The 56,420-nt window shown below is 58.6% G+C and carries 49 protein-coding genes, 1 tRNA gene and 4 pseudogenes (1 of these 54 running past the window's edge); 29 read left to right on the top strand and 25 right to left on the bottom strand.

The window, feature by feature from the left end; all coding sequences use genetic code 11:
- Both ACVWY9_RS07070 and ACVWY9_RS07065 read left to right on the top strand, forming a co-directional pair.
- On the top strand, positions 1-1,033 hold the 3' portion of the coding sequence (locus ACVWY9_RS07070) for an RNA-guided endonuclease InsQ/TnpB family protein (protein ID WP_457387906.1). It extends 293 nt beyond the left edge of the window; only the last 1,033 of its 1,326 coding nucleotides appear in the window; its start codon lies off the left edge, out of view; the stop codon is at positions 1,031-1,033.
- Between the two features lie 99 nt (positions 1,034-1,132).
- The gene (locus tag ACVWY9_RS07065; protein WP_457387905.1) at positions 1,133-1,663 is read left to right on the top strand and encodes a pentapeptide repeat-containing protein; all 531 of its coding nucleotides are present in this window, start codon (positions 1,133-1,135) and stop codon (positions 1,661-1,663) included.
- Positions 1,664-1,747: 84 nt separating this feature from the next.
- On the opposite strand, the gene ACVWY9_RS07060 is transcribed toward ACVWY9_RS07065, so the two are convergent.
- Positions 1,748-2,461 (bottom strand): biliverdin-producing heme oxygenase, encoded by a 714-nt coding sequence (locus tag ACVWY9_RS07060; protein ID WP_457387904.1) that lies wholly within the window; start codon positions 2,459-2,461, stop codon positions 1,748-1,750.
- Positions 2,462-3,051: 590 nt separating this feature from the next.
- Here ACVWY9_RS07060 and rpoB point away from each other — a divergent pair.
- The 4 genes from rpoB (at position 3,052) to ACVWY9_RS07040 (ending at position 13,142) form a co-directional block, all read left to right on the top strand.
- Positions 3,052-6,471 (top strand): DNA-directed RNA polymerase subunit beta, encoded by a 3,420-nt coding sequence (gene rpoB / locus ACVWY9_RS07055; RefSeq protein ID WP_457387903.1) that lies wholly within the window; start codon positions 3,052-3,054, stop codon positions 6,469-6,471.
- A gap of 115 nt (positions 6,472-6,586) precedes the next feature.
- A complete protein-coding gene (locus ACVWY9_RS07050) occupies positions 6,587-8,470 on the top strand; it encodes a DNA-directed RNA polymerase subunit gamma (RefSeq protein WP_457387902.1) in 1,884 nt (627 codons plus the stop codon).
- A 54-nt stretch (positions 8,471-8,524) separates the two neighbouring features.
- Complete coding sequence (locus tag ACVWY9_RS07045; RefSeq protein WP_457387901.1) at positions 8,525-12,439, top strand: DNA-directed RNA polymerase subunit beta'; 3,915 nt, start codon at positions 8,525-8,527, stop codon at positions 12,437-12,439.
- Positions 12,420-13,142 (top strand): uracil-DNA glycosylase, encoded by a 723-nt coding sequence (locus ACVWY9_RS07040; protein WP_457387900.1) that lies wholly within the window; start codon positions 12,420-12,422, stop codon positions 13,140-13,142. The genes ACVWY9_RS07045 and ACVWY9_RS07040 overlap by 20 nt, the downstream gene beginning before the upstream one ends.
- Here the strand turns inward: ACVWY9_RS07040 and tenA are convergent.
- The 5 genes and pseudogenes from tenA to ACVWY9_RS07015 form a co-directional block, all read right to left on the bottom strand.
- The gene (gene tenA / locus ACVWY9_RS07035) at positions 13,139-13,792 is read right to left on the bottom strand and encodes a thiaminase II (RefSeq protein ID WP_414521941.1); all 654 of its coding nucleotides are present in this window, start codon (positions 13,790-13,792) and stop codon (positions 13,139-13,141) included. The genes ACVWY9_RS07040 and tenA overlap by 4 nt on opposite strands.
- Positions 13,762-13,911: pseudogene (locus ACVWY9_RS07030) on the bottom strand (RNA-guided endonuclease TnpB family protein); the annotation flags it as partial. The gene tenA and the pseudogene ACVWY9_RS07030, both read right to left, overlap by 31 nt.
- Positions 13,912-14,042: 131 nt before the next feature.
- Positions 14,043-15,068 carry a long-chain acyl-[acyl-carrier-protein] reductase gene (locus tag ACVWY9_RS07025; RefSeq protein ID WP_011434004.1) on the bottom strand — a complete coding sequence of 342 codons (1,026 nt, stop codon included), beginning with the start codon at positions 15,066-15,068 and terminating at the stop codon, positions 14,043-14,045.
- 44 nt (positions 15,069-15,112) lie between these two features.
- Positions 15,113-15,244: pseudogene (locus ACVWY9_RS07020) on the bottom strand (RNA-guided endonuclease TnpB family protein); the annotation flags it as partial.
- 85 nt (positions 15,245-15,329) lie between these two features.
- Positions 15,330-16,061, bottom strand: a complete 732-nt coding sequence (locus ACVWY9_RS07015; protein WP_041436745.1) for an aldehyde oxygenase (deformylating) — start codon at positions 16,059-16,061, stop codon at positions 15,330-15,332.
- 194 nt (positions 16,062-16,255) lie between these two features.
- On the opposite strand from ACVWY9_RS07015, the gene ACVWY9_RS07010 reads away from it, so the two are divergent.
- Entirely contained in the window at positions 16,256-16,564 is a 309-nt protein-coding gene (locus tag ACVWY9_RS07010; RefSeq protein ID WP_414330858.1) for a hypothetical protein, read from the top strand.
- Positions 16,565-16,578: 14 nt separating this feature from the next.
- On the opposite strand, the gene ACVWY9_RS07005 is transcribed toward ACVWY9_RS07010, so the two are convergent.
- A complete protein-coding gene (locus ACVWY9_RS07005; RefSeq protein ID WP_041436747.1) occupies positions 16,579-17,073 on the bottom strand; it encodes a pentapeptide repeat-containing protein in 495 nt (164 codons plus the stop codon).
- Between the two features lie 100 nt (positions 17,074-17,173).
- On the opposite strand from ACVWY9_RS07005, the gene ACVWY9_RS07000 reads away from it, so the two are divergent.
- On the top strand, positions 17,174-17,482 hold the full coding sequence (locus ACVWY9_RS07000; protein WP_238376787.1) for a gas vesicle protein GvpV: 309 nt from the start codon (positions 17,174-17,176) through the stop codon (positions 17,480-17,482).
- A 201-nt stretch (positions 17,483-17,683) separates the two neighbouring features.
- Positions 17,684-18,061 (top strand): annotated as a pseudogene (locus tag ACVWY9_RS06995) (ABC transporter ATP-binding protein); the annotation flags it as partial.
- 10 nt (positions 18,062-18,071) lie between these two features.
- Here the strand turns inward: ACVWY9_RS06995 and ACVWY9_RS06990 are convergent.
- From ACVWY9_RS06990 to ACVWY9_RS06970, 5 genes are all read right to left on the bottom strand, one after another.
- A complete protein-coding gene (locus tag ACVWY9_RS06990; RefSeq protein WP_457387943.1) occupies positions 18,072-19,319 on the bottom strand; it encodes an RNA-guided endonuclease InsQ/TnpB family protein in 1,248 nt (415 codons plus the stop codon).
- Complete coding sequence (locus ACVWY9_RS06985; RefSeq protein ID WP_457387899.1) at positions 19,207-19,824, bottom strand: IS607 family transposase; 618 nt, start codon at positions 19,822-19,824, stop codon at positions 19,207-19,209. Before ACVWY9_RS06985 ends, ACVWY9_RS06990 begins: the two co-directional genes overlap by 113 nt.
- Before the next feature lie 128 nt (positions 19,825-19,952).
- Positions 19,953-20,801 carry a formyltetrahydrofolate deformylase gene (gene purU, locus ACVWY9_RS06980; protein ID WP_457387898.1) on the bottom strand — a complete coding sequence of 283 codons (849 nt, stop codon included), beginning with the start codon at positions 20,799-20,801 and terminating at the stop codon, positions 19,953-19,955.
- Between the two features lie 57 nt (positions 20,802-20,858).
- Positions 20,859-21,119 (bottom strand): hypothetical protein, encoded by a 261-nt coding sequence (locus ACVWY9_RS06975; RefSeq protein WP_457387897.1) that lies wholly within the window; start codon positions 21,117-21,119, stop codon positions 20,859-20,861.
- A 3-nt stretch (positions 21,120-21,122) separates the two neighbouring features.
- Complete coding sequence (locus ACVWY9_RS06970) at positions 21,123-21,467, bottom strand: TatA/E family twin arginine-targeting protein translocase (protein WP_457387896.1); 345 nt, start codon at positions 21,465-21,467, stop codon at positions 21,123-21,125.
- A 227-nt stretch (positions 21,468-21,694) separates the two neighbouring features.
- Here ACVWY9_RS06970 and secA point away from each other — a divergent pair, with 227 nt between their 5' ends.
- Complete coding sequence (gene secA, locus ACVWY9_RS06965) at positions 21,695-24,568, top strand: preprotein translocase subunit SecA (protein WP_457387942.1); 2,874 nt, start codon at positions 21,695-21,697, stop codon at positions 24,566-24,568.
- Between the two features lie 289 nt (positions 24,569-24,857).
- Here the strand turns inward: secA and thyD are convergent, their stop codons facing one another.
- Positions 24,858-25,784 carry a thylakoid membrane protein ThyD gene (thyD, locus tag ACVWY9_RS06960; RefSeq protein ID WP_457387895.1) on the bottom strand — a complete coding sequence of 309 codons (927 nt, stop codon included), beginning with the start codon at positions 25,782-25,784 and terminating at the stop codon, positions 24,858-24,860.
- A 302-nt stretch (positions 25,785-26,086) separates the two neighbouring features.
- Here thyD and ACVWY9_RS06955 point away from each other — a divergent pair, with 302 nt between their 5' ends.
- Positions 26,087-26,668, top strand: a complete 582-nt coding sequence (locus ACVWY9_RS06955) for a slr1601 family putative cell division protein (protein WP_011434018.1) — start codon at positions 26,087-26,089, stop codon at positions 26,666-26,668.
- A gap of 11 nt (positions 26,669-26,679) precedes the next feature.
- Here ACVWY9_RS06955 and hemB read toward each other — a convergent pair whose 3' ends face one another.
- Together hemB and ACVWY9_RS06945 are read right to left on the bottom strand one after the other, a co-directional pair.
- Complete coding sequence (gene hemB / locus ACVWY9_RS06950) at positions 26,680-27,666, bottom strand: porphobilinogen synthase (RefSeq protein WP_414389687.1); 987 nt, start codon at positions 27,664-27,666, stop codon at positions 26,680-26,682.
- A 25-nt stretch (positions 27,667-27,691) separates the two neighbouring features.
- Complete coding sequence (locus tag ACVWY9_RS06945; RefSeq protein WP_457387894.1) at positions 27,692-28,651, bottom strand: alpha/beta hydrolase; 960 nt, start codon at positions 28,649-28,651, stop codon at positions 27,692-27,694.
- 386 nt (positions 28,652-29,037) lie between these two features.
- On the opposite strand from ACVWY9_RS06945, the gene ACVWY9_RS06940 reads away from it, so the two are divergent.
- Positions 29,038-29,154, top strand: a complete 117-nt coding sequence (locus ACVWY9_RS06940) for a photosystem II reaction center protein I (protein WP_011434021.1) — start codon at positions 29,038-29,040, stop codon at positions 29,152-29,154.
- A gap of 293 nt (positions 29,155-29,447) precedes the next feature.
- Here ACVWY9_RS06940 and ACVWY9_RS06935 read toward each other — a convergent pair whose 3' ends face one another.
- A complete protein-coding gene (locus ACVWY9_RS06935; RefSeq protein WP_414351356.1) occupies positions 29,448-29,888 on the bottom strand; it encodes a hypothetical protein in 441 nt (146 codons plus the stop codon).
- Positions 29,889-30,063: 175 nt separating this feature from the next.
- The gene (locus tag ACVWY9_RS06930) at positions 30,064-30,708 is read right to left on the bottom strand and encodes a biotin transporter BioY (protein ID WP_457387893.1); all 645 of its coding nucleotides are present in this window, start codon (positions 30,706-30,708) and stop codon (positions 30,064-30,066) included.
- A gap of 23 nt (positions 30,709-30,731) precedes the next feature.
- Between ACVWY9_RS06930 and ACVWY9_RS06925 the strand changes: the two genes are divergently transcribed.
- Positions 30,732-31,580 (top strand): inositol monophosphatase family protein, encoded by an 849-nt coding sequence (locus ACVWY9_RS06925; RefSeq protein ID WP_457387892.1) that lies wholly within the window; start codon positions 30,732-30,734, stop codon positions 31,578-31,580.
- Here the strand turns inward: ACVWY9_RS06925 and ACVWY9_RS06920 are convergent.
- Complete coding sequence (locus ACVWY9_RS06920) at positions 31,565-32,152, bottom strand: thioredoxin family protein (RefSeq protein ID WP_457387891.1); 588 nt, start codon at positions 32,150-32,152, stop codon at positions 31,565-31,567. The two genes, ACVWY9_RS06925 and ACVWY9_RS06920, sit on opposite strands and share 16 nt — an antisense overlap.
- A gap of 207 nt (positions 32,153-32,359) precedes the next feature.
- Between ACVWY9_RS06920 and ACVWY9_RS06915 the strand changes: the two genes are divergently transcribed.
- From ACVWY9_RS06915 to ACVWY9_RS06905, 3 genes are all read left to right on the top strand, one after another.
- Positions 32,360-33,139, top strand: a complete 780-nt coding sequence (locus tag ACVWY9_RS06915) for a TatD family hydrolase (protein ID WP_457387941.1) — start codon at positions 32,360-32,362, stop codon at positions 33,137-33,139.
- Between the two features lie 225 nt (positions 33,140-33,364).
- The gene (locus ACVWY9_RS06910) at positions 33,365-35,869 is read left to right on the top strand and encodes a sensor histidine kinase (RefSeq protein ID WP_457387890.1); all 2,505 of its coding nucleotides are present in this window, start codon (positions 33,365-33,367) and stop codon (positions 35,867-35,869) included.
- A 4-nt stretch (positions 35,870-35,873) separates the two neighbouring features.
- Positions 35,874-36,245, top strand: coding sequence for a DUF309 domain-containing protein (locus ACVWY9_RS06905; protein ID WP_414357508.1), 372 nt, complete (start codon positions 35,874-35,876; stop codon positions 36,243-36,245).
- Positions 36,246-36,268: 23 nt separating this feature from the next.
- Here ACVWY9_RS06905 and ACVWY9_RS06900 read toward each other — a convergent pair whose 3' ends face one another.
- Both ACVWY9_RS06900 and ACVWY9_RS06895 read right to left on the bottom strand, forming a co-directional pair.
- Complete coding sequence (locus ACVWY9_RS06900) at positions 36,269-36,430, bottom strand: hypothetical protein (RefSeq protein ID WP_011434030.1); 162 nt, start codon at positions 36,428-36,430, stop codon at positions 36,269-36,271.
- A 91-nt stretch (positions 36,431-36,521) separates the two neighbouring features.
- Positions 36,522-36,611 carry a cytochrome b6-f complex subunit PetN gene (locus ACVWY9_RS06895; RefSeq protein WP_244349857.1) on the bottom strand — a complete coding sequence of 30 codons (90 nt, stop codon included), beginning with the start codon at positions 36,609-36,611 and terminating at the stop codon, positions 36,522-36,524.
- Positions 36,612-36,781: 170 nt separating this feature from the next.
- Between ACVWY9_RS06895 and ACVWY9_RS06890 the strand changes: the two genes are divergently transcribed.
- From ACVWY9_RS06890 to ACVWY9_RS06880, 3 genes are all read left to right on the top strand, one after another.
- Entirely contained in the window at positions 36,782-37,975 is a 1,194-nt protein-coding gene (locus tag ACVWY9_RS06890; RefSeq protein ID WP_457387889.1) for an RNA-guided endonuclease InsQ/TnpB family protein, read from the top strand.
- A 65-nt stretch (positions 37,976-38,040) separates the two neighbouring features.
- A complete protein-coding gene (locus tag ACVWY9_RS06885; protein WP_049749597.1) occupies positions 38,041-38,286 on the top strand; it encodes a hypothetical protein in 246 nt (81 codons plus the stop codon).
- A 154-nt stretch (positions 38,287-38,440) separates the two neighbouring features.
- Entirely contained in the window at positions 38,441-39,025 is a 585-nt protein-coding gene (locus ACVWY9_RS06880; protein WP_414342286.1) for an SRPBCC family protein, read from the top strand.
- Between the two features lie 192 nt (positions 39,026-39,217).
- Here ACVWY9_RS06880 and ACVWY9_RS06875 read toward each other — a convergent pair whose 3' ends face one another.
- A complete protein-coding gene (locus ACVWY9_RS06875) occupies positions 39,218-41,206 on the bottom strand; it encodes a DICT sensory domain-containing protein (protein ID WP_414406444.1) in 1,989 nt (662 codons plus the stop codon).
- Between the two features lie 185 nt (positions 41,207-41,391).
- Between ACVWY9_RS06875 and ACVWY9_RS06870 the strand changes: the two genes are divergently transcribed.
- From ACVWY9_RS06870 to ACVWY9_RS06850, 5 genes are all read left to right on the top strand, one after another.
- On the top strand, positions 41,392-41,835 hold the full coding sequence (locus ACVWY9_RS06870) for a 2TM domain-containing protein (protein WP_011434035.1): 444 nt from the start codon (positions 41,392-41,394) through the stop codon (positions 41,833-41,835).
- Positions 41,836-41,955: 120 nt separating this feature from the next.
- A tRNA-Gly gene (locus ACVWY9_RS06865) sits at positions 41,956-42,026 on the top strand.
- Positions 42,027-42,805: 779 nt separating this feature from the next.
- A complete protein-coding gene (locus ACVWY9_RS06860) occupies positions 42,806-43,291 on the top strand; it encodes a hypothetical protein (RefSeq protein ID WP_457387888.1) in 486 nt (161 codons plus the stop codon).
- 6 nt (positions 43,292-43,297) lie between these two features.
- The gene (locus ACVWY9_RS06855) at positions 43,298-43,807 is read left to right on the top strand and encodes an extracellular solute-binding protein (RefSeq protein WP_457387940.1); all 510 of its coding nucleotides are present in this window, start codon (positions 43,298-43,300) and stop codon (positions 43,805-43,807) included.
- Positions 43,808-43,868: 61 nt separating this feature from the next.
- The gene (locus ACVWY9_RS06850; protein ID WP_414342291.1) at positions 43,869-45,509 is read left to right on the top strand and encodes an ABC transporter permease; all 1,641 of its coding nucleotides are present in this window, start codon (positions 43,869-43,871) and stop codon (positions 45,507-45,509) included.
- A gap of 22 nt (positions 45,510-45,531) precedes the next feature.
- Here ACVWY9_RS06850 and ACVWY9_RS06845 read toward each other — a convergent pair whose 3' ends face one another.
- Positions 45,532-46,191: a hypothetical protein gene (locus ACVWY9_RS06845; RefSeq protein WP_457387887.1), complete on the bottom strand. Its 660-nt coding sequence runs from the start codon at positions 46,189-46,191 to the stop codon at positions 45,532-45,534.
- Between the two features lie 217 nt (positions 46,192-46,408).
- On the opposite strand from ACVWY9_RS06845, the gene ACVWY9_RS06840 reads away from it, so the two are divergent.
- From ACVWY9_RS06840 to gndA, 5 genes and pseudogenes are all read left to right on the top strand, one after another.
- Positions 46,409-47,761, top strand: a complete 1,353-nt coding sequence (locus ACVWY9_RS06840) for an ABC transporter substrate-binding protein (protein WP_457387886.1) — start codon at positions 46,409-46,411, stop codon at positions 47,759-47,761.
- A gap of 112 nt (positions 47,762-47,873) precedes the next feature.
- Positions 47,874-49,076, top strand: coding sequence for a carbohydrate ABC transporter permease (locus tag ACVWY9_RS06835; protein ID WP_414329418.1), 1,203 nt, complete (start codon positions 47,874-47,876; stop codon positions 49,074-49,076).
- Between the two features lie 162 nt (positions 49,077-49,238).
- The gene (locus ACVWY9_RS06830; RefSeq protein WP_457387885.1) at positions 49,239-50,462 is read left to right on the top strand and encodes an alpha/beta hydrolase family protein; all 1,224 of its coding nucleotides are present in this window, start codon (positions 49,239-49,241) and stop codon (positions 50,460-50,462) included.
- A gap of 429 nt (positions 50,463-50,891) precedes the next feature.
- A pseudogene (locus ACVWY9_RS06825) lies at positions 50,892-51,065 on the top strand (pentapeptide repeat-containing protein); the annotation flags it as partial.
- 94 nt (positions 51,066-51,159) lie between these two features.
- Positions 51,160-52,578 carry an NADP-dependent phosphogluconate dehydrogenase gene (gndA, locus tag ACVWY9_RS06820; protein ID WP_457387884.1) on the top strand — a complete coding sequence of 473 codons (1,419 nt, stop codon included), beginning with the start codon at positions 51,160-51,162 and terminating at the stop codon, positions 52,576-52,578.
- On the opposite strand, the gene ACVWY9_RS06815 is transcribed toward gndA, so the two are convergent.
- The 3 genes from ACVWY9_RS06815 to nadC form a co-directional block, all read right to left on the bottom strand.
- Positions 52,575-54,068, bottom strand: a complete 1,494-nt coding sequence (locus tag ACVWY9_RS06815) for an L-aspartate oxidase (protein WP_457387883.1) — start codon at positions 54,066-54,068, stop codon at positions 52,575-52,577. The genes gndA and ACVWY9_RS06815 overlap by 4 nt on opposite strands.
- 29 nt (positions 54,069-54,097) lie before the next feature.
- Positions 54,098-55,186: a quinolinate synthase NadA gene (gene nadA / locus ACVWY9_RS06810; RefSeq protein WP_414342299.1), complete on the bottom strand. Its 1,089-nt coding sequence runs from the start codon at positions 55,184-55,186 to the stop codon at positions 54,098-54,100.
- A 198-nt stretch (positions 55,187-55,384) separates the two neighbouring features.
- On the bottom strand, positions 55,385-56,242 hold the full coding sequence (nadC, locus tag ACVWY9_RS06805) for a carboxylating nicotinate-nucleotide diphosphorylase (protein WP_011434043.1): 858 nt from the start codon (positions 56,240-56,242) through the stop codon (positions 55,385-55,387).
- Between the last annotated feature and the right edge of the window lie 178 nt (positions 56,243-56,420).

The raw sequence follows: 56,420 nt of genomic DNA, 5'->3' as shown, positions 1-56,420 counted from the left end.
GAGGTTCAGGTCCATTCGCCGGTATTCGGGCTGGACGTATCCTGCCCGGTCGGGGTGGAAGGTCAACAGCACGGGAAAGCATGGCACGGTCACACTCAATGACTTGGGCATTACGCTGAAAATGCGCGGTCAAGCCAAGCATTGGGGCGTGCCAACAACGCTGACTATCGTCTACAAGCCGTCCCGGCGGCAGTGGTTCGCTTCGTTTACGGTCGAGGTGGCGATACCTGAACCTAAGTTTGGTTCACAGTCGGATTTGCAGTACGAGTCCATCGTTGCCTATGACCTGGGTACAGAGACCGCCCTGACGTTGTTTGACGGGGCGGAGTTTCGGGAGATTACTAATCCCCGCTTTACCCAGCGGAGTGAGGAGAAGATTCGCAGAGTCGCCAGACTGAAGCGCAGAAAGCGTGCCCCTAAAAAGGGCGTAAAGGCTTCCAGGAGATGGAAGAAAATTCACCGGCGGGAAGCGCAACTGCAAGCAAAGGCTGCTCGTCAGAGAAGAGACTGGCAACACAAAGTTACGTCAGAGATAGCTCGTCGTTATGACGTCGGCGTAACGGAGAAGTTGCATGTCAAAGGGATGACCCGCAAGGGTGGGAAGCGCAAGGCAGGGCTAAACAAGTCCATTCTGTCGGTGGGGTTTGGTACCCTCAACCGAATGATTACCTACAAAATCGAGCAGAAAGGTGGTTTAGTTCTCATGTTTCCTACGCAAACCCTCAAGCCCTCGCAACGCTGTCCCAAGTGCGGGGCAGTCCACAAGGAGTGGGCGGACTTGAGCAACCGCTATCATGTCTGCTCTGGTTGTGGGTTTGAAATCCCGAGGGATCGGGGCTCGGTGATGGTGATGTACAACGTTGCCACTAATCGGCAACCGGGGTTGGGAACCGGCCTCGTGAGTCTTGGATGCTTCAGCTCTACTTCAAAGTCCTGCGGGGCTATGAAGCACCTGGGGCAGAGGAAGAGACTAAAATCCTGCCGTCAAGGGGATGGGGCATCAGAAACCCCATCCGCCTATGCGGTGGGGTAGTTCATGATAGCCCAACCTGCCGGCGGGATCCCTATCCGGTAAGATAAAACCAGAAGCAATTCCCAAGCCATGGAGGTTTCCTTGAGGGAGGGATCCACGATGTCTGTTGCTTGGCTGGCTTCGGTTCTGGCGAGGCGGTCTTGGCTGAGCCGTTTCCTGCAGGGGATGGTGCTTTGCGGGCTGATACTCTGCCTGGGGGTTACCCTGCTGGGATCCCCGGCCCACGCCGAAGACTACACCAAACGAGATCTACAGGGGGTGAGCTTTGCAGGGCAAGACCTGAGCGGCTGGAAGTTTCTCAAGGCCAACCTGCGCCAAAGCGATCTCAGCCATGTGAAGGCGGCAGGGGCGAACCTGTTCGGGGCCAATCTCAGCAAAGCCAACTTGCGCGGGGCCGACCTGCGGGGGGCCACTTTGGACATGGCCAACTTACAGGGTGCGGATCTGCGAGAAGCGCAACTGCAGGACAGCATGATGTGGCTGGCCCGAGTCGAAGGGATCCAAATTGATGGGGCGGATTTCACCAATGCGTTGATACGGCAAGACGCCCTCTCCATCCTTTGCGAACGGGCCACCGGCGTTAACCCTGTAACCGGTCGGGCCACCCGCGACACTCTTGAATGTGACTGATCCTCACCCCCGGCTCTTCTCCCAGAGGGAGAGGGGAGATAGGCAGCAGAACCCATCGCCTCACTGCCCTCTGGAATCCGGATTTTAGGAGCTGGGAGCGGCTGCCTCAGAACGGGTGGGCTTGCGTTGAAACTGGCTGAGCAGCGAATTCCAGGCCAAGCGGGCCATCGACAACAGCCAATTCCCCTCCAACTCCCTAAACAAGTCCATGTTCAGCTTGAAGGCATAATTGGCCTCTGCCACAATGCGGTCGATGGTGGCTTGATCCAGCCCCAACGCATCCAGCTGGGCGCGGTAGCGCTGCTTGAATTTGCCCTCATGAGGGATCTGCTCGAAATCGTAGAAGGCCGTTCCTTCCCCCTGCGGCAAGCCCATGGCCCGGCGGGCGATGTTTTTGAGGATTTGGCCACCCGACAAGTCACCGATGTAGCGGGTGTAGGCGTGAGCGATCAGCAGAAGCGGATCTTTTTCCACCACTTCTCGGATGCGGTTGACATAGACCTGGCAGGCAGGGGAGGGCTTGACCACAGCGCGCCAATTGGGGCCGATAAAATAATTCAAGTCCTTCTCCAAGCTGGTCTTGCGCCACAGCTCCGGGTAGTAGAACCGGCCCACCAGCAGGTGCTCTCGCAGTTGGGCAAAGCCCTCTTCCAGAGCACTGTAGACAAAGTAGAAATTGCCCAGGTAGCGGCTGTAGGCCCGCTTATCCACCACTCCCTTCAGGAAACACTTGATAAAGGCCATGTTCTCGGCCATAGTGTGGGACTGCTTGGTGCCCTCCCGCAACTGGGCCGACAAGCTGTGGTCCCGGTTATACAGATCACTTTTTTTATTCTGATTGTTCTGACTTTGACTCACAAAACCCTCCTCGCCAACAAACTGTGCTTCATTAGATCACCCGCAGATCACCCGCAAGCCATCCCGAGGTTCCCCCAGCCTGAGAAGCTTTGTAAACCCATTCCTAACCCCTTCTCATGATTGTTGTTGATGGCTCCGCCACAGCCTGCATCAACAGCGTGCATCTCAAAAGCGACAAAGACCGGCGCCGCGTCCACCCTGGCGACCGGCTGAGCCTGTCAGAGCCACCCCTCCGATCCCCAAGGTTGACCGGAAATCCGAGCTGGAGCAGCGGATGATCCGCAAAAACGGTTAAAGATTAGAATAATCTGCTTGAGTGTGAATGGATGTGAACAATCCTTAAGGCACGGTGGGAATCGTCCCTGCTCCGGCAGCCAAAAGGGGATCCCCAGCGGTTTTGCCGAGATTTTCCAAGTGAGCCCTCAAGGGATCCGGACAGCCCCTCGACCTTTGTAACGTTCGTTGACGATCGTTGGCGGGGTTTCTATAATGGAAGGCCTGACTGCAGCGCGACCCCTCCCGAGCAACGCATGACACAATTAGCAGTGCCATCCCCTGTCGCTCCTACCTTTCCTGACCTGGTGGAGATTCAGCGGGAGAGTTTCTTGTGGTTTTTGCGAGAAGGGTTTGAAGAGGAGCTTCTCAGCTTTTCCCCCATCATCGATTACACTGGTAAGCTAGAGCTGCACTTCCTGCCTGAATATCGCCCTGGGGATCCCTCCAAAGGGTACAAGATCAACCGCCCCCGCTACGACCCTGAGGAGGCCAAGCGGCGGGATGCCACCTATCAAGCGCAGATCCGGGTGCCCACTCGCCTGATCAACAAAGAGACCGGCGAGATTAAAGACATGGACGTCTTCATCGGCGAACTGCCCTTGATGACGGATCGGGGCACCTTCATCATCAACGGCGCCGAGCGGGTGATCGTCAACCAAATTGTGCGCAGCCCCGGCGTCTATTACAAATCGGAGCTGGACAAAAACGGGCGTCGCACCTACAGCGCCAGCCTCATCCCCAACCGCGGTGCCTGGCTGAAGTTCGAGACCGACAAAAACGGCCTGGTGTGGGTGCGCATCGACAAAACCCGCAAGCTCTCGGCGGCAGTTCTGCTGAAAGCCTTGGGCCTGAGCGACTCCGAGATTTACGACAACCTGCGCCACCCCGAATTCTTCCAGAAAACCATGGAGAAAGAGGGGCCCTACACCGAAGAAGAGGCCCTGATGGAGCTGTACCGCAAGTTGCGGCCCGGCGAACCTCCCACTGTATCGGGTGGCCAGCAGTTGCTGGAATCCCGCTTCTTCGACCCCAAACGCTACGATTTGGGCCGGGTAGGGCGCTACAAGCTGAACAAAAAGTTAAATTTGAACGTAGCCGAAAGTGTGCGGGTGCTTACCGTCACCGACATTTTGGCCGTCATCGACTACCTGATCAATTTGGAGTACGACATCGGCCATGTGGACGACATCGACCACCTGGGCAACCGCCGCGTGCGCTCCGTGGGCGAGCTGCTGCAAAACCAGGTGCGGGTGGGCCTGAATCGCCTGGAGCGGATCATCCGAGAACGGATGACAGTCTCCGAGTCGGAAAACCTCACCCCGGCCTCTTTGGTCAACCCCAAACCCTTGGTGGCGGCCATTAAGGAGTTCTTCGGCTCCAGCCAGCTCTCCCAGTTCATGGATCAGACCAATCCCCTGGCGGAGCTGACCCACAAGCGCCGGTTATCTGCCCTGGGCCCCGGCGGCCTAAGTCGGGAACGGGCCGGCTTTGCGGTGCGGGATATCCACCCCAGCCACTACGGCCGCATCTGCCCCATCGAAACTCCAGAAGGCCCCAACGCCGGGTTGATTGGATCCCTGGCCACCCACGCCCGCGTCAACCAGTACGGCTTTATCGAAAGCCCCTATTACCGGGTCGAGAACGGCGTGGTGCGCAAAGATCTGGGCATGGTCTACCTCACCGCTGACGAAGAGGACGAGTACCGCGTGGCCCCGGGGGATGTGCCGGTGGATGCCGAGGGCCGCATCACTGCCGACTTGGTGCCGGTGCGCTACCGCCAAGAGTTCACCACCGCCCACCCCACAGAAGTGCACTACGTCCAAGTGGCGCCGGTGCAGGTCATCTCGGTGGCCACCTCCTTGATCCCCTTCCTGGAGCACGACGACGCCAACCGCGCCTTGATGGGAGCCAACATGCAGCGGCAGGCGGTACCCCTGCTTAAGCCGGATCGGCCTTACGTGGGCACGGGCTTGGAAGCGCAGGCGGCACGGGACTCCGGCATGGTGGTGGTGTCGCGCACCAATGGCGTGGTGACCTACGTTTCCGCCGACGAAATCGTGGTTCGGCCAGATGACGGCGGCGATCCGATTGTCTACCGCCTGCAGAAGTATCAGCGCTCCAACCAAGATACCTGTCTCAACCAGCGCCCCCTTGTCTATACGGGGGATCGGGTATTGGCTGGCCAGGTGCTGGCGGATGGCCCGGCTACCGAGGGTGGCGAGCTGGCTTTGGGCCAAAACGTGTTGGTGGCCTATATGCCCTGGGAGGGCTACAACTACGAAGATGCCATCTTGATCAGCGAGCGGCTGGTCTACGACGATGTCTTCACCTCGGTACACATCGAGAAGCATGAGATCGAGGCCCGGCAAACCAAGCTAGGCCCGGAAGAGATCACCCGCGAGATCCCCAACGTGGGGGAAGATGCCCTGCGCGACCTGGATGAAAACGGCATTGTGCGCATTGGGGCTTGGGTGGAAGCCGGCGATATTCTGGTGGGCAAGGTCACTCCCAAAGGGGAGTCTGATCAACCGCCAGAGGAGCGGCTGTTGCGGGCCATTTTCGGGGAAAAGGCTCGGGATGTGCGGGACAACTCGCTGCGGGTGCCCAACGGCGAGCGCGGTCGGGTGGTGGATGTACGCATCTTTACCCGCGAACAGGGGGATGAGCTGCCTCCCGGCGCCAACATGGTGGTGCGGGTCTACATTGCCCTCAAGCGCAAAATCCAGGTGGGGGACAAGATCGCGGGCCGTCACGGCAACAAAGGCATCATCTCCCGCATCTTGCCGATTGAGGACATGCCCTACCTAGCGGACGGCACACCGGTGGATGTGGTGCTCAACCCCTTGGGGGTGCCTTCCCGGATGAACGTGGGCCAAGTGTACGAGTGCCTGCTGGGCTGGGCAGCAGAACATCTGGGAGTGCGCTTCAAGCTGATGCCCTTTGATGAGATGCACGGTTTAGAAGCCTCCCGTCTGACGGTGGAGGCCAAGCTGAGGGAAGCCCGAGAGAAGACCGGCAAGGACTGGATCTTCAACCCGGAAGGCAGGTACTGCGGCAAAATCCAGGTGTTTGATGGTCGCACCGGGGAGCCCTTCGACCAGCCCGTTACGGTGGGCCGCGCCTACATGCTGAAGCTGGTGCACTTGGTGGATGACAAGATTCATGCCCGCTCCACCGGCCCCTATTCTTTGGTGACCCAGCAACCGCTGGGGGGCAAGGCGCAGCAGGGCGGCCAGCGCTTTGGGGAGATGGAGGTGTGGGCTTTGGAGGCGTTTGGGGCAGCCTACATCCTGCAGGAGTTGCTCACCGTCAAGTCCGACGACATGGTGGGGCGCAACGAGGCTCTCAACGCCATCGTCAAGGGCAAGCCCATCCCTCGACCCGGCACGCCGGAGTCCTTCAAGGTGCTGGTGCGGGAGCTGCAGTCCCTCTGCCTAGATGTGTCTGTACACAAGGTGGAGGTGGACAGCGAAGGGCAAACCCACGATGTGGAAGTGGATCTGATGGCCGATACTTCCAACCGTCACACTCCCTCTCGACCCACCTATGAATCGGTTACGGCTGAGGATCTCTCGCCATCACCCACCTTTACCAGAGTGCTCCGCACCGCTGACGCGAATGCCAGCCGCAGCCTTGAGGAAGATGAGGACGAGGAGGAGGAAGAGGACTTTTGAGGGTTGAGAGCGCTCCCCACCCCTGACGCGAACGTGACGGGGATCCCATTCAACCCACGAAGGAGGGTGGGGCTTCCCTCTCCTTTGGGTTCAGCAAGCCAGGAGGAAAACGGCGATGGCCAAAACAGAGCAACGCTTTGACTATGTCAAAATCGGCTTGGCTTCTCCAGAACGGATCATGGAGTGGGGCCAGCGCACCCTGCCGAATGGTCAAGTGGTGGGGGAAGTCACCAAGCCCGAGACCATCAATTACCGCACCCTCAAGCCGGAGATGGATGGTCTTTTCTGTGAGCGCATCTTTGGGCCGGCCAAAGACTGGGAATGCCACTGCGGTAAGTACAAGCGAGTACGGCATCGGGGGATCGTCTGCGAGCGCTGTGGGGTGGAGGTGACCGAGTCGCGGGTGCGCCGCCACCGCATGGGCTACATCAAGTTGGCCGCTCCGGTCACCCACGTTTGGTATTTGAAAGGGATCCCCAGCCACATCGCCACCCTGTTGGATATGCCGCTGCGGGATGTGGAGCAGGTGGTATACTTCAACGCCTACGTAGTGGTGGATCCGGGCAATGCCCAGAATCTCTCCTACAAACAACTGCTGACGGAGGATCAATTCCTCGAGATCGAAGATCAGATGTACGAGGAGGGATCCGAACTGCAACTGCCGGAGAACTGGGCCATGATCGGGGCGGAGGCCATCGAGCGCCTGCTCAAGGATATCGACCTGGAAAAAGAGGCGGAGCAACTGCGGGAGGAGATCACCACTGCTCGCGGCCAAAAGCGGGCACGCCTGATCAAGCGGCTGCGGGTGATCGACAACTTCATTGCCACCGGATCCCGTCCGGAGTGGATGGTGTTGCGGGTGCTGCCGGTGATCCCGCCGGATCTGCGCCCCATGGTGCAGTTGGATGGGGGCCGCTTTGCCACCAGCGACCTCAACGATCTCTACCGTCGTGTGATCAACCGCAACAACCGTCTGGCCCGGCTGCAGGAGATCATGGCGCCGGAGATCATTGTGCGCAACGAAAAGCGCATGCTCCAGGAGGCGGTGGACGCGCTGATCGACAACGGTCGGCGGGGGCGCGTGGTGGCGGGGGCCAACAACCGTCCCCTCAAGTCCCTCTCCGACATCATCGAAGGCAAACAGGGGCGCTTCCGGCAAAACCTGTTGGGCAAACGGGTGGACTACTCCGGACGTTCGGTGATCGTGGTGGGGCCCAGCCTGCGCATGCACCAGTGCGGCCTGCCCAAAGAGATGGCCATCGAGCTGTTCCAGCCCTTTGTCATCCACAAATTGATCAAGCGGGGCATTGTCAACAACATCAAGGCTGCCAAAAAGATGATCCAGAGCAATGACCCACAGATTTGGGATGTGCTGGAAGAGGTGATCGACGGCCACCCCGTCTTGCTCAACCGTGCCCCCACCCTGCACCGCCTCGGGATCCAAGCCTTTGAACCGATCCTGGTGGAGGGAAGGGCGATTCAACTTCACCCTCTGGTTTGCCCCGCCTTCAACGCCGACTTCGACGGCGACCAGATGGCGGTGCATGTGCCCCTGTCGTTGGAAGCCCAGGCGGAAGCGCGCCTGCTGATGCTGGCCACCAACAACATCCTCTCCCCGGCCACCGGCGCTCCCATCATCACCCCCAGCCAAGATATGGTGTTGGGGTGCTACTACCTGACAGCGGACAACCCCCACGCGCCAGATATTGGCGATCGCTTCTTCGCCAGCTTGGAAGATGCTCTCATCGCCTACGACCGCGGCGCCATCGGCCTGCACAGCAAGGTCTGGGTGCGCTACCACGGCCCGATGGAGTTGGGCAAGGGCGAAAAAGAGTCCGAGCCGCAAATCATCGAAGAACCGGGCGGCATCCGCCTCAAGATCACCAACTACCGCCGTATCCGCGAGGATCAAGACGGCAACGTGATCAGCCAGTACATTCGCACCACGCCGGGCCGGATCATTTTTAACAAGACCATGCAAGATATTTTGTCTGCGTAGTTCATCCTCTGCCGTAGGACGGCTCTTCTCTCCCCTTCTCTCTAGCGAGGCATCATGAGCGAAAAAGGACGATTTTCCGCTGGCCTGGCGCGGCAGGCTGCCGACGGTAACAAAGCCGACACCCCCTTGCCCCCTGTGCCCTTTCGCAACTATCAAATTGGCAAAAAAGAGCTGCGCAACCTAATTGCTTGGTCTTTTGCCCGCTACGGCACGGCCCGCACTGCTCAGATGGCGGATGCTCTGAAGACCCTGGGCTTCAAATACGCCACCCAGGCAGCCGTCTCCATCAGCGTCGAAGATCTGCGCGTTCCCCCCAGCAAGCGGCAGTTGTTGGCGCAAGCGGAAGCCGAGATCGAGGCGGCCACCGAGCGCTACACCCGCGGGGAAATCACAGAGGTGGAGCGCTACCAAAAGGTGATCGACACCTGGAACCAGATTAATGACCAGATCAAAGAGGAGATGCTCAACAACTTCCGGCAGAACGATCCCCTCAACTCCGTTTACATGATGGCCAACTCGGGGGCAAGGGGGAACGTCTCCCAGGTGCGCCAGTTGGTGGGCATGCGCGGCCTGATGGCCAACCCCCAGGGCGAGATCATCGATTTGCCCATCAAAACCAATTTCCGCGAGGGCCTGACCGTTACCGAATACATCATCTCTTCCTATGGGGCCCGCAAGGGTTTAGTGGATACGGCCCTGCGCACCGCCGACTCCGGCTACCTCACCCGCCGTTTGGTGGACGTGTCTCAGGATGTGATCGTGCGGGAATCCGACTGCGGCACTGAGCAGGGCATCCTTCTGGAATACCTGATGGACGGGGACAAGGTGGTGGTGTCTCTGGAGGAGCGCTTGGTGGGCCGAGTGTTGGCGCGCGACGTGGTGCACCCAGAAACCCAGGTGGTGCTTGCCCGCCGCAACCAAGAAGTGGATCACGACTTGGCTAGAACCATTGCAGAGGCTGGCATCCGCCAGGTGATGGTGCGTTCTCCCCTCACCTGTGAAGCCAACCGCTCCGTGTGCCGGATGTGTTATGGCTGGAGCTTGGCCCACTCCCGCCTGGTGGATCTGGGGGAAGCGGTCGGGATCATCGCCGCCCAATCGATTGGGGAGCCGGGCACCCAGTTGACCATGCGCACCTTCCACACGGGAGGCGTGTTTACAGGGGAGGTGGCCCGCCAAATTCGCGCCCCCTTTGCGGGTGTGGTGCGGTTCCCGAAAAATCTGCGCACCCGCCCCTTCCGTACCCGCCACGGCGACGATGCTCTACAAGTGGAGGTAAACAACCAAATCATCTTGGAAGGCCCAGACGGTCAACGGGAGTCCTTCGACATGACTCAGGGATCCACCCTGCTGGTGCGGGACGGAGCCCAGGTGCAGCGGGATCAGTTGATTGCAGAGGTGTCCCTGGCCAAGGCCAGCCGTAAGAGCACCGAGAAAGCCCAGAAAGAGGTGGTGGCCGACCTGGCTGGAGAAATTCGCTTTGCCGATCTGCCCATCGAGGAGAAGACTGACCGCCAGGGTAACACCACCTACACTGCCCAGCGGCAGGGATTGATCTGGGTGATGTCTGGACAGGTGTACAACCTGCCTCCGGGGGCCGAGCCGGTGGTGAAAAACGGGGATCGGGTGCAGGCGGGGGATGTGATCGCCGAAACCTCGCTGGTGACGGAGCATGGCGGCATTGTGCGGCTACCGGAGCGCAGCGACACCAGAAGTGGGCGCGAGGTGGAGATCATCAACGCTTCGGTGGTGTTGCGGGAAGCACGGGTACGGGTGGAATCCCACCAGGGGCGGGAACAATTTTTGCTGGACACTTCCAGTGGGCAGACCTTTGTTCTCAAGGCTACTCCGGGCACCAAAGTGGGCAACGATGAGGTGGTGGCGGAGCTGATCGACAACCACTTCCGCAGTCAGACGGGAGGCTTGGTGAAGTTCGCCGGCATTGAGGTGGCACGGCGCGGCAAGGCCAAGCAAGGTTACGAAGTCATCCAGGGCGGCACCCTGCTGTGGATCCCAGAAGAGACCCACGAGGTGAACAAGGACATCTCCCTGCTGAACGTGGACGATGGCCAGTATGTGGAAGCAGGCACTGAGGTGGTGAAAGACATCTTTTGCCAGAATGCCGGTGTTGTCGAAGTCATCCAGAAGAACGACATTCTGCGGGAGATTGTCATCAAGCCGGGATCCCTGCATCTGGTGGACAACCCCGCCGACTTGGAAGTGAAAAGTGGCACCCTAATCCAGCCAGGGCAACCGGTGCTCAGCAGCATCGTTCCCGACCGACTGGTCTACCTGGAACACGTGGAAACTCCTGAAGGCCCAGGCTTGCTGCTGCGTCCGGTGCAGGAGTACGAGATCCCCGACCGGCCCTTGGTGCCCACTCAAGAGTCCACCAGCGAGTCCGGTCGCTCCATTCGTCTGCGGGCGGTGCAGCGGGTTCCTTTCAAAGATGGGGAGCGGGTGAAGTCGGTAGGCCCTGTAGAGCTCCTGCGCACCCAACTGGTGCTGGAAATCGATACCGACGCCCCACAACTGAAGGCCGATATCGAGCTGATCCAAGATGAGAAGGATCCAGATATTCGCCGCCTGCAACTGGTGATTCTGGAAACCCTGTTGCTGCGCCGCGACGTGGAAGCGGATCTGACGCAGGGGAGTACCCACACGCGGCTGTTGGTGAAGGAAGGAGACTCCATCGCCAGCGGAGATGTTATCGCCCGCACCGAAATCCAAGCCAAAAAGGCCGGGATCGTCCAAGGGATCCGCGAGGGAGCGGAGGTGGTACGGCGGGTGCTGGTGATTACCGACGACGATCTGGTGCAGGTGCCCCTGACGGGCCCAGCCAATGTGGAAGTGGGGGCGCTGGTGCGGGCTGGGGACGAGCTTGCTCCCGGGATCCCTTCTCCACAGTCAGGACAGGTAATGCAGATAACGGACGGCCAAGTCCTGTTGCGGATGGCGCGGCCCTACTTGGTTTCTGCGGGTGCCATTCTGCAGGTACGAGATGGCGATCTGGTGCAGCGGGGGGATTCCCTGGCCCTCCTGGTGTTTGAGCGGGCCAAGACGGGGGACATCATCCAGGGTCTGCCGCGGATTGAGGAGCTGCTGGAGGCCCGCAAGCCCAAGGAAATGTGTGTTCTGGCCAAGCGGCCCGGCACCGTTCAACTGAGCTGGCGGGGAGAAGAGCCAGATCTCAAGGTCATCGAAGCCGATGGCACGGTTAGAGACTATTCTGTGCTGCCGGGGCAGAGCTTGATCGTGGTAGATGGACAGCCGGTGGGGGTGGGGGATCCCCTAACCGATGGCCCTGCCAACCCCCACGACCTCTTGGAGATCTACTACGAGTACCATCGCCAAACCTTGGGAGATGACCAAGCCGCACGGTTGGCTCTGCGGGAGGTGCAGCGCTTCTTTGTCAACGAAGTGCAGAACGTCTACCGCTCCCAGGGGGTGGAGATCTCCGACAAACACATTGAGATCGTGGTGCGCCAGATGACCTCCAAGGTGCGGGTGGATGATGGTGGCGACACCATCCTGTTGCCGGGGGAGCTGGTGGAGTTGCGGGAAATCCAGCAGATCAATGCCACCATGGCCATTACTGGAGGAGCGCCGGCCAAATACACGCCCGTCCTGCTGGGGATCACCAAGGCCAGCTTGAATACCGACAGCTTCATCTCAGCGGCCAGCTTCCAGGAAACCACCCGCGTGCTGACTGAGGCGGCCATTGAGGGCAAATCCGACTGGCTGCGCGGCTTGAAGGAAAACGTAATCATCGGGCGCCTGATCCCGGCAGGCACGGGCTTCACCACCTACGAGGAGATTGCCGCCGAGCCGGAGCCTGACGAAGAGGAGGAAGAGCCTGCGGTGTTGCCGGAGCTGCCGCCTCGTTTGATCTTGGAAGATGATCAGTTGATCGACGATTCCACCCCTGCCTTCGACGAGCTGGAGGAGGATGACGACGAGGAGGAGTAGGGCGCTGGGGATCCAGGAGTGGGCCACTTTGCAAACTGAAATCGTCAGTTGCTGCCGCTGCCCCCGCTTGGTGGCTTGGCGAGAGGCAGTCGCCCTTCAGAAGGTGGCCCGTTTTCGCGACCAGCTCTACTGGGGCCGACCGGTGCCAGGGTTCGGGGATCCGCAGGCGCGGCTGTGGGTGATCGGGTTGGCGCCGGCAGCCCATGGGGGCAACCGCACCGGGCGCGTGTTTACCGGGGATCCCAGCGGGGACTGGCTGTTTCGCGCCCTGTACCGAGCCGGGTTTGCCAATCAGCCCACCTCTACCCACCGAGAGGATGGCCTGCAATTGCAGGATTGCTACATCTCAGCCGTGGTGCGCTGCGCTCCCCCAGACAATCGCCCCACCGTCACAGAAGCCAAGGCCTGCCTGAGCTACCTGAAACAAGAGCTGGAGCTGCTAACCCAGGTGCGGGTGATCCTGACGTTGGGGCATTTTGCCTTCCAACACGCTCTGATGCTCTTGTCGCCTCTCAGGCCCCGCCCCCGCTTTGGCCACAATTGCGTTATTCCTTTGGCAGAGGGTCGCTATTTGCTGGCGTCTTACCATCCCAGCCGGCGCAACACGGCCACACGGCTGCTGACGGAGCCGATGTTGGATGCCGTTTTCGCGCAAGCCCAGCAGTTGCTGTCTGGTAAGCCAGCCCGACCGGCTGAGGATTAGGCGGGTTGCCAAGATTCGAGGCGATAGGCACTGTCCCAAAACAGCCATTCCAACCGGGAGGCAGTGACAAAAGCTGCCCTCATCTTTTCCCGCAGCGGTTCTGTAGCCTGCTGAGCGACGGAGTCGGTGATGTCCAAAGCCTGCTGCACCACTTGGGCAAATTCTTCCCCGGCGTAGGTGTCGATCCACTGTTGGTAGGGATTGTCAGGCTGCGCGGTGCGATAGATGGTGGATCCCACCTCTCGGTAGATCCAAAAGCAGGGCAGCACAGCGGCAATGGCCACCTCGTAGGGATCCACAGCCGCCGCAGCCAACAAAAAACGGGTATAGGCGAAGCAGGCAGGGGCATAGGCTGTTTCGGGTTGAATGTCGTAGAGGCGAAAATAGCTTTCATGGAGGCTGCGTTCGGCCACAATGGCTCCCAGGGCAAAGTTCAAGAAACTCACCACCTGCTCAGCCCCTTCGGAACGAGCTCCGATCAAGGCCAGGGCGCGGGCAAAGTCGGTGAGATAAAGAGCATCCTGCTGCAAGTAAAACTGGAACCGCTGCCGCGATAGGCTGCCCGCTGCCAACTCTCGGTTGAAGGGGTGATCGAGGATTTGCTTGTAGATGGGGTAAACTACCCGACTCCGACCGCTAAAGCAGTACAGGGCGGGCTTTCGGTAGCCCTGAGCCTGCTCTGCCCTACCAGAGAACAAAACAGGCCCGAACCTCTAGGCTGGTTTACAGCAGCCCCCAAGAGCGCAATTACGTTTGCACCATTAAGGTCCATTGTACTTCATCAAAGCGCATTCCTCCCAACACTGAACCTACGGGTACAGTGCGGGGCTCCTGCGATTTCTAGCTGACCAGGGCCAGCACCTCTGCTGGGGCTGAGGCTTTCTTCATTTTGAATCTCAATTAGGCTTCGGGCATGAGGGGGCGGAACCCATGCTTGCGGGAAAGCTGCCCGATCAGATCCAATTTCTCAAGGGTGATCAAATTACGGCCCCAACTGAAATTGGTGTACAGCCCCTCAAACTCCAGCAGCATGGATTCAGCAAAGCAGGCAAAAAGCTGACGGGCCGGGTTGGCCACATTCAAAAACTGCATGATGTTCCATTCAATATCCAAAGAGTGCTCCACCATCCCCCCGTCAATGACGTAGAGTCCCTTTCGCTGCAAGCTGGAGGCGATGTTCTTTGGGTAGCCACCGTCGATGATGACACAGGGATCCGGCAAAACTTGGGGATCGAGGGCCATGCCTTGGCTCATGCTGGCCACCCAAACGATAAAGTCAGCGCGGGGCAGGGCCTCTTCCAGCGAAGAGATCTCCCCCTGCTTGAGCTTGGCCTGCAATTCCTCCAGACGCCGTCGCTCTCGGGCGATGAGCAACAATTTGCCCAAGTGAGTGTGGGCCACCAACCATTGACAAATGGCGCTGCCGATATCTCCGGTCGCCCCCACCACCGCAACCGTAGCGGCTGCCAAGTCCATGGCGTAGCGCTGGGCCGCCAACTGCAGTTGCTGACAGATGATGTAGGCCGTGTGGGTATTGCCGGTGGTAAAGCGTTGGATCTCCAAGTCAATGTTGCGGACTCGCCGGAGACTGTCGAGGCGAAAAGTCTCAAAAATGATGCTGCTAAATCCCCCCAAAGCAGTAATGTTCAAGCCGCGCCGCTGGGCTAGGGCCATGGCATTCAACACTTTCCGACAAGCTGCCTTCACCCGTCCCCCCGCCAACATCTCCGGCAAGAAACAGGATTCGACGTACTGCCCATAAATCTTTTGGCCGGTGATGCTGGTTACCGTGATCTCGTCCACCACCTGAGGGGGAGCCATGCACCAGAACTCCAGGTCGCTCTCCGCATATTCGGAATAACCCAGCTTGTCTGCCACCCGCTTCGCATGGGCCAGGCTGGTCAAGTGCCCAATCAGGCCGAACATAAAGGTTTACCCGCTTGGATAAGTAAACTACCCGACTCCGACCGCTAAGCGGTACAGGGCGGGCTTTCAGTAGCCCTGAGCCTGCTCTGCCCTACCAGAGAACAAAACAAGCCCGGACCTCTAGGCTGGTTTACAGCAGCCCCCAAGAGCGCAATTACGCTTGCACCATTAAGGTCCATTGTACTTCATCAAAGCGCATTCCTCCCAACACTGAACCTACGGGTACAGTGCGGGGCTCCTGCGACTTCTAGCTGAGGTGGGTCATGCTGCCCGCAAACCCTGGGCTGAGAGGCGCATCACCTCGCGGGTGCTGAAGCCGATGTTGGCCAGCGCCTCTCCATAGGCAATCATAAAATCCTCGACGATGGCCTCGCGATCCATATAGATGGCTTCTACATCCTGGTCCACCTGCTGCAGCATCTGCCACACCAAAGGCAGGTTCTGGGCGTTGGCCGCTTCGATCTGCCCTTTGACCTCGCCAAAATGCTCCCCTAGCCAGCGCTCTCCAAAATTGAGGTGCAGATATTCATCCTTGACCACCCCCTCGGTGATCTTGCGGGCAAACTCATCGGCGACGGGGATGTAGATGTTGTAGGCGGCAATGGCAAAGCATTCGATGATCAGCGACTGAATGACCAAGCAGGTAACTAGGTCTCCGGCTGCTGCCGCTTTTTGGAAATTGTTGCGCAAAGGGGCGAAGAAAGTGCGGGCAAACTCCCTATCCGGCTCTACCTGCAGGTTTTTGCCGCAGGATTGAAAGCCTTTCATGTGCCGCAATTCCATCTTGGCCAGCTTGTGCAGCTCCTCTGCCCCTTCCGGCAACATCTCGGCCAGCTTGAGGTAGTTGTCGTGGGCTTCTTGTTCCCCTTCGATCACAATGCCGTTGATGCGAGAGTAGGCCTGCCGGTAAACCGCGCTGCCATAGTCCAAGGTGGTGCCACCCTCATCGGCTAAAGGCTGGGGGGTATTGGGCAGGACGTTCACTGGGGCCATACTCATGCATCTCCTCTCGGTGTTGTTTGGGTGTTGTTGATTGTCTATGCTGACTCGACAATCGCCTCGATTGCAGTTGAATCGCTCTCTTAATCAGAATAGCTGTAGCTGCCGCAGAATTGGCGGGATTCCTTTTGCGGAATGATAGGGGTCTGCTAGGGTGAGGGTTCGAGTGCCGTTGTGGAGCCTGCTGTATGTCTGCTCTTGGGGATGGCCTGAACCAACTGCGCCAGTTGCTGGTGGAGCTGGAGGAACGATCCCTCGATCAGCCGATTGGCAGTGCCGAGGAGGTGTTGCAGGCCATTGAGCTAGCCACGGCTTTTGAGCTGTTTGAGGCGGAGAGCAGCGGTTTGCTGCTGCAGATTGTGGCCAATCTCTGGGATCGGGTACGGCAGCAGGATTTGTCTCCAGGGGAGATTCAGACGGTATCGGAGAAGTTGCGGGCGGTGGGCTATACCGATGCCGAAATTCAGGAGATCCTGGACTTGGAGCCGGAGGACTAGCCCCATTTCCCCCTCTAGGCTTGAACCATGCCCAGCTCCACCGGTGTAACACCCGCTTCCATCTGAGTGGTGGCGTCGTAGCAAGCCCCTCGCAGGTTGGCCAGCTTGAGTTTGCACTGGGCAAGAAGGGCTCCTCTCAAGTTGGCCCCGGTGAGATTGGCCCCCGCCAAGTCCGCTTGGCTGAGATCGGCTTCGCTCAAGTCCGCTTCCGCCAGGTTGGCCCCACGCAAGTTGGCTCCTTGCAATCGGGATCCCTGCAGCTTGGCTTTCTCTAGGTTGGCCAGCCGCAGGTTGGATCCCTGCAGATCCGCTTGGCTGAGGTCGGCGCCGCTCAGGTAGGCCCGCTCCAGGTTGGCAGAGGCCAGCTTTGCCTGGCGGAGAATGGATCCCCCCAAGTCGATCCCGGCCAAGTCGGCCCCGGCCAGATCAGCTCCGGCCAGTTGGCTGTTGCTGAAGTCCCGCTCACCGCTGCCGTAGCGTTGCAACAGGTCTGCTCCAGTTTCCACCATCGCTGTTTTCCACACCGGACGAATGGATCCTACCTAGGAATAGAAGGGCCGCCAAGAGCACGCTAGGATAGGCGCAAGCCGTTTTCCGGGATCCCCCCTTATGAGCTTGCCCCGTGTGCCCCGAACTCGACCTCGCCCCAAGCTGCGCTCGATCCCTCGCCGCCAAACCGAATCCGCCCTCTATGCCGAAATGCAGCAGCTCACCGTGGAAAAGCAGCGGCTCAACCAAGAGCTAGAGTTTATTCGAGAGCGGCAAGGGCAAATCCACGCGCGACTCCAGGAAATCGAGCAGGCCATGCAGCACCTTCAGCAGGAGGCAAAAGCCTTCCGGGATCCCGCTCCTGCCTCTGAACCCGCCCAGCTCAGATCCCGCCCTTCCCGCTTCCCGCCCATGACCTTCGAGTATTGAGGGATCCTATAAATCTCAAAGAAGACCCAAGATTCAAAGCAGACCTAAGCAACAAGTCAGGGGATTCTGTAGCCAACTTAACTATTTGCTGCTTATCTCAACCCGACTCCAGAATCTGGGCCAGCGAACAGCTGTTCTCAAGCTGGCTGCACAGTTACCTGAACTTCAGGGCTTATGACTTCTTCTCCCCAGATATCGTCAGATATCGTCGGTCTAGAGCGTTTTGCTAAGGCCCTGCCCAGGCAACTTTCGGGCGGTATGCAGCAGCGGGTGGCCATTGCCCGAGCTCTGGCGGCCCAGCCGAAGATTTTGCTCATGGATGAGCCTTTTGGCGCTTTGGACGTGCAAACCAAGGAGACGATGCAGGAGTTTTTGCTGGATCTCTGGCAACGCACGCGCACTTCAATCCTGATGATCACCCACGATGTGGAAGAGGCCGTCTTTCTGGCCCAGCGCATCTATGTACTCACGTCCCATCCTGGGCGGGTGAAACGGGAGCTCCGGGTTGATTTCCCCAGTCGGCGCGACTACAGTCTCAAGCGCACTTCTTCCTTCCAAGAGGTGAAGGACGAGATCTTGGCTGATACATTTACGCTGAACACTGCTGACCATTACTGCTCAACGGTGAAGCGACAGCATTCTGTCCGTTTCCGTTGTCGCTACGCGACGCTAACGCGACCGCGTCAGCGGGACGGAGTCCAAACAGAAAGGCGGTATCCCGCAAAGCTCTGAGCATAACACCCAGAGCGCCTTGCCAATCTCGTGGTAGCCTATGGTTGCACTTTGGGCATCTAAACACCTTTGCGCCACCCAACTTAGTGTGGATGTGCCCGCACTTGGTACAGGTTTTGCTGGTGTACGCTTCCGATACTTCCACGACGACCACGTTTTTCTTTTGGGCTTGAAACTTCAGGAACTGCTTGAACCGATAGTGCGCCCAGGTGAGCATCGCCCTTGCTGTCTTGCTACCAAACTTCCTCCCTGCCTTGGCAACCATCTTGGCTGACTCGAAAGTGGGGAGGAATATCAATCGGTAGTTATCCGTTAGGAACGCCGCTACCTTGCGATGGCACTCGTCCACCAAGTTCCTGATTCTCTCCCGCAGACGAAACGCCGCTTGCCGCATTCGCCTACGCTTGAGTCTCGGTGATTTACTCAGCCTAGATTGCAGATCGTCTAGGTGGTAGCACAGCCGAGTGATTCTACCAAAGTCCCCTTTGGCAATATCTACAAAACCTGCCCCATCAAACCCTGTGAAGAAACTTCTTACTCCAGGGTCAAGCGCAATCACCCCCTTTGCTAACGAACACTGCTCGTTCACAGGCTCAGGGAAGATGGCATACCATCTGTCTTTCACCCGCATTAGCTCAGTTCCGCGTGCCCATTCTCTGGGCATCTCCTCGGATGCACGAAACGCCAAACCTCGGGTGAGTTTCGGATACCACGTCCCATCGCAAAAGTTGCCGGCGTTGAACTGCAGCGTATGTGACCTGTCCCGCACACTGCGAAACCTCGCGTCTTTGCTTCGGCGGAACGCCAACCACGCCTCGACGACCGCGTTCTGCTTGATGTGGCAGGGGGCGTCCTTTACCCACCCAGGCAGGTCGGAGCGCAGGATGATGTCCCGCAGCTTTCTGGCCGTTCTTGGGGTACCATGCTGACGCTGATAGGCAATCGCTTGGTTGTAGCAGTACCGGCACGCCGCTTGCCAATGCTTCCAAACTTTAGCCAGCGCTGGCTCCGGATAAATCCGTATCTTTCTCGATTGCAGCCCGGTATTTTCTGAGTCCGTAGAGCCGACTGCTGAAGCAGTGCAGGATGGTGAGGATATCCTCAACCAGTTCCTGTTGGGGAGAAAGGTGATCGTCATCGAGAACCAAGATTTCGCACCCGTATTGGCGGCAGTACCACTCAACGAACTCAAATCCAAACCGACAGAGTCGATCCCGGTGAGCGACCACAATTGTTCCGACATCTCCCGCACGAACTCGTTCCAATAAGGCAAGGAACTTTGGTCTTTTGAAGTCGAGACCGCCGCCAACCTCTCCGACCACTTCGGCTCCAGGATAGAGGTTAACCAGTCTTGCAATCTGTCTCTCCAAGTCTGGTTTCTGTCTTCGGCTGCTGACTCGGGCGTACAAAACGACTCGTTTGTCCTTCTTGGGCGCTCTGTTCGCGTCAGCGGGCCGGAGGCCAATGTAGCTGTCGAGGTCATACCTTCTCGCCCTACCGGATGGTGTACGTATTGCATTGATCCAGCCTTTCTGTTCCCATCGCCTCAAAGTGTGGAGACACACCCCAAAATAATCCGCCGCTTCTCTCGGTTTTACATACCTAGCCATACCAAGCAGCCATACTGAACATACTGTACATTATTTTCAGTATAGTCCAGCATATCATTGACTAGAGTCATGCTCTCCTACGAAACCAGAAAGGGATCCCGTTGAGCGACGCTGCGCCCGCGGGCTGATCAGGCAAACACCACCGTTTTGTTGTGGTACACCAGCACCCGATTCTCCAGGTGATACCGCACTGCCCGTGCCAGGACTAGGCGTTCCATGTCGCGGCCTTTGCGGACGAGGTCGGCAACGGTATCGCGGTGACTGACCCGCACCACGTCTTGCTCGATGATCGGCCCTTCGTCCAGATCTTCGGTGGCATAGTGGGCAGTCGCGCCGATGATCTTCACCCCCCGTTGATGGGCGCGGTGGTAGGGGTTGGCTCCGGCAAAGGCGGGCAGGGTGGAATGGTGAATGTTGATGACCGGCGGGGCTTGGCGGAGCAGCCACCCACTCAAGACCTGCATGTACTTGGCCAACACCACCAGGTCAATTCGATATTCCTGCAGGAGAGCGAGCTGACGGGCTTCGGCTGCGGCTTTGCCCTCTGGAGAAACGGGGATGTGGTAGTAATCGATACCGAAGGAGCGGGCCACCGATTCCAGGTCGGGGTGATTGCTGATGATCAAGGGGATCTCGGCGGGCAGTTCTCCCGCCCTTTGCCGCCAGATCAGATCCAAAAGGCAGTGGCTTTGCTTGCTGGCCCACAACGCAATGCGACGGCGAGTGTCGGAAAAATGCAGTTCCCAGTTGGCTTGGATCCCACGGGCAATACCCGAAAAGGCGGGGACAATTTCCCCTCGCTCCAGTTGGAAGCCCTCCAAGTCCCACTCGATGCGGCTCAAGAACAGTCCTGCCTCGGGATCCGTATGGTGATCGGCGTGAATGATGTTGCCGCCGTAGCTGTAGATGAAGCTGGAGAGCTTGGCTACCAGCCCTTTTTGATCAGGGCAAGATACCAACAGGGTGGCACTGGGCATCGGTAGACAACAGCCTCAACTTTGTGGGGACTGGCTCTCCCCAAGAGCAATCCATTCTCAATCTACCCGGTTGATCTCTTCCAATAGCCAGGGATCCACCGGCTGGTCATCCCAACGCTTCAAGTCGATGCGAATCCACATCGCCGCAGAAGAGCCGGCAGGGGGCAGTTCCTGGTGAAACGAGATCTCATAGTCAGACGGGTTTTGGCCATGCTGCCGCAGCCAGGTCTCCACCTTAGCAGGAGCGAAGTAGGACTGCCCTTGCTCGAACAGGCGCGTGATTTCCAGGCCGAAGCAAAGGGGGTTAAAGCGCGGCATAGACTAAGCAGCGTCTGCGGTTTGAGCGTCGTCGGCTACGGATGGGGGGGGAGCCATCTCTGAGGTGGGTGTATCGGCTGTGGCGACCGACTCGGCTTTGGGCTCAGCCGCGGCTGCTGTTCGGGAAACCTTGGGAGTGGCAGCAGCCGTTGTCCCGCGGGTGGCTTTCTCCAGCTCTTGGGCCTCTTTGTTCAGTTGCGCCTCGAACTCTCTGGAAGCATCCTGCAGGCTGCGCAGGGTTTTGGCCAGCGTGCGACCGATCTCCGGCAGTTTGCGGGGCCCAAAAACCAAGAGAGCCACCGCAAAGATGACCAACATTTCCGGCAGTCCAACACCCAAAAAATTCATGAGCCTCGGCAGAGTACGGTTTGGTCGGGATCCCTTCCCTAGACTGACATTTTCTTGCCGCGGACTGCAAGTAACTGCCGGCTCTCCTCATCCATTCTGATGGCTTTGGTTGGCTTTGGTGTTCTCCTCTCAGCTCATCTGGGCCCACCTCTCCCTGGCCGGCCAAGTCAAAATGGTAGAATTGCATCGTTAATCAATCAATGTCCTTCATCGGCCTAGGCTTGCCCATGCTCCAAACCCTACAAAAGCTCCTTGGGGATCCTAACGATCGGAAGATCCGGCAGTACCGTCCTGTCGTCAAGCTGATCAACTCGCTGGAGATCGAGATCGCCTCTCTTTCGGATGCGGAGCTCAAGGCCAAGACCACAGAGTTTCGCCAGCGCTTGGACAGAGGAGAATCTCTGGACGATCTCTTGCCGGAGGCGTTTGCCGTGGTGCGGGAGGCCGCCAAGCGGGTCTTGAACTTGCGCCATTACGACGTACAGCTCATCGGCGGCATGGTGCTGCACGAAGGCCAGATTGCCGAAATGAAAACCGGCGAGGGGAAAACCCTGGTCGCCACCCTGCCTGCCTACTTGAACGGCCTGACTGGGAAGGGGGTTCACATTGTTACCGTCAACGGCTACTTGGCCCGTCGGGACTCGGAGTGGATGGGGCAGGTGCACCGTTTCTTGGGCCTGACGGTCGGTCTAGTGCAAGAGGGCATGTCACCCGAAGAAAAGCGCCGCAGCTACAACTGCGACATTACCTATTGCACCAACAGCGAGCTGGGCTTCGACTACCTGCGGGACAACATGGCCACCGACATCAAAGAGGTGATGCAGCGGCCCTTTAACTACTGCATCATCGACGAGGTGGACTCGATCCTGATTGATGAAGCCCGTACTCCCCTGATCATCTCCGGCCAAGTGGCTCGTCCTTCCGAAAAATATCTGCGGGCAGCCCAGGTGGCGCGGGAGCTGATCCGGGATGAACACTATGAGGTGGATGAAAAAGCCCGCAACGTCATCCTTACCGACGAGGGGTTTGAAGCCGCCGAGCGGTTGCTGGGGGTCTCTGACCTGTTTGATCCCAAGGATCCCTGGGCGCACTTTGTCTTTAACGCGGTGAAGGCCAAAGAGCTCTTCATCAAGGATGTCCACTACATCGTCCGCAATCAAGAGGTGGTGATCGTGGACGAGTTCACCGGGCGGGTGCTCCCCGGCCGCCGCTGGTCTGATGGGCTGCACCAGGCGGTGGAGGCCAAAGAGGGGGTGCCGATTCAAAGCGAGAGCCAAACCCTGGCCACCATCACCTACCAAAACCTTTTTCTGCTCTATCCCAAGCTTTCCGGCATGACGGGCACGGCTCGCACTGAGGAGGCCGAGTTCGGCAAAACCTACAACCTAGAAGTCACGGTGATCCCCACCAACCGACCCATCCGCCGCAAAGATGCCCCCGACTTGGTGTACAAGACCGAAAGGGGCAAGTGGCAAGCGGTTGCCGAGGAAATTGCCCACATGCACGCCCAGGGGCGCCCCGTCCTTGTGGGCACCACCAGCGTGGAAAAATCCGAACGCCTCTCGGCCATGCTCAAGGAAATGGGGATCCCTCACAACCTCCTCAACGCCAAGCCAGAAAACGTGGAGCGGGAGGCGGAGATCATTGCCCAGGCGGGGCGAAAAGGCGCTGTAACCATTGCTACCAACATGGCCGGTCGAGGCACGGACATCATCTTGGGAGGCAATGCGGAGTACATGGCCCGCCTCAAGCTGCGGGAACGGCTGATGCCCAAGCTGGCTCAATTGGACGCCGACAACCCCTTGGGATCCGTTCAGATGGTGGGACGGGGGGGTGGCCAGGGATTTGGTGGGACAGCACCCAAGCCGAAAAAATCCTGGACGGTGGTCTCCCCCAATTTTTACCCCTGTGAGCTGTCGGCCCGCACCAACCAAGCTTTAGACGAAGTGGTGGCAGCAGCCGTGACCAAGTATGGGCTGAACCGTCTGCCAGAGCTGGTGGTGGAGGATCTCATCGCAGTAGCTTCCGAGAAAGCGCCGGTGCAGGATCCGCTAATTTTGCAACTGCGGGAGGTTTACAACAGCATCAAAGCCGAGTACGAAAAAATTACTGAGGCCGAGCACGAAGAGGTGGTGAGGCTGGGGGGCCTGCATGTGATCGGTACGGAGCGCCATGAATCCCGCCGTATCGACAACCAGCTGCGGGGCCGCGCCGGGCGACAAGGGGATCCCGGCTCCTCGCGGTTTTTCCTCAGCTTGGAAGACAACCTGCTCAAGATTTTCGGTGGCGAGTGGGTAGCCAAGCTCATGGACACGCTCCGGTTGGAAGAGGACATGCCCATTGAGCACGAGTGGCTCAGCAACAGCCTGGAGAATGCGCAGAGAAAAGTGGAAGTGTACTACTTCGACATGCGCAAGCAGGTGTTCGAGTATGACGAGGTGATGAACAACCAGCGGCGGGCCATCTACTCAGAGCGGCGGCGCATCTTGGAGGGGGAAAACCTCAAGACCAAGATCCTTGACTATGTGCGCAAAACCGTTGGCGAGATCGTGCGAGCGCATGTCAACCCAGAGCTGCCCCCGGAAGAGTGGGAAATCGACAAGCTGACCGCCAAGATGCAGGAGTTTGTGCCGCTCCTGAAGCAAAACCTCAAGGTTGAAGACCTGCAGGATCTCTCCTACGAGCAGATCTTGGACTACCTGATCAAGCAGGCAGAACTGGCCTATGAGGCCAAAGAGGCTTTTCTGGATACCTTTGAGCCCGGTTTGATGCGGAAGGCGGAGCGCTTTTTCCTGTTGCAACAGGTGGACACCCTCTGGCGGGAGCACCTGCAGCAGATGGAGGCGCTGCGGGAAGCTGTGGGCCTGCGAGGCTACGGCCAGAAGGATCCCCTGATCGAGTACAAGAACGAGGGCTACGAGCTGTTCCTGGAGATGATGGACAACATCCGCCGCAACACGGTGTACAACCTATTCATCTTTACTCCCCAAATTGTGCAAGTGCCCCAGGCATCGCGACCGGCTCCGGCACCCACTGCGGCTGCCAGCCCTGATCCCAGCTCTGCTTCAGGGGTGATGGAAGCCGATTTCACGGAAGAATAATTGGCGTAGAGAGAAGTCAGCGGGGGAGCATGACTCTAGTCAATGATAAGCTCAACTATACTGAAAATAATGTATAATATGTTCAGTACGGATTACTACCAGTTGATCTTTCTGTTTACTTTCGAGTCTGCCAACATGGTAGCCAAAGCAAAGCAGAAAATTGGTAGTAAGACGACACGGAAGCTGCGCTTTGGGTATTCTACTCAAAGCTTTGCGGGATACCGCCATTCTGTTTGGAAACAAACAGAATGCTATCGCTGCATAGTTGAACAGTGATGTTCAGCAGTGTTCAGCGTAAATGTATCAGGAGGATCTGTCGTAATGCCTCTTTCAGTTGTGGGTACTGGAAGGTAAAGCCCATCTGCAAAGCCGCTTGCGGGATCACTTTCTGCCCCGTCAAAACCACTTGAGCTGCCTCGCCCAACAGCAGTTCCAACGCCAGCTCCGGCACAGGCAACCAAGAGGGGCGACCCAAGACCTGGCCTAAGGTTCGGCAAAACTCTTCCATCTGCACCGGGTTGGGAGCGGTGGCGTTGAACACTCCGGATCCCTGCTCCAGCAGGAAGCAGACCAAGCTCACCCAATCCTCGCGGTGGATCCAGGACAGCCATTGTTTGCCGGAGCCGATCGTTCCGCCGATAAAAAATTGGAAGGGAGCCAACATCTGCCCCAGCGCTCCTCCATCCGGCCCCAACACAATCCCCGTGCGCAGGATGGCCAAACGGATCCCCAATTCCTCAACCGGCCGGGCGGCAGCTTCCCAGGCCTGACAGACTTCTGCCAGAAAATCTTGGGCCGGGGGATCCGTCTCTGTTAAGGGTTCTCCTGCCGGATGGGATCCGTAGTAACCCACCGCCGAGCTGCTGATCACCACCTGGGGCTTTTGGTTGAGGGAGGCGAGGGCTTGGACAAGGGCCTGGGTGGTTTCCACACGGCTACGACGGATTTCTTTTTTCTTGGTCTCTGTCCAGCGAGAAGATGCCAAAGGCTCTCCGGCCAAGTTGACTATCCCCTCGTACCCTTCCAAGGCGGCTGCCCAGGCTTGCGGTTGGTAGGGATCGTAGGGCAGCAGCTTGAGGTTGGGGGATTCCCCCAAAATGCGGCGGGCCTGCTCCAGGCGGCGGGTCAAGACCAAAACCTGATCCCCTTGCTCCAGCAGACGGGCCACCAAGCGACGCCCGATAAAACCACTTCCACCCGTGATGACAATGCGCATGATGTGGATCCGACTTGCATCTGCACAAGCCCTGTGCCGCCCTTGTCCTTTGAACGGTGCAGAGCCTTTCCGCTATTCGAACCTCTAGCCTAGCGCGTTTCCTGCCCCGCGTTGGCCATTGCCTGGGATCCCGCCATCCGTTTGCTGAGCTTGGCGAAGTGGCAGAGCCCAAGAAAGCCCAAGAATAAAAATGTTTTGCGGCAAAGCCTGACACACCTGGAAAAATCGGCTTCAATAGGCCCTAGCTGCGCTTCTTGGCAGCAGAGGTGGTTCATCGTCCCCCTATTTTCTTCCCTTCACCCGTGACACCCAAGTCTTCTTCCCGTACCCCGGCTCGCCACGTGTCTATGCGTGCAGAGCAGGTTGCTGGGCCGCGGCTGGACATCTCTGTTGCTCCACGAGTGCATCGCTCCCAAGGGCAGGGATCCCTGGTTCGGGCAGGGTTTCCCTCCTCTCTCCCAATTTCCGGTCGGCGGACGATCCCTGTCCAGCGCTCCCGCCGGCGCGGACGGCAAGAACCTGGCCACGAGCCTCAAGTCTGGGAGATGGCCTGTCACATCGGGGTGAATGTCTTGTTTACGGCGGCTGCCCTCAGTGGTTTGTATCGCCTCTTGCCGGTGCAGTTGGCTCAGCACCACCGGCTCCAGGTTCTGGAGCGGCATATCGAGGTCTTGTCCACTCGGATTTCTCGGCTGCAGGAGGGGGTGGATCGAGGTATGGATCCCTTGCAGCAGGAGGCCCTGATCAAGGAACGGCTGAATCGGGTGCCACGCAATCAAATTCAGGTGCGTTTGGTGGATCCCAGTACCTGGGTGGCGGACGACGAGAAGAACACCCACCCTTCCTGGATCGGGCAGTCCACCCAGCCGTCTGCCAGGCCGTAGGCTGCCTCTGCCTAGGCTTGTTTGAGAAGCAAGGCCACCTCTTTGGCAAAGTAGGTGAGGATGATATCGGCACCGGCCCGCTTCATGGCCAGCAGCGATTCCATCATCACTTTTTTGCCGTCGATCCAGCCTTTTTGTTCGGCGGCTTTGATCATGGCGTACTCGCCGCTGACGTTGTAGGCAGCCACGGGCAGATCCGTCGATTCCTTAACTCGGTAGATGATGTCCAGGTAGGCCAGGGCCGGCTTCACCATCACCATGTCCGCCCCCTCGGCCTCGTCCAGCTCCACCTCTTTGATGGCTTCCCGAGCATTGGCGGGATCCATTTGGTAGGTTTTTTTGTCTCCGGATTTGGGCGCGGATCCCAGGGCATCGCGGAAGGGGCCGTAGAAGGCAGAGGCATATTTGGCAGAATAGGCCAGGATCGCCACATCGGTATAGCCTTGGTCGTCCAGGGCCTCCCGAATGGCGCCGACGCGACCGTCCATCATGTCCGAGGGGGCCACAATGTCGGTTCCCGCCTCTGCTTGGGAGAGGGCTTGCTTGACCAAAACTTCCACCGTCTCGTCGTTGAGGATCACCCCATCCCGCACAATGCCGTCGTGGCCGTCGCTGTTGTAAGGATCCAAAGCCACATCGGTTACCACCAAAATCTCGGGAATTTCCTGTTTAATCCGCCGCACCGCCCGCTGGATCAAGCCCTCTGGGTTGAAGCACTCCTGCCCGGTGGGATCCTTTTTCTCTTCCGGCACCACCGGGAACAGGGCCACCGCCGGGATCCCCAGTTGAGCGGCTTCTTCCACCTCCTTTAGCAGCAGGTCTAGGGTGTAGCGGTAGCAGCCGGGCATCGACTCCACTTCCTGCCGCTGGTTCTCCCCCTCCATGACAAACAGGGGATAGATCAGATCCTGCACCCGCAGGTGGGTTTCCTGCACCATCTGGCGGAAGGCCTCTGTGCGCCGCAGCCGACGGGGACGGTAGATCAGGTCTTGGCTCATGGGAGCAGCAGGAAAGAGGGCGTTTCTATTTTGCCATGAGGTCGGTAGGGGCTGAGCTGGTCGTCCGGCGAGGGGCGACATCCGGGGCAGAGGGAAAATGCCGAGCCAGCCAGCGGCGAAGGGTCTCTTTTACCGCTTCGGCTTGGCAGTCGTGCAAAAGATCGTGGCGCGACCGGGGAAAATCGTGGATCTCTCCCTGGGGCAGCCGACGGGCAAAATCCACAGCTCCGGCAGGATTGACGACGATATCGGCAGAGGTGTAAAGCAGCAAAACCGGCAGGCGGAGCCGATGGGCTTGGTCGAGGCAGCGCTGTCCACTGCGCACCAGTTCGGCTGTGAATCTGGCCCGCGTTACACCACACATGTGGGGATCCGCCGCAAAGGCGGCTTGCTGCTCGGGTAGGGAAGTCACCCGCGCTGGCTCGTAGAGGCCGGTCAAGGCCAACTGGGGAATAACCCTGTCCAAAACTTGCAGAAGGGCGTGGGTAAAAGGGGTGAAATAGTGGTCGATGCGAAAAGCCGGAGAGATGAGAACCAGGCCCTGCACTTGGTCGGGATGGGCAAGGGCATATTCCGTAACCCAGTTGGCCCCCGCGCTGTACCCGCACCAGATCTGCGGGATCCCTTTCTGCGGCCAGACCTGCTGCGTGATCCTCTCCAGATCGGCTTGATATTGGCTGAAACGGTCGATCCAGCAGCGGATCCCGCCGGAGCGACCAAATCCCCGCATGTCGGGAGCCAAAACCTCCCACCCTTGAGCAGCCAACTCGCCGGCCAAAGGGCAAAACCCGCCGCCGTGATCCCCTTTGCCGTGCAAAAGCAACACCCGTCCACAAGGGGATCCCTGGGGCCAGTGGTGCAGAAAAGCCGGGATCCCATCGGAAAGCGGCAACTCCTGAGGCCGATAGATCCCCGACGCAGTTTGCGGCTGAGTTTCCGACCGCCCATCCAGAGCCTCTAAGTCACCTAACCGATCAAAAGGCATGGGCAAATCCAACACACGTCCGGCAAGACCCGGCAAAGCCACAAATCCTATCTTCCTATGTCCCAGTCGCCCGCGAGCGCTGCCGCCGCTGAGGAGTTGCAATCTTTGTTTCCAGCCCAGCATATTTCTTAACAATCTCTGCTCTTGCCGGGGATCCCCGACATGCCGGGCTTTGCAGCCTTTTCTGAGGATGGGATGAAAGGATCTCTCGGGGGGAGACTGGGGCCATTTGCGGGAAAAAGGCCCTCTGAGAGGTATGATGTTGTGAAGAAGTTTTGCGGGGTCTCAGGTTTGACGGGATCCCCTCTCTGGGGTGGTTCACCCTTGTTTTACGATTGCCTTATCGCTTCATCAGTTCACTCAGTCGGAAACGGGTTGCTGAAACTATGCTGTTACTGAAAATCTCTGTTTACGCGGTTGTCATCTTTTTTGTGGGGCTTTTTGTGTTTGGTTTTTTGAGCAACGACCCCTCCCGCAACCCCAACCGTCGAGACCTGGAGTAGGGGATCCCGCCTTGGGCAGCTTGCGAACTCCAGTGATAACTGGCTCATCGCTTGAGGGAGCATGCCTCTGGCCCTGTTTTTGCCGAACCTTGCTGGTTGCCCTAGCTATGGGAGAACGGATGCCCAGGGAGCTCCTGCTGGCGGGGTAGCGACAAAGTTGCTGCTGGTCATGGGTTGCAGCAGCGGTGAGCGAGATTCAGTCTTGTTGCAACTCCGTTCCGCTGGCACGACCTGTGGCGGCCATTCCCCTCTGGAGTGAATGGCCTCGCCTCAAAGCTGGCAACTCGGCTGGCTCACTGGAAGGCGGTAATCAGCAATGTCTGGGATCCGGAGCGATTCTGTTGGTCAAACGCGGTAATCCGGAACTGCCAAACGCCGATGGGATCCCCGAGGGCAACGCGGAAGTCGGTACTGAAGCTACAAAAGGTGGCCCCAGGGTTACAGCCGGCCTGCTGTGGGCTGAAGAATTCCCTTTGCACGCGCACGCCACTGGGGTTGAAAGTTTCCAGCTCGATGAACTGCGTTGGACGAGCACCACCCGGCACACTCACCTGCACCGTAAAAGCCGGCGTGGAGGTGCCCACCCGCACCGAGGTGGGCGCATTGATAAACGAAACCGTTGGGCCTTGGGGTGGGGGCAGGATCGAGCCCCCTGAGCTGCCGCCATCTCCACAGGCAGCCAGCCCAGTGGCCAAAAAGCCGGTGGCCAAAAGGGTGAGAGCAGTACGTTGCATCCCTCAGTTCCTCACGCAAACCCGTCAATCCTTACAAGACCTGACTAGAATCTACACTCCCCTCAGGGACTGCCGTTAGCACGGCTCTAAGCTACTTTCTGCCTCCACAGCCTGAGAAAAGATGCGCCACGACCCAAATCTGCATGGGCCTTTGCGCAGAGTTGATTCCCTTGCTTCAGAGCAGCAGCAAGCGCCGCAACAGCAACGCTATCACCGCAACAAAGCTGGCCACGATGATCTGTCCCGGCAGAGTATAGCCAGAGTAAAGCCCTATCAACCTCAGCAACTCCTCGTTCCAGGGTTGTGTGGCCAAAAGGTAGAGAATCCCGGTCAGGTGAACCAAGGCCAAAGCCACCAAGCTGCCGGATCCCAACTCTTGGAGGCCCACCGGGGAGTCAGGGATCCCTTCTGCCAACCGCTTCCCATCGACAGCACGTTGGCGGGCCAGAGGAGAAGGGGGTGGATAGGGATCCCGTTGCCGAAAGGCGATCGTCCCGCAGGCCCAGGCTCCTGGCAGAAACCCCAGCAAGTAGCCAAAGGCAGGCTGGTATAGGTACTGCCACCCTCCCCCTTGGGCAAACACCTGTAGCCCTGCCAGCCCCAACCCTAGGTAGACGATCTGGGCGCACACCGCCGCCACCGGCCCCGCCAAACAAGCCGTCAGCAACACGCCCCCAATTTGCAGCGAAAAGCTGTATCCCCCCAACCCAGGCAGCCCGGGCGGAAAACTCAAATGGGTTAGGGTGCCCAAAATGGTCAGGAGGACCCCAATCGCCGTCCAAAGCCATTCCAGAGGAGTTAAGAGCAAGCCAGACCGCATAAACCGAGAGGAAATTTTTCCCTATGCTAAGAAAGGGAAGGGGCAGATGGGGTGGGCAAAAGGTGGTCAAGGCAGAGTGGATTGAACTGGCCCAGGCCCTGGCCGATGCTGCCGGAGCGGTGATTCGCCCCCTGTTTCGCGGAGAACTGCAAGCCGAATACAAAGAGGCCCGCTCCCCAATTGTGACGGTGGCCGACCGGGAGGCAGAGTGGGCCATGCGAGCTTTGCTGATGGCCCAAGTGCCAGAACACAGCATCCTTGGCGAAGAGTTTGGTTTTCACCAGACGGGATCCCTCTACACTTGGGTTCTGGATCCCTTGGATGGCACCATCGCCTTTTCCACCGGCAAGCCCACCTTTGCTACTCTGATTGCCCTCTTGGAAGAAGACCGCCCCATTTTGGGCATCATCGATCAGCCGGTGTTGCGCGAACGCTGGCTGGGGGTACGGGGACAGCCCACTCAATGGATAACCCCCTCTCACCGACAGGCTGCTCAAACCAAGGCCAATACCGACCTCAGCCGCGCCTACTTGAGCTGTACCACCCCTGATTTGTTCACCCAACCCGACCAACAACGGTGCTTCCAGGGGCTCAGCCAAGCAGTTCACATTACCTCCTATGGGGGCGATGGCTACCAGTACGGCCTGCTGGCCAGCGGCTGTGTGGATCTGGTGATGGAGTGTGGCCTTGCCCTCTACGATTTTGCTGCCCTTGTGCCGGTGATTGAGGGATCCGGTGGCGTGATTACCGATTGGCGAGGGGATCCCTTAACCCGCACCTCCACGGGAGAAGTGTTGGCGGCAGCCAACCCCAGCTTGCATCGACAGGCCCTGGCCGCGATTCAAAAAAGCGGGATCTACCCAGCGAAATAAGCAGGCTCATTGCCGGGTTTCCACTTGATGTTGCAGCCCAGGCTGGGCTTTTGGTCGGGATCGATGGGCTTGCCGGCCAGAAGGTTATCCAGCGCCGCCCGCAAATCTTTGCCCGTCACCGGCACATCGGTCAGGCTGGGACGGCTGTCGTCCAGTTGACCACGATAGACCAACTTGCGATCCGCGTCGAACAGGAAAAAGTCAGGGGTGCAGGCAGCGGTGAAGGCTTTGGCCACCTCTTGGCTTTCGTCGTAACAGAAGGGGAAGGTAAAGCCCAAGGTCTCGGCCATCTTCTTCAAGTTCTCTGGGCTGTCATCCGGGTATTTCTCCACATCGTTGGCGCTGATGGCCACAATGCCAACGCCGCGATCTTGGTAGTCCTTGCCCAAACGAGCCAGCTCCTCTTGCACGTGCTTCACGTAAGGGCAGTGCTGGCAGATGAACATCACCAGCAGGGCGGGCTTGTCGTCAAAGCTGGCCAGAGAGATGGTTTTGCCGCTCACCACATCCGGTAGGCTGAAGTCAGGGGCTGGGGTGCCCAAAGGCAGCATGGTTGAGGGGGTACGGGCCATAACAAACCTCCAGCGTAAGGTTTCCTCAATCATTGTGGATCATCCTGCCCCCCCAGGAGCCGTCGCAAGGGGATCTCGCCGGCAAACGGGAGCGCCGGAAGGGATCCCAAGCAGGCCGGGGACAGCTTTTACAATTGGATAAGGTTGGCAACACGATTGTTGGGGAGCTGAGCCTTGAGCACCGCCGTCTTACCTGCTGCTCCTTTGGTGGATACTCACGTCCACCTCAACTACCCCGATTTTGCCGCGGATCTGCCCCAAGTGGCCGAGCGCTGGCGTCAGACGGGGATCCGGCGTTTGGTGCATTCTTGTGTAACACCGGCAGAATTCCCCCAGTTGCAGGCCATTGCCGACCAGTATCCGGAAGTATTTTTGTCGGTGGGGCTGCACCCTTTGGAGGCGGGCCAGTGGCAGCCCGATTTGGCCGAAAAGATCGCCCACCTGGCCGCCAGCGACGAGCGAGTGGTGGCTATCGGGGAGACGGGCCTGGATTTCTACAAGTCCAACCCGGCGGATATCGAGCGGCAAAAAGAATCCTTCTGGGCCCAGATTGCCATTGCCCAAGCGCAGGATCTGGCGTTGATCGTCCATTGCCGCGAGGCGGCAGCAGCCACCTACGCCATCCTCAAGGAGGCCATGGCCACGGGGGGGCCAGTGCGGGCGGTGATGCATTGCTGGAGCGGATCCCCGGAGGAGACGCGGCTGTTTGTCGAGCTGGGCTGCTTCATTAGCTTCAGCGGCATTGTCACTTTCAAAAATGCCGAGACTGTCCGCTGGTCGGCCTTGGAGGTGCCCCTATCCCAGCTTTTGGTGGAAACCGATTGCCCTTTTCTGGCTCCCACCCCCTTCCGCGGCAAACGCAATGAGCCGGCCTATGTGCAGCGGGTGGCCCAAACCTTGGCGGAGCTGTTGGGAATCCCGCCGGAAAAACTGGCAGAAGAAACCAGCCAAAATGCCGCTCGCCTGTTTCGGTTGCCTCTCCTCTAGCTCTGCTTTCCGAGGGCGCGGGTGAGCCGTAGGCCATTCCCGACCCTAGATCTCACCCGATCTCAGGCGATTCCAACCCGGGAAACCCTGAGTTACCATTTTTAACTTTTTCTTTAACTTTTCTTTTCAACTCCGACTGCTCTTCTCAAAGGCATCCTATGCTGGAAAAAAGGAATGTATCTCTAGATACTTCCCGTTAATCCCAGGGGCTAGGGGCTTGCAACTATGGATACTGAAACGTGGGCTGCCGCAGCTCGACCCAGCCGAGATGCCCTCATCAACCGCATCACCCACCAGATTCGGCAATCCCTGGAGCTGGAGGAAATCCTCAAGGCAACAGCGGAAGAGATACGGTCTTTTCTGGAAACGGATCGGGTGAAGGTTTACCGCTTTGATCCCGAAGGTCACGGAACGGTGGTGGCGGAAGCGCGAGGAGGGGAGCGGCTGCCCTCGCTCTTGGGGCTGACTTTTCCGGCAGGGGACATTCCCGAGGAGGCGCGGCGGTTGTTTCGCCTAGCTCAGGTGCGGGTGATTGTGGATGTGGAGGCGCAGAGCCGTTCCATCAGCCAGCCGGAGTCTTGGGGGTTGTCTGCTAGGGTTCCTCTGGGCGAGCCGCTGCAGCGGCCCGTGGATCCCTGCCATGTTCACTATTTGAAATCCATGGGGGTGGCCTCTTCCTTGGTGGTTCCCCTGATGCATCACCAGGAGCTATGGGGGCTGTTGGTCTCCCATCATGCTGAGCCTCGTCCCTACTCCCAAGAAGAGCTGCAGGTGGTGCAGTTGCTGGCGGATCAAGTTTCCATTGCCATTGCTCAGGCGGAATTGCTGGAGCAGGCGCGGCAGAAGGCGCAGCAGGAACGCCTCATCAACCAAATTGCTGCTCTAGTTTACTCGCCCCTGCACCCGGAGACGACCTTGACCACGGTGCTGGAGCAGCTTGCTGCCGGTTTGCAGGGGATCGGGGCGCGGCTGCGGATCCACTTTATGGGCTCAGATACCCTCTGTTGTCATGGCGTGCAACCCCCGGCAAGCTACGACACCTGGCTACAGGAGCAGCTCGGAAGGGCCGGAGGAGCGGGGGGCTGGGTGAAGATGTGGTCGCTCTCCCACTTGGAGAAATGGCCGGAGCTGCAAGAGCAGATGAAGCAGACGCCCATTCGTGGCCTGCTGATGGTACAGCTTGTCTGGAATGACCAGCCCGTGGGCTGGCTGAGCGTGTTTCGCGCGGCCATCTGCCAAGAAACCCACTGGGCGGGTTACCGTTGGTTTGCTCAGGGGGATCCCAGACAAGAACTGCCTTTGATCTCTTTTGCTGCCTGGCGGGAGCTGAAAATTGACGAGCCTAAGGCTTGGTCAGCTGCAGAGCAAGAGCTGATGAGTCGGGTCGGGGTACATTTGGCCCTGTCCATTACGCAAAATCAGCTCCACCGGCAGTTGCAAACCCTCAACGCCCGTCTGGAGCAGGAGGTGCAGGAGCGGACGGCGGCCCTGCAGCGATCTCTGGCTATGGATGCCCTCTTGCAGCGGGTCACTGACCAGGTGCGCAGCAGTTTGGAGGAAGCCCAGATCCTGCGGGCAGTGGTGCAGGAGTTGGCTCTGGGGTTGCCCATTCAAGGTTGCGATCTCTGTCTCTACGATTGGGCATCTGGCCAGGCGACGGTGCGCTATGAATACACCTCTGCTCTACCACCTGCCGGTGGGATCACCCTGACCTTGGCCGACTACCCCGATCTCTACCGGCACCTGCAAGGGGGTCAAGCGGTGCAATTCTGCCACTTGCCTGGGCAGGGCTGGATCCCCCGTCGGGAAGGGCTGACCCTGCTGGTGTGCCCGCTGCGGGATGACCAAGGGGTGCTGGGGGATCTCTGGCTGGCGAAGCCGGCAGCCGAGTGCTTTGATGAACTGGAGGTGCAGGTGGTGCAGCAGGTGGCGGATCACTGCGCCATTGCCATCCGCCAGGCCCGCCTCTACCAGGCTTCTGTGCAGCAAATTGGTGAGCTGGAGCGCCTCAACCGCCTCAAAGATGATTTTTTGAGCACCGTCTCCCACGAGCTGCGCACCCCCATCACCAACATGAAGATGGCCATCCAACTGCTGAAAACCGCCCGCGCCCCCCAAAAACGAGAGCAATATCTCAAGATCTTGGAGCAGGAGTGTGAGCGGGAGGCGGAACTGGTAAACGACCTGCTGGATCTGCAGCGGCTGGAGCAGGGATCCAAAACGCTCCATCTGGAAGAGGTGCCGCTGGCAACCTGGCTGCCCAGCGTGCTGGAGCCGTTTCTACAGCGGGCCCAGGCCAACCAGCAACGGTTGCAGTGGCAGATTGCGCCAAATGTGGGCAAGGTGCTCACCGATCAAGGTGGCCTGGAGCGGGTGGTGCAGGAGCTGGTCAACAACGCCTGCAAGTATACTCCCCCAAGGTGCAACATCTGGGTAACGGCGCAGCGGCCCGGCCCGCAGCAGGTGGAAATTCGGGTGATCAACGAGGGAGTAGAAATTCCCCACAGCGAGTGGGAGCGCATCTTCGAGAAGTTCTACCGCATTCCCAGCGGGGATCCCTGGAAGCGGGGCGGCACCGGCCTGGGCCTGGCTTTGGTCAAGCAGTGGATGCAGCGGCTGGGGGGCAGCGTCTCGGTGGAGAGTTCTCAAGGCAAAACCTGCTTTACCCTGGTGCTGCCGCAGGGATCCCTGCCTGTGCAGACCTCACCCCTGGCCCACAACTGTGCCTAGCCACATGAGCAATGCCCACTCAGAAGCGTTGCGTTTGGCCGCCGAGCAGTTTAACCGGGGGGAATTTTACGCCTGCCACGACACCCTAGAGGCCCTGTGGATGGAGGCAGTGGATCCAGAGCGGCGCTTCTACCAGGGGCTTTTGCAAACCGCCGTGGCCTACTATCACCTGCAAAACGGCAACCGCCGCGGCTGCATGATCCTGTTGGGGGAGGCCAACCGCAAGCTGGCGGACTTTCTGCCCACCTACGCTGGATGGGATGTGCAAGCCCTGTGGCAGGCTAACCAGGGCATCCTGCGGCATCTTTCTCAACTGCAACCCCAGGATCCCTTGCCTTATCTAGCCGTCCCCACCCTGAGTTGGGTTGAAGATTAACCTGAGCAGGCTCAACACCGGCCCTAGCGCTTGGAGCGACGGGCTTTGCGCTCAACTTCGTTGCGTCGCCGCCGATCCCGCCAGTCGATGAAGGTAATGTAGCCAACGCCCAGGGTTACGGCTGTCAACAGCAAAAAGATGCTTCCGTAGGCGATGCGGGCGACCAAGGGAAGATCGGTTTCCATGGTGTGAGCGGGGGTAACCCCGTCAATATCGGCGGCAGGAACAACAAGATGAATGCAAGATGGATGTGAGGCTCAATCCAGGCATGACAAATTACATGCCGTTGCGCCCCCAGACCACCAGGGCAATGGAAAGAACGAAGAAGGTGGGGACGGCAATCCAGCCAAGGGTGATGATGTCCATAGGTCTAGCCCAGCTAAAGAGGGGTTATCTCGAGGTGATCCCATTTTACGAGAGGAGATCCCTTGTCAACGGACATCTACGAACACCTGTTTTCAGCTAGAAATCGCAGGAGCCCCGCACTGTACCCGTAGGGTCAGTGTCGGGAGGAATGCGGAAGTTATGATAGAACCATGACCCAAGTCCTGACCGTCTCCTGTAAGCTCAAGGTGTCCCAGTCGCAGGCCGCAAAGTTGGACGCGACAATGGATGCCTTTGTGCAGGCGTTGAACTGGGTCAACCAAAACACGCCCGAGAAAGTCACCAACGCCGTTAAACTTCAATCTCTGTGCTACCGCGAAATCCGTGCCCGGTTCGGCTTGTCCAGTAACTTGGCTCAGCAGGTCTGCAGACGGCTGGCCGGTGCCCGCAAGGTTGCCCGACAGAAAAACCGTCCGGTCAAAGCGTTCAAGGGGGGCTTCGCGACCTATGACGCTCGTATCTTTTCGTTCCGCGAGAAAGACTGGACGGTGTCGCTGACCACAGTGGAGGGTCGAGAGCGCTTTGAGCTGGCGATTGGCCGTTACCAGAGAGAACAGTTGGCGGGCTCCAATCCCAAATCTGCCACTCTGGTCAAGCGTAAAGACGGCTCCTACTCCATTCAAATCTGTGTGGAAGCGGAGCCATCCCCACCGCAACGCACGGGCAGAGTGCTGGGGGTGGATTTGGGAAGGACGGATATTGCTCATACATCGGAAGGAGATCACTGGAATGGACAGCAGTTGAACAAAGTCCGAGACCATCACTCGCGGTTGAGGGCGGTACTTCAACGCAAAGCCAGTAAGGGCACCCGCAGTTCGCGGCGCAGATGCAGAGAACTGTTGCAACGGCTGTCTGGCAAGGAGAGGCGCTTTCAGGCGTGGGTCAATCATCGCATCTCCAAAGCTATTGTCTCTAGGGCAAAGGCGACAAACAGCGCTATTGCCCTGGAAGACTTGACAGGGATTCGGGAAAGGGTCAATCAACAGCCACGCAGCAAAGCTGAGCGGCGCAGAACCAATAACTGGGCGTTCTACCAGCTTAGGATGTTTGTGGTCTACAAGGCTGCCATCGCCGGAGTACCTGTAGTACTGGTTCCGCCTGCCTACACGTCGCAGACCTGCCACCGGTGTTTGCACATTCATCCCGACCCTGCGCAATCCTATCGCAGTGGGAAGCAGTTCAAGTGTGGGCACTGTGGATGGGAAGGGGATGCGGACTGGAATGGGGCCAACATGATTGCCAAACTTGGGGCTGCCGTAAACCAGCCTAGAGGTCCGTGGTTGGCTTGCCAACTGCAGGGCTACCGAAAGCCCGCCCTGTACTGCGAAGTAGTCAGGGTCGGGTAGTTTACTTCAAGCTGGCTACAGTGGAGTTAAATCTGAAACGTCTGAGCCAAACGAGGTGGGATCCGATGGTACTGGACACATTGCCGCTGGTTGCCGCTGTAGCCATCGCCATTTTTATGCTGGTTTTTTGGGTGCGGGTGGTTCGAGAGGCCATCTGGACAACGGTGGGGATTGTAATCATCTTGGCCGTGTTGTACGTGGTCTTTAGAATTGGCCCGCGGCAGGTGCTGCAGGAGTTGCGGGATCCCTTTGCCCTTCTAGAACAGGTTTGGCAGGTGATCGTCGGTTGGTTCCAGGCCCTTCTCCCCTAGAGTTCGTTATCTGCTATACAGTTCCCTGATACAACAGAAAACACAGGGGGGCAGCCTATTGGAACTGCTGGCGAATGGTTTGTCCAGTCAAAAATCGATTCCCTCTCCGGTTTCCGCACTGCTCTACAGCACCTACGCGACTGAAGTTCTCGCCATGCCTTCTGACCCTGAATGGGATCCCCAAGACCCCACCCCAGAAGATGGGATCCCCATTCCTGCTGGCGTCAGCGGGACGGAGTCCTCAGACATCCAGGTGGAGGTGGAGGATTTGGGGGAGCGCCGCCGCCAAGTGCGAGGTCGCGTCCTGATTCCGGTGGAGCGGCAGCAGGTCTGGCAGGTTTTGACCGACTACGACCATCTGGCGGAGTTTATTCCCAACTTGGTGGAAAGTCGCGTCATTGGCCGTGAGAATGGCCGCACACTGGTACGTCAAGTGGGATCCCAAAAGGTTTTATTTGCCCAATTTTCTGCTGCGGTGGTGCTGGCTATCGAGGAGATCTTTCCTCAGCAGCTTCGCTTCCAAAAAACACAAGGGGATTTTCTTATCTTCGAGGGGTTTTGGGATCTGGCCGATTGGTCGGCCCATCAAACCTTGCTCACCTACCACCTGCAGGTCAAGCCTCCCCGCAGAATGCCTGTCGGTCTGGTGGAGCGCCGCATTTGCCAAGATTTGGCCCTGAACTTACAAGCCATTCGGGAGCGCTGCCTGAGTTTGTCGGATCATTCCAAGCCCGTTTGAGGCGCGCCCAATAGGTACCTCGTTCCCCAAGCGCTCCGCGCCGCTGACGCGACCACTCTCAGCCCTTCTGCCAAAGAAGAGGGGGGCTGGGGAACAGCTTTATTGCCATTTGTGGGATTTGATATTCGAGCTGGAATTTGCCAGGTGGATCCCAGAGGCAAAGTGGGCCGGTGGTCCTTCACCTTTCGAGTCTCAAGCAGCGATCGAGGGCTGTCCTTGGGTGTGTGGGTGCGCTATCGGCAGGGTGAAGTGGAAGGCACTGCCCTGATTGATCCCCCCCGATTCTGCCCAGATGCGCCCCCCCATGGCCTCAATGATCAGTCGGCAAATGGCTAGCCCCAAGCCCGTCCCACCCACCGAGCGCCGCAGGGATCCCTCTGCTTGATAAAACCGCTCGAAGATGGCTTGCAACCGGTCTGGCTCAATGCCGCGCCCGGTGTCGGCAACAGTGAACTTCACCATCGCCCCCGTCGATCCACCGGCTGGTGGCTCCACTTCTGCCCGAATCCAGATCCGTCCGGTGGAAGGGGTAAATTTGCAGGCATTGTCCAGCAGCTTACGCAACACCTCCACCAGCCACTCCCCATCCGCCCTAACCATTGGCAGCCGTTTGGGCAGCACCTGCTCGATGGTGGGCAAGTCTTCGTGCCGCCGTCGCGCTTTGACATTGCTCAGGGCCAGCTCCACACATTCTTGAGCAGACAACGGCTCGATATGCCAGCGAACGCGACCACTTTCCAGCTTGGAGAGGGTGAGAAAGTCCTGCACCAACTCCCGCAGCCGATCGGCATCTTGCAGGGCTGTGTTCAACATTTCCTGGCGCATCTCCAGGGGCATGTCGGGGTCGCTGGCCAAAGACTCCAAACACACCTGAATGGTGGACAGCGGGGTGCGCAGCTCGTGTCCGGTCACGGCAATCAGCTCTGATTTGGCCTGATCCAGAGCTGCCAACTGGCGATTGAGCTCTTCTAGGTGCTGATAGGCTTCTGCCTGCAAGAGGGCTACCCCCACTTGGTTGGCAATGGCTTCTGCCAACTCCAGAGTGGCCGGCTGCCAGCGGTGAGGGTGTTCGTGGTGTAGCTCCAATAGGCCCAGCAACCGCCCTTGATAGAGAATCGGCATGGCCACCCAAGCCCGAATTTGGGCCGGCTGCCACAGCTCCGGCACTCGCTGCAGGCGGGGATCCTTTTGGGTATCCTCGCAGCACACCGCTTGTGCCGAGGCTACTGCCTCCCGCAAAAAAGGGTTGCTGGGAAGAGGCCACAGGGATCCCTTAAGGCTGCCCATCGTTAGGGTGCGGTACTCCTGCTCAATCTGAACAGCAGGGGCCTGGCCATCGTAACGGTAGATCAAACATCGCCCCACCTCTGCCACCTGCCCCAGCTCCTGCACAGCAATTGCCAAAATCTCGCCGGGATCCAAAGACTGGCGAATGGCACTGCTGATGCGGTTGATCAGATGCTCTTTGCGCTCTTGCGCCCGAATGGTGCGGTAGGCCCGCTGCAGTTTGTATTGCCCTGCCTGGAGATAGGTGATCAGCCGCTCGGTAAAGGGGCCTGGATTCAGTTGGCTGGCGGAGTTTTGCGGGGATCCCTTGAGGTACTGGCGAAGGGGCTCAAGGCGAGGTTCCAGATCCGGTCGGTAACTGAGGATCTTGGGCAACAGGGCCAAAGCCGCTTGGACTGTAATCTGACGATCAAATGACCAGATCCCATCAAATTGGCGAGCTGCATCCATATCGCTGCTTTGCCAAGGACGCTCCCGCTGCATCTGCAAGCGTTCTCGACACACGAGGCAGGTGGCATAGTGGGCATCGATGACGATCAAGTGCCACTCCTGCACCAAGGGATCCTCTGGATCCAAGGGAATGGTGTGGTAGGGCAGGTCTGTCTGAGCAAAATCCTTTTCTGGGGTCGCCAACACAAACACGTCTTGGGCCATTGCGCTGATGCGCTGGTAGCGCCGTGCCTCCTGGCGGTAGTAGCGCTCCTTTTGAAAGTTAGCGAATACCCACGGGGATCCCTGCCCTTGCAGCACCTGATCCTCAATGGCGTGGCTGAGGGCAACCAAAGAGGATTTGAAATACAGTTGTGGGCGCAGGTGCGGCAAAGCCTGCAGCAGATCGCTCAATAGGGAGGTACGACTCTGGCGAAGGTAAGATCTAGAGCGGGTGGAGGCCATAACCCTACTGGCAAGCACAGATCACAGGCAGTACAGGGACACTTAACCCCAGAGAAGGAGGCTCGCAGTCTAGGTTTAGTCTAACGGTTGGGATCCCGCGGCGGAGGGAGCTTCATAAGGCGCAAGATCCAGCTAGCCCAAACTAAGAGATATAAAGTTTACGAAGTTATATGTAAGTCAGCCAAATGTCGGGATCCCGGTACAGCCAAGAGGACGTGCAGCAGATCCTCCAGCGGGCCATTGCCCGCCAGCCACGCCTGGGCGAGTTCACCCGCTCCCAACTGCAGGAGATGGCTGCCGAACTGGGGATCTCCCCCCAAGAGCTGGACTTGGCCGAGCAGGAATGGAAGGCCTGGCAAGAGCTGAACAGCCAACACCGAGAATTCCAGCGCTACCGCCGTCGGCAGTTTTACCAACTGCTGGGCCGCTATGGAATTGTCAACAGCTTTTTGCTGGGCTTAGACTGGCTCTCCGGTGGAGGGCTATCTTGGTCGCTGTTTATACTCATGGGGTGGGGCTTGACCGTTGCCCTCAAGGGCTGGAACGCCTACCAAACGGAGGGTGAACGCTACGAGAAAGAGTTTCGCCAATGGCAAAGGAAACGCCAGAAAGATCTCCAGAGCAAGTAAGCCCAGCCTACCGGAGAAGTCTGTCCCGCTGATGGAGATGGATTTTTCTCCAAACTCTGAGTGGGAAGGGGCACCGCCGAGAGATGCTACCATAGATATTCAGCATCGCTGAATGCCCGTGCGGGCGTAGTTTAATGGTAAAACCGCAGTCTTCCAAACTGCTGTTGTCGGTTCGATTCCGTCCGCCCGCTTCCCAACACTGGGCAGGCCTTAAACTAAACCTCAAAACTCGCCTGCTGTAGGTCTTTCCGGGCCCAACCTAGCCCCAAGGCAACGGTTGAGTTCGGGGCGAAAAGTGTCTGCGAGGGGGGTGGAGAAGGAGCAAAGCAGGAGGAGTCTTGTGAGCTTTTGGTCTGACCGTGGCGTATCGTGGCTGGGGTGGTACTACCGTGGAAGGCGTTACCGGTTGTCGACGGGGGTGCCGGATACGACGGCAAGCCGGCGGGTGGAGTCGGAAGCTGGTTGCCTTGGTTAAGCTTCTCTAGGAGGAGCTAGATAAGGAAGACGCTTTCGGATCCCTATAGCCAAAGTACAGGGTATGTGGTTCCAAAAAGCATAGCTGGTTGAACCAAGCTGTGCTTTTTCCTCTCACAATCTGGCCGGTAATTTTTCTTAATCAGAACTTAATCTCAAAATAACTAAAAAATAACTTTTGGATGATTTTATTGAGGTATTCTGAGCTGTATTCAACTCCTAAAATAGGGGGAAACCTGGGAACCCCGAAGCCAAAGCTTCCCCCGGCTTCCTGCGAGTTTTGTGAGCGAAGTGGGATCCCTGCTACGCAGGGGGTGCTTCTATTATCCATATCCATGTGGTTGTGACTTATAGTGGCTGTGATAGATGTTGTCTGAAAAGCTGCAATACAGGCTTATTCTCCGGTGAATTTGGGCAATGCTCTCATTTGTGCCAGATCGGCAGTAAAGTGAGAGTAAATGCAAAAACCGATTTTGGAATGGTTAGGAGAATCACCGTGCGTCCTCTATCTTTGTTGGCGGTGCTTTGCAGCGTGGCTTTTGCCCAGCCTTTTGCGTGGGGATCCTTGAGCTCAGCCTGGGCTAAGCCTTCCGGGACGTTGCGTTTGTACACCTCCCAACCCGATGCAGATGCTCAGAAAACTGTTGCTGCATTTCGGGAAGTTTATCCAGAGGTTTCGGTGGAGATCTTTCGCTCCGGCACCGAGGAGGTGATCAGCCGCTTTCTTTTAGAAGCAGAAAAGGGCAGCCCCCAGGCAGATGTGTTGTTGGTGGCCGATGCGCCCACCTTTGAGCTGCTGAAAGCCCGCAATTTGCTGGAGTCCTACTGCAGCCCTGAGGCCAAAGCCATCGCTGCCACCTACTACGACCCAGACTGCCACTACTTCGGCACCAAGATCTTGGCCACGGTGATCGTTTACAACACGGCCAAAGCCCAGCCCATCGATAGCTGGGCAGCCCTGGCCCAGGTTCCTGAAGGCTAACTGGTGATGCCCAGCCCTACCTATTCGGGCGCCGCCGCCTACAACTTGGGGGTTATCACCCGCACCCCCGGCTTGGGCTGGGAGTGGTACGAAGCCCTGAAAAAGAACAAGGCAGTGCTGGTGCAAGGCAATGGCGCTGTGGCTCGCAACGTCGCCAGTGGCGAACAAAGCTACGGCATGGTGGTGGACTTTCTCGCCATTCGCAGCCGCAACGAGGGATCCCCAGTGGAGGTGGTCTATCCCAAGGAGGGTGTGCCATTGATTACAGAGCCGGTGGGAATTGTAAAAGGAACGCCCAACCTGGAAGCTGCCCAGGCTTTTGTGGACTTCTTGCTGTCTCAGAAGGGGCAGGAGGTTGCTGCAGGGATGGGCTATATGCCACTGCGGCAGGATGTCACACCTCCGAAAGGGTTCCCCGCCTTGAGCGAGCTGAAGATCTTAAGCGTGCCGGCGACGGAGTTGGCCGAGAGCCGCGAGGCCGACAAGGCTCGCTTTGCCAAGTTGTTTGGGGAATAGGTTGACATCAAGCTGGCCAGACGCTGGCCAAGTCTTGCGGTGGAAGGACTTGAGCAAAGGGTTGAGGCACCCCATTATCCCCTGGCTGGTGGCTGTAGCCGCCCTTGTGACTCTGACCCACGTCTATCCCCTCTGGAGGCTGCTGCAGCGGGCCTTGGGCGGCGAAGGTGAGAACATCCGCTGGTTGCTGGAAACGCCTCGCGTCCATCTGGCGCTACGCCATAGCCTTTGGGTGTCCGCGGCCTCAGCGGCGCTGGCTCTTGGGGCCGCTCTGCTGCTGGCGGTGCTCACCACCCAGACGGATCTGCCGGGCCGCGGGATCCTACGGCTGCTCTTTTTGTCTCCTCTGGTGATTCCGCCCCAGGTTTTGGCCTTGGCCTGGATCCAGTGGGCTGGGCCGGTGGGCTATCTGCAGCAGGGGCTGCGCTGGATTTTGGGAAAGCAGGGATCCCTGTGGAGCCTCTACACACCGGCGGGGATCATCCTGTTGCTGGCTCTTTTTGTGCTGCCGATTGCCTATCTGACGCTGGTGGCGGGCCTGAGCCGGCTCTCCAAGCAGGCTCAGGAGGCGGCCCAACTGGATGGGGCAAACCTGCTGCAGGTTTGGCTCTACGTCACGCTGCCTCTGTTACGGCCCTCTGTGGCGGCAGCAGCAGCACTGGCGTTCCTGGGGGCCTGGGGCAATTTCGGGATCCCGGCCTTGCTGGGGATCCCGGGGCGCTACCTGACCTTGCCCACTCTGCTGTACCAGGAGGTGATCAACTTCAGCGGCGATGGGTTTGGGCGCAGTGCGGCGCTGGCGTTGCTCTTTGGCCTGCCGGCCCTCTTCTTCTTGAGCTGGCCCCAGCGGAGTCAGGAGGGGTTGGATCCCGGCGAGGCGCCTCCGGATCCCTATCGCCTGGGCTGGCTGGGTTGGCTGCTCAGCGGGATCCTTTTCGCCGCAGCTCTGCTGGTCGTTCTTGGGCCCTTGCTGGCCATGGCTGCGACTGCCCTGCTGCGGGCCTATGGCCTGCCCCTGACCTGGTCTAACCTAACCCTGGAGCATTTCCGCATGGTTCTTTTTGATCTGGAGCGGGCCCGCCGCGCCACGCTGCACAGTTTGGGCTTGGCGGGAGGAGCGGCACTGCTCTGCAGCGGGATAGGGACGATCTTGGGCTATGCCCTGACCCGCTTGAAGGTGCCGCTGTTGGCCCTGCTCAGCTTCATCGTGGACTTGCCCTATGCCCTGCCGGGCCTGATTTTTGCTTTGTCTCTCATCTTGGTGTGGTTGCCTCCTCCCCTGCCGGGGCTGAGCCTCTACGGCACCCTATGGCTGATCCTGATGGCCTACCTGGGGCGGTTCTCGGCCCTGGCACTGCAGCCCCTGCAAGCGGCGTGGCGCAGCTTGGATACCAGCCTTGAGGAGGCAGCCAGTATTGACGGGGCCTCCCTGCTGCAAACCTTTCGCCACATCTTGGTGCCGCTGCTGGCGCCAGCCCTGACGGCGGCAGTGTTGCTGGTATTTCTGCAATCTTTTGCCGAGCTGACCCTCTCCGCCCTCTTGGTGACCTCCCGCTCGGAGACCTTTGGGTGGCTCATCTTTGGCTTGCAACAAGGGGGCTATACCCAGCAAGCGGCGGCCCTAAGTACCTTGCTGCTGATCGCGCTCTTTGCCCTGGCCGCGGGGATCCAGGCGCTGCGGCGGCATGCCAAGCCAAGCTGAGGAGGGGATCCCTGCAAATCCTTCACGGATTGGGGCCGACTGTGGTGGTGCGGCGGATCGGTTGACCTTTCAGGGTATTGCCTTCTACTGTTTTCACCCAGCCTTGCCCTGGTACAAATCGGTACTGCACATCGGTATCAGAGCCACCGAGCAGATCCCCTTGGGCATTGAAGACGCGAGTTTCCCGCTGCCAGTGTCCTGGCCCGGTCGGTGTGCTGCTCGACTCGGTGGTGTAGGTTTGGTCGCGGGCATTGCTGAATTGGCCGCTGCGCTGCCAGCCTTGCCCCGCTTGGCCCTCAGTAAGGCTTGAGCTGCTGCCCACCGTCTTGCCCTCGGCGTTTTGCAGGGTGGTGCTGCCCTGCCGTTGCCAACCCTCATGTGTGTGAGTAGTGGTGTGCTGATGGTTCAGGTTCCAGGTCTGACCTTGTTGGGTAGTGACTTGGCCGGAATAGTCTCCTTCCACCCCCTGACCGGGAATGAATTGCCGGGATCCCTGGCCGGAATAGGTGCCACTACCCGATCTGCCACTTGGCCCGGTGCCAGTGTAGGTGCCGGAGTGAGTGAAGGTGCGCTCACCGCTCGGGGTCAGGGATCCAGCCGTTGGCGTGGTGGCTGTGCGAGTGCGTTGACGGGGGCGAGCCTGCGCAAAGGGAGCAAGCGCCATCAGGAGGGCAGTAACCAATAACAGGCAAAAGCTTGCGGTTTTCATTTTCATTCTCATTTTTCGAGACCCCTTGAGAAATTGCCAATCATGACCCAGGCTAGGTGCTCACCTCATCTGACTCTGACTTTGGCCTGAGGGTTCACCTCCCGAGGGGATCCCAGCCAGACATAACCTGCTCTTAATGTCGGTGCTGTAATCTCAGAGGTGCCTTTAGCGAATGCGACTGCATTTTTCTATGAATACCCGTCGTACTTTCCTGGCTGTTGCGGCTGGCCTGGTGGCTGCGTCTGCTGCTGCTCTTCTGGCTGCCGACAGCTTTGCTCAGTCTCCTGCCGAAGTCAAAGTTTGGATTGCCTTTACCGACAACCGCCTGGATTGGGCCCGCGAAAAAGCGGCAGAGTTCAACAAACAATTTCCTCAATACAAAGTTACGGTCGAAGGCTACGGCAACTACGAAGAAATTCAGCAAGCCACCGACCTGGCTATTCAACAAAATGCTGCTCCTTCGGTGGTGCAATGGTTTGAGGTGGGCACCCAGCGGGCACGGGATTTTGGTTACTTCAAGTCCATTGCCGAGGCTCTGGGCAATCGCACCGAAGTGAACGGGATCCCAGTGAATTTCGACGATTTTATCGAGCCGGTGGTGAGCTACTACACCCTGGATGGCAAATTTACCTCCATGCCCTGGAACAGCTCCAGCCCCATTCTCTACTCCAACACGGCCATCTTCAAGAAGGCAGGGATCGAAAAGCCGCCGGCCACCTGGCAAGAGCTGGAGGCTGCTTGTCAAAAGATCATGGCCCTCCCCGACGCTCCCCAGGGCTGTGTGACCTGGCCCAATCACGGCTGGTTCTACGAGCAGTGGATGGCCCAGCAGAATGCCCTCTTGGCCAACAACGACAATGGCCGTGCCGCCCGTGCCACCCAGGTCTTTTTGGACTCGGAGCCGTCAATTGCCATCGCCACCTGGTGGAAAGGGATGTATGACAAAGGCTACTACATCTACAGCGGCAAGCAGCGGGATTGGGCAGCCACCGAGCAGGCCATCCAGACCGGTACCGTCGCTATGGCCATCACCAGCAGCGCCGATGCCGCCAACATCACCAACGCTGCCAAGCAAAACAACATCGAGCTGGTCACCACCCGCATGCCCTACAACGCCGACAAGGGTTGGACAGGCAACTTGATCGGGGGAGCCAGCCTCTGGCTGGTGAAGGATCTGCCCAAGGAGGTGGAAGAGGGGGCGCTGACCTTCATGTTGTGGCTGAACAACACCGAAAATGCTGCCGAGTGGCACCAAGTGACCGGCTACTTGCCCATTCGGAAAAGCTCGGTAGCTTTACTGGAGTCGAAGGGCTGGTTCAAGGAAAACCCCAACTTCTTCACCGCCAGCGACCAAATCAACAATTCCAAGGTGACCCCTGCCACTCGGGGGGCGCTGCTGGGGGCTTTCCCCGAAATTCGCAACGTGGTGACCCAAACCATGGAAGATCTGATGCTTAAAGGCGGGGATCCAGCCCAGGCTATGGCCAAGGCCAACCAGGAGGCCAACCGCCTTCTGGCCGAGTACAACTCCCTTTACCAGTAGCCCCAGTGTCGATGGGCCAGGGGTGTTATTGAGGGATGGGGGTGGGCGGCGGCCTGCCCCTTTCCGGGCTTTGATAAGGCTCTTGTGAAGAGCACAGCCGAGGTGAGAGGCGATGTTGGGATTCGTCCAAGTGTTGGTGCCGCTGTTGGCAGGGTTGCTGGGATCCCTCTGGATGGGGCTCCGTTTTCGACGCATCGAGTGGCCTGTGCCGGTGGGGGCAGTGCTGGGGGGCCTAGCAGGAGGGCTGGGATCCCTGATTTTTATGGCGCCCCTGGATTTTTGCACTTTTGAGCCGGAGCGCAAGGCCATCGACATGGCCTTTGGCGTGGGGCTGGTGCTGGCGGGCATGGCCATTCCCCTCTGGCCACTGTTGGCGTGGACGCAGAAGGAGCAGGAGCGCCGCCTGGGGATCCCCGGCCCAGCTGTTCAGGAGAGGGGCATCTTTAAGCAGTGGTGGCTGGCGTGGCTGCTCTTGTTGCCCACCTTCACGATCTTGGTGGTGTTTCTCTACTACCCAGGGCTGGATACCTTCCGCCTTTCCACCCTGCTCACGTTTGTGGGGGCGCCGCGCAGCCGCTTCGTCTGTGTGGATAACTTTACCGCTTTGCTGACGGATTCCACCTATCTGCGCAGCCTGGGGATTACCTTTGCCATTTCGGCGGCCATCGTGGTGCTGGGGTTGAGCGGATCCCTGTTGATTGCCACGCTGGCCTATCAGCCGATTCGGGGGGCGGCGATTTATCGGGTGTTGCTGATCTGGCCCTACGCCATCTCTCCGGCGGTGGCCGGGATCATCTTCTTTATCATGTTCAACCCCTTGGGAGGGGTGGCCAACCATTTGCTGGGCCTGGTGGGGATCCCCCGTTTAAACTGGCTCAGCGATCCCAACTTGGCCCCTTGGGTGGTGATCTTTGCTAGCGTTTGGAAGCAGATGGGCTACAACATTTTGTTTTACCTTGCCGGCCTGCAAAACCTGCCCAAGGATTTGCTGGAAGCGGCTGCCATCGACGGGGCCGGGGCAGTGCGTCGCTTTTTTGCCATCACCCTACCGCTGCTTTCTCCCATCACCTTCTTTTTGGTGATTACCAACATGACCTATGCGTTTTTCGATATCTTTGGCACCATTGACTTGCTGACTGCTGGGGGCCCTTCCGGATCCACCTCGGTGTTGATCTACGAGATCTACAAAATCGGAGTGTCTTCAGGCAATTTGGGTAGGGCTGCCGCGCAATCCATCGTCCTGTTTCTCATTGTGGTGGGGCTGACGATCCTGCAATTTCGCACCACCGAGCGGAATGTAACCTACGGCGGATAACGGCTGTCTCTGCTGCAACGCAATGATCCCAGTTCTCAGTGGGCAAGGGGAAAATCGGCTAATACAGGCTTACACCTAGCCTCACTCCACCACCTTCGCCATTCAAGGGCAGCACAATCCGTTAGTCCGCGAAAGATTCTTCCAATTCAAGGATAAACAGTTATGAATAAAGAGAAACTATGGCAGCGAAGCAAACAGCGAATCCGGTTTCGGAATGACGATATGGATTTCTATTTTGCCTGGATTCTTGCTCACCAAAACGAAGGTGGTTCGGCACTTGGCGAGTGCTTCTACACTGCTTCCCAAATTAAAGATGGTGATCCCGAAAGCTGGTACAAGGCCTGGTCAGAAATGGCCCGTCGCGTCGAATCGCAGGCGACACAGGCACTGGCAAACGGGCATCGGGTTAGTGCACGTGAAGCCTACCTGCGCGCCTTTACCTATCATCAGATGGCAGCCATCTTCGTTCGCCCGCAAGATCAACGACTGCGAGAGGGATGGCAAAAAGCACAATGGTGTTTTCGGCAAGCAGCCGCTCAATGCAAGCCGCCTATCGAACCGATCCAGATCCCGTTCGCGGGCAAAGTTCTGCCGGGTTACTTTCTGTGCGGGCATAATGAGAATCGGAAAGCACCAACGTTGATCCTGATAGGCGGTGGTGAAACATGCGCCGAAGAACTCTATTTCTGGATAGGCCCGGCAGGAGTCCGCCGGAGGTATCACGTTCTTCTGATAGATTTGCCCGGTCAGGGAAGTACACCCTTCGATGGTTTATTCTTCCGGGTCGATTCTGAACTCCCTATCAAGGCTGTCGTCGATCATATCCTCACGCGATCAGAGGTCGACGCCGAACGGTTGGCTTTATTTGGCATCAGTGGTGGTGGCTACATGGTATCCCGCGCTCTTCCATTTGAGAAACGTATCAAAGCCTGCATAGCCAGTGCTCCCATCATAGATATTTACCAACTTGTCATGGCCGAAATTCCGTCGGTACTCCTCAAAACTCCCGGTTTTTTCAGGAACACCCTTACCAGGCTGGCAGGTCTTAGAAACCCCCTGCCCGGTATTGCATTAGAGAAGTTCTGCTGGCAAGCCGGAGTAAGCACAATTTCTGAAGCGTTAGAAATGGCGCGACAAGCACGAGTTGAAAGGATAGAAGAGATTACATGTCCGGTATTGTGTATGGTTGGCGAAGGAGAGTCAGAAGCACAAATGATGCAGGCTCGCGAGTTTTACAACGCTCTCCGATGCCCTAAAGCCTTTCGCGTCTTCGTTGCCGCCGACGGTGCAGATGCTCACTGCCAGATCAATAATCTGGGCCTGATGCAGCAAGTAGTCTTTGATTGGCTGGATGAGGTTTTTGGGTATCGGGCAGAGAATCTCTAAGAGCCTATCCGAAACATCCCGGTGTGGAAGATGAAGGTCAGCGAATCTCGTCTCTTCCCCGTGCGGTGATTGGAACGAAGCGATGCTGGGGGTAACGACGACCGAATAACCACCGTGGTGCCCATTGCCCCCAACGGTGATCACTGATCAAGACTATGCATGGGTGGCTTGACGACGCAACGCACCCATATCTGCCGATAGCGGAGGGGCGGTTCGCGCACTGCCCTCCCCGATGATACGACGAGCACGGGATGCATCGATGGACAATGGGGGTTGTTGATCATGCGCCCATCCCATTCACCACTCGTCGGGGTGCACCCGTCGGGGCACGACGGTGCCGTGCCTCGACTCCATCGGCTTGCATCCGGTGATGGATTTCATCCGTCGTGACGTGACGACGAGGTATTCGGATAGGCTCTCAGAAGGGCCAAGCTCACGGGAGCCATTGCCGCACGGGCGGTTTGGCAAGGAGCGCAGATTGCCGGCGCCGATTTCAGCGAAGCCTATGTGGATCGGGCGGCAAAGCGGCAGTTGTGTGAGCGAGCTGAGGGATCCCACCCGATAACCGGCGTAACCACCCGTGAGAGTTTGGGCTGCCCTTGAATCAGGGCCGGCAAAGGTGAAGAAAACAGGATCCCTGAGCCCCGTCGGTCAGATTGGCCTCTAGATTGGGTGAGGTGTCGATAGTGCCCCAACCATGAGCAAGCCCAGCTTTGCGGTGATTGGCCTAGCGGTGATGGGGGAAAACCTGGCCCTCAACGTCGAGCGCAATGGCTTCCCGGTTGCCGTCTACAACCGCACCAGCTCCAAAACCGACCAGTTCATGCGGGAGCGAGCCCAAGGCAAACGGATCACCCCCGCCTACAGCCTGCCGGAATTGGTGCAACTGATGGAGCGGCCCCGCAAATTCTTGATCATGGTCAAGGCGGGTGCGCCGGTAGACGCGGTGATTGACGAGCTTAAACCCCTGCTGGATCCGGGGGATATCATCATCGACGGCGGCAACTCCCTCTACACCGACACCGATCGCCGTGCCGAAGCCCTCGCCCCCACCGGGATCCACTTTGTCGGCATGGGAGTGAGCGGCGGGGAAGAGGGCGCCCTGAACGGCCCCAGCCTCATGCCCGGCTGCAGCCCAGAGGCCTACCAACAACTGGAGCCCATCTTGGCCAAAATTGCCGCTCAAGTGCCAGACGGCCCTTGCGTCACCTACCTGGGGCCCAAAGGGGGCGGGCACTACGTGAAGATGGTGCACAACGGCATCGAATACGGCGATATGCAGCTGATCGCCGAGGTCTACGACCTAATGCGCAGGGCTTTGAAGCTGTCGGCCTCGCAGATGCAGGAGATTTTTCAGGCTTGGAATGAAACAGAGCTGGAATCTTTCCTAATTGAAATTACCGCCAAGATTTTCCAAACCCTAGATCCGGAAACCGGCAAGCCTTTGGTGGATCTCATCCTGGATAAGGCCGGGCAGAAAGGCACCGGTTTGTGGACGGTCAAAGATGCTCTGGATCTGGGGGTAGCGGTGCCCACCATCGAGGCGGCAGTGCAAGCTCGTATCCTCTCGTCGATGAAAGAGGAGCGGGTGGCTGCCTCTGCCCAGTTGAAAGGGCCGGACGCCACTTTTGAAGGGGATCCCGACTGCTTTATCCAAGATCTGCGCGCCGCCCTCTACTGCTCCAAAATCTGCTCCTATGCGCAGGGGATGGCCCTGCTCAAAAGAGCCACTGTTGCCCACGGCTACGTCTACACCTTCAGTGAGATTCCGCGGATTTGGAAGGGGGGCTGTATCATCCGCGCCCGCTTCCTGGGCGAGATCCAGTCGGCCTACAAACGGGATCCAGAGCTGGTGAACCTGCTGTTGGATGAGGAATTCGAGCAGGCCATCCGGGAGCGGCAGGGATCCTGGCGGCGGGTGGTGTCCACGGCGGCTGCCCTGGGGATCCCGATCCCGGCCATCAGCGCTTCTTTGGCCTACTACGACAGCTACCGTACCGCCAACCTGCCCCAGAACCTCACCCAAGCCCAGCGGGACTTCTTCGGGGCCCACACCTTCGAGCGCATCGACAGGCCGGGCGTCTTTCACCATGAGTGGAATGCCTGTTGCCGTTAGCGATGCGTAGCATCAAGAGGTCTCTGGAAAAAAGTTGAACCGCGCACCTCCGTATGGAAAGGCTCCCCTTCCTGAGGAAAATCCTCGCGGAAATGGGCCCCGCGGCTTTCCTCCCGCAGCAGCGCCCCCTGAGCTACCAGACGGGCCAGCAAAAGCAGACTGCCTGCCTCGGCCTCTTCCCGGGTGGCCCAAGGCTTTTCCTGCAGGGGAAGTGCCTTGACAAAGGTCAGAAAAGCCCGCAGCCGTGTTCCCTCCCGCACAACGCCCAAAGCTTCCCCAACTCGATGCCTGAGAGCCGGCAGGATGTCGGGAGACGTCGCCAGAACGGGTAGCCTCTGCAGCTGTCGGGGAAAGCTCACCTCTCCCAAATCTTGCAAGGCAGCCAAGGCGGCCCGCTTGCCCATGACCAGCCCTTCCAAAAGGCTGTTGGAAGCCAAGCGATTGGCTCCGTGCAGACCCGTGGAAGCCACCTCCCCAGCAGCATAAAGGCCCGGCAGGCCGGTGAAGCCGAAAGTGTCCGTTCGGATCCCACCCATCACGTAGTGAGCGGCGGGAACAACTGGGAGCAGATCCTTGGTGGGATCCAGCCCCAAGGCGCGGGCAGAAGCAACAACGGTGGGAAAGCGCTCCTCCAGATGTTCGACGACCCGCAGATCCAGGTAGGTTCCCCCTGTCTGCTGCCGCTCCCAGAAAACGGCCCGAGCTACCACATCCCGCGGCGCCAGCTCTCCCAGCTCCGCATAGCGAGGCATAAAACGCTCCCCCAAGGCGTTGAGGAGAACAGCCCCTTCTCCTCTTACTGCCTCGCTCACCAGCGCTCCATTGGGCAAGGCCGTGGGGTGAAATTGCACAAACTCCAGATCCCTGAGAGTGGCCCCTGCCCGCCAGGCCAGCACCATTCCGTCGCCGGTGGCCCCCGGGGGAGCTGTCGAGACGGGGAAAAGGCTGCCAAATCCTCCCGTAGCCAGGAGAACTGCCCCGGCCCTCACCTCCACCGGCCCTTCAGGGCCAAGCAGCAAGGCCCCCCCTACCCTGTCCCCCGCCAGCAAAAGGCTTAGGGCTGTGTAGCCCTGCAAAGGCAGCCTGTTGAGGCGAGCCAGCAAACCTCTCAGAAGCCACAGTCCGCTCCGATCCCCCCCCAGATGGCGTACCCGCGCTTGGGAGTGGCCCCCTTCCCGGACAGGTTGGGGATGGAAAGGAAGGCCCCAGCGCAAAAGTCTCTCCAGGTGCAAGGGTGCTTCCTCCACAATGGAGCGAGCCACCTTTTCTTCCACCAGGCCGCGGCCCGCTTGCAAGGTGTCTTGGATATGGGCTTCTACGTCCGCCTCATCCACAGGAAAAGCCACCCCACCCTGCGCCCAAGGGGTAGAGCCAGAGGGAAGGGGATCCTTGCTTACCACCAGAGTTGTCGCCCCCTGGGCTTCGGCCCACAGGGCTGCGTACACCCCCGCCACCCCTGCTCCCAGGATCAACAGGTCTGTTTCTAACAAGGGCGGCGCCCCGTTCTTCCCCTCCACCTCTAGGCTCCGGCGGGCACTGCCAGCATGGCCAGGATGGAACGGCGAGCCTTCTCAGCCACCTCCTGGGGCACCTGGATCACGTAGCGCATCTCCTGCAGGGAGCGGTAAATCTTTTCCAAGGTAATCTTCTTCATGTACTCGCAGACGGCTTCTGCCTTGACGGGGATGAACGTTTTGTCTGGAGCTTCTTTCTTGAGCCGGTGAAGAATGCCCACCTCGGTGGCCACCACAAACTCGCGGCTTTCTGAAGCTTTGGCGTAGCGCACCATGCCCTCGGTGGAGAGCAGCTTGGCATCCGGTTTGAGGAAGAGACAGCTAGAGCCGCAACTGCACTCCGGGTGAATGAGGAACTCTGCTCCAGGGTGCTCTTCCACCATCGCCTTGAGGTGCTCTTCCCGGATGCCAACATGCACGTGGCACTCTCCCGGAAAGAGATCCAGCTCCCTTCCGGTTACTTGAGCAACGTGGGCTCCCAGAAACATATCCGGCACGAAGAAGATGGGGCGATCCGGGGGCAGGCTGGCCACCACTTGAACTGCGTTGGCGCTGGTTACGCAGACATCTGCCAGAGCCTTGATCTCGGCAGCGGTGTTGACGTAGGCCACCACCAGGCCCTCAGGGCAGGCTGCCTTCCACCGCAGCACATCTTGCGGGCGAATGCTATCGGCCAAGGAACAGCCCGCCTCCAGATCCGGCAGCAGCACCGTCTTTTCCGGGTTAAGGATGGCAGCCGTCTCCGCCATAAAATGCACGCCCGCAAAGACAATCACCTGGGCGCTCGTCTTTTGAGCCTCCCGAGCCAGTCCTAAGGAGTCTCCCACAAAGTCCGCCACCTCTTGAACTTCGGGGAGCTGATACGAATGCGCGAGGATAACTGCCTGCCTTTCCTGTTTGAGCCGGGCAATCTCCTGGACGATTGTGGCAGTGTTGTGTAGCAATGGGGTTTCTCCCTTCATTTTCGACTTCTTGTCGCGACAGCGTTGCGTAGCAATAACGGTTTTGTTCCTCTGGAGGCTGGACACGATCTGAGGACTTTGTCCCGCTAATGCGTTTGCAGGAGCAGCGCGCAGCAATAACGGAAAGCCCATCTCCTGGAGTTGGTCGACTCTGCTTTGGGGGGTATCTGAGCCGGCAAGAGAAGCAACCCCCAACCCAGATGCCCGGCGAAGCCTTTCGCGGCGCCCGGTTGAGCTGGAGCTGGGCTTAGGTTGTCTTCTCAAAGTAGCATCAGTCGCAACAGCGTTGCGTAGCAATAAAGCAGTGTCCAGCGAGGACTTGGCTCAGGGTCACACCACCAGCAAAGAGAGATCCAAAGCCTTGGCCGAGTGGGTGAGCGCCCCGACGCTGACGTAATTCACGCCTGCCTCGGCCACTTGCCTGGCCCGTTCTGGGGTCATGTTGCCGCTGGCCTCCAGGGGAACTCTCCCTCCCACCCGTTGGACGGCGGCCTGGGTTTCTTCCAGGGTGAAGTTGTCCAGAAGGATGAGATCGGCTCCTGCTGCCAAAGCCTCTTCCAGTTCCTGGAGATCCCGCACCTCCACCTCCACCTTGAGGTGGTGGGGAGCACCTTCCTTGGCCCGCTTGACGGCTGCCAAAACGCCTCCCGCGCCGCGGTCGCAACAGCGTTGCGTGGCAATGATGTGGTTTTCCTTGATCAAAATGCCGTCGAACAGCCCAAAGCGGTGGTTTTTGCCGCCCCCTACCCGTACAGCATACTTCTCCAGGGCGCGCAGGCCGGGAGTGGTCTTGCGGGTGTCCAGAAGCTGGGTTGAGGTTCCCCGGAGAGCCTCTACATAGGTGCGGGTGAGGGTGGCAATGCCGGACAGCCTTTGGAGAAGATTGAGCGCCAGCCTCTCCCCCGCCAGAATGCCCTTCAGGGATCCCTTGAGGTGGGCCACCTCTTGACGGACAGCCACCCTGGCCCCTTCCTCCACTCCAGGGATGAACTCCACCTGGGGATCCGCCAGCCGAAAAACCCGCTTGGCAATCTCCAGGCCGGCCAGGATCCCTGTCTCCTTGGCCAGGATTACCGCCTCACCCTCCAGTCCTGGGGGTAGGGTCAGCTCTGTGGTGAGGTCGCCGTGCCCCAGGTCTTCCCACAGCCAAGCGCAAAGGGTCTCCTCTGGTAAGTAAACTTCTTCCATTTTCGGTTTGGTTTTAGCTAGGTCGTGTTGATCTTATGTTAGGATAGAGAGAATAATTTATAGAGGAAAGAGGATGAAGTTGGTTTTTTAGATGAAAACAAATGGCAGAAGATATTGGCTTTTTTACAGACAGAAGAGAGAGTTAACATTGGGAAAGAAGCAAACTGCAAACAGTTTA

This window comes from Thermostichus sp. OS-CIW-31, from assembly GCF_054060305.1.
This window is presented reverse-complemented; position numbering and strand designations above follow the sequence as displayed.

Coding starts and splice junctions, on each gene's coding strand:
- ACVWY9_RS07065 (WP_457387905.1), top strand. CDS start 1,133: ATGTCTGTTGCTTGGCTGGCTTCGGTTCTGGCGAGGCGGTCTTGGCTG.
- rpoB (WP_457387903.1), top strand. CDS start 3,052: ATGACACAATTAGCAGTGCCATCCCCTGTCGCTCCTACCTTTCCTGAC.
- ACVWY9_RS07050 (WP_457387902.1), top strand. CDS start 6,587: ATGGCCAAAACAGAGCAACGCTTTGACTATGTCAAAATCGGCTTGGCT.
- ACVWY9_RS07045 (WP_457387901.1), top strand. CDS start 8,525: ATGAGCGAAAAAGGACGATTTTCCGCTGGCCTGGCGCGGCAGGCTGCC.
- ACVWY9_RS07040 (WP_457387900.1), top strand. CDS start 12,420: ATGACGACGAGGAGGAGTAGGGCGCTGGGGATCCAGGAGTGGGCCACT.
- ACVWY9_RS07025 (WP_011434004.1), bottom strand. CDS start 15,068: ATGTTCGGCCTGATTGGGCACTTGACCAGCCTGGCCCATGCGAAGCGG.
- ACVWY9_RS07015 (WP_041436745.1), bottom strand. CDS start 16,061: ATGGCCCCAGTGAACGTCCTGCCCAATACCCCCCAGCCTTTAGCCGAT.
- ACVWY9_RS07010 (WP_414330858.1), top strand. CDS start 16,256: ATGTCTGCTCTTGGGGATGGCCTGAACCAACTGCGCCAGTTGCTGGTG.
- ACVWY9_RS07005 (WP_041436747.1), bottom strand. CDS start 17,073: ATGGTGGAAACTGGAGCAGACCTGTTGCAACGCTACGGCAGCGGTGAG.
- ACVWY9_RS07000 (WP_238376787.1), top strand. CDS start 17,174: ATGAGCTTGCCCCGTGTGCCCCGAACTCGACCTCGCCCCAAGCTGCGC.
- ACVWY9_RS06985 (WP_457387899.1), bottom strand. CDS start 19,824: ATGGCTAGGTATGTAAAACCGAGAGAAGCGGCGGATTATTTTGGGGTG.
- purU (WP_457387898.1), bottom strand. CDS start 20,801: ATGCCCAGTGCCACCCTGTTGGTATCTTGCCCTGATCAAAAAGGGCTG.
- ACVWY9_RS06975 (WP_457387897.1), bottom strand. CDS start 21,119: ATGCCGCGCTTTAACCCCCTTTGCTTCGGCCTGGAAATCACGCGCCTG.
- ACVWY9_RS06970 (WP_457387896.1), bottom strand. CDS start 21,467: ATGAATTTTTTGGGTGTTGGACTGCCGGAAATGTTGGTCATCTTTGCG.
- secA (WP_457387942.1), top strand. CDS start 21,695: ATGCTCCAAACCCTACAAAAGCTCCTTGGGGATCCTAACGATCGGAAG.
- thyD (WP_457387895.1), bottom strand. CDS start 25,784: ATGCGCATTGTCATCACGGGTGGAAGTGGTTTTATCGGGCGTCGCTTG.
- hemB (WP_414389687.1), bottom strand. CDS start 27,666: ATGAGCCAAGACCTGATCTACCGTCCCCGTCGGCTGCGGCGCACAGAG.
- ACVWY9_RS06945 (WP_457387894.1), bottom strand. CDS start 28,651: ATGCCTTTTGATCGGTTAGGTGACTTAGAGGCTCTGGATGGGCGGTCG.
- ACVWY9_RS06940 (WP_011434021.1), top strand. CDS start 29,038: ATGCTGTTACTGAAAATCTCTGTTTACGCGGTTGTCATCTTTTTTGTG.
- ACVWY9_RS06935 (WP_414351356.1), bottom strand. CDS start 29,888: ATGCAACGTACTGCTCTCACCCTTTTGGCCACCGGCTTTTTGGCCACT.
- ACVWY9_RS06930 (WP_457387893.1), bottom strand. CDS start 30,708: ATGCGGTCTGGCTTGCTCTTAACTCCTCTGGAATGGCTTTGGACGGCG.
- ACVWY9_RS06925 (WP_457387892.1), top strand. CDS start 30,732: ATGCTAAGAAAGGGAAGGGGCAGATGGGGTGGGCAAAAGGTGGTCAAG.
- ACVWY9_RS06920 (WP_457387891.1), bottom strand. CDS start 32,152: ATGGCCCGTACCCCCTCAACCATGCTGCCTTTGGGCACCCCAGCCCCT.
- ACVWY9_RS06910 (WP_457387890.1), top strand. CDS start 33,365: ATGGATACTGAAACGTGGGCTGCCGCAGCTCGACCCAGCCGAGATGCC.
- ACVWY9_RS06905 (WP_414357508.1), top strand. CDS start 35,874: ATGAGCAATGCCCACTCAGAAGCGTTGCGTTTGGCCGCCGAGCAGTTT.
- ACVWY9_RS06900 (WP_011434030.1), bottom strand. CDS start 36,430: ATGGAAACCGATCTTCCCTTGGTCGCCCGCATCGCCTACGGAAGCATC.
- ACVWY9_RS06895 (WP_244349857.1), bottom strand. CDS start 36,611: ATGGACATCATCACCCTTGGCTGGATTGCCGTCCCCACCTTCTTCGTT.
- ACVWY9_RS06890 (WP_457387889.1), top strand. CDS start 36,782: ATGACCCAAGTCCTGACCGTCTCCTGTAAGCTCAAGGTGTCCCAGTCG.
- ACVWY9_RS06885 (WP_049749597.1), top strand. CDS start 38,041: ATGGTACTGGACACATTGCCGCTGGTTGCCGCTGTAGCCATCGCCATT.
- ACVWY9_RS06880 (WP_414342286.1), top strand. CDS start 38,441: ATGCCTTCTGACCCTGAATGGGATCCCCAAGACCCCACCCCAGAAGAT.
- ACVWY9_RS06875 (WP_414406444.1), bottom strand. CDS start 41,206: ATGGCCTCCACCCGCTCTAGATCTTACCTTCGCCAGAGTCGTACCTCC.
- ACVWY9_RS06870 (WP_011434035.1), top strand. CDS start 41,392: ATGTCGGGATCCCGGTACAGCCAAGAGGACGTGCAGCAGATCCTCCAG.
- ACVWY9_RS06855 (WP_457387940.1), top strand. CDS start 43,298: ATGCCCAGCCCTACCTATTCGGGCGCCGCCGCCTACAACTTGGGGGTT.
- ACVWY9_RS06840 (WP_457387886.1), top strand. CDS start 46,409: ATGAATACCCGTCGTACTTTCCTGGCTGTTGCGGCTGGCCTGGTGGCT.
- ACVWY9_RS06835 (WP_414329418.1), top strand. CDS start 47,874: ATGTTGGGATTCGTCCAAGTGTTGGTGCCGCTGTTGGCAGGGTTGCTG.
- ACVWY9_RS06830 (WP_457387885.1), top strand. CDS start 49,239: ATGAATAAAGAGAAACTATGGCAGCGAAGCAAACAGCGAATCCGGTTT.
- gndA (WP_457387884.1), top strand. CDS start 51,160: ATGAGCAAGCCCAGCTTTGCGGTGATTGGCCTAGCGGTGATGGGGGAA.
- nadA (WP_414342299.1), bottom strand. CDS start 55,186: ATGGGCTTTCCGTTATTGCTGCGCGCTGCTCCTGCAAACGCATTAGCG.
- nadC (WP_011434043.1), bottom strand. CDS start 56,242: ATGGAAGAAGTTTACTTACCAGAGGAGACCCTTTGCGCTTGGCTGTGG.